This window comes from Micromonospora sp. CPM1 (assembly GCF_023896895.1).
Taxonomy (GTDB): Bacteria; Actinomycetota; Actinomycetes; order Mycobacteriales; family Micromonosporaceae; genus Micromonospora; species Micromonospora tulbaghiae.
Genome location: NZ_JAMHIU010000003.1, coordinates 281,517 through 339,187, shown reverse-complemented (window position 1 = coordinate 339,187; position 57,671 = coordinate 281,517). Strand labels below are relative to the sequence as shown.

The following is a 57,671-nucleotide window of genomic DNA, read 5'->3' as shown; positions in this document are numbered from 1 at the left end:
GGAAGTCCACCACGTACGGCACCCGGTGCGTCTCCCACAGCTTCCAGGTCGCGGACAGGTTGACGTACGGCGCGCAGGTGGTCACCAGCAGGTCGACGGGCCGCTCCCGGTGGATCCGGAGCAGGGCCTTCTCCAGCGCCGGACGCCAGCCGCCGAAGACCGGCTCGGGGAAGACCTTGAGGTTCTGCTTGCGCAGGTCGGCCAGGTAGTCCTTGTGCGCCAGGGCGCGCTGCTCGGTGAACGTGCGGATGTCGGTCTCGAGGTCGTCCCGGAACAGCGGCAGCTTCACCACGCGCACGCTGGGGTCCACCCCCTGGGAGAGGGTGTGGTCGAGTCCGTACTCCCGTTCCCAGGCCTCGTCGGCGATGGTGACCGCGGTCACGTCCCAGCCCGCGGCGGCGAACTGGTTGGCGGTCTCCCGCATGCGGTAGGCGCAGCTCTTGGCCGCCGGTGGGAAGCCGATCGCGAGGTAGACCATGTGCGGCCGGGACCCGGACCGTCGCGGCCGGGGGAGTTTCAACGAGTCCCAGAGAGTTCGCCCGTTGTTCATCGATTCCGATCCTGGGGAGGTGGGGAGATGCCGTGTCGCGGCCTGGACGGCTCGGCCGGACGCGGTACCTGCTGTGCCGGTGGCCGCGTAACGACCGCCGGAGCGCGTGCGGACACTACAATAACGCCGTTCCGCGCGCCGGACCTGCCGCCGCCCGGCCGCCGGCGGGTGCGCCGTGCCCCGGATCACCGGGTCCGTCACCGGCGCCGGCCGGCCGAACACGCCGTCTCGGCCGGTCCTCGACCGCGGCCTCCGCTTTCGTAGACTCCTACGCCATGACCGCGCCTGCGCCCGACACCCGCGACCGTGAGCCCGCCCCCACCGGCGGCGACGGGTCCGCGGCCGACGACTCGTCCGATCCGGGGTCGTCCACCCCGAGCCCGACGACGACCACGGCCCCGGAGCAGCCGGAGCAGCCAGAGAAGCCGGACACCGCGGCCGAAAAGCGGCGCGGCGGCCGGTGGCGGCGGGCTGACGCGCTGGTGGCGCTGATCTACCTCGCCGGGGCGTTCTGGGTCACCGCCCGCGGCTGGCGCGACTACGACGGCCGGCTGCTCGGCAGCCGCCCGAACGACCAGGGCTTCAACGAGTGGATGCTGGCGTACGCGGCGCACGCGGTCACCAACCTGGAGAACCCGTTCTTCACCACGCTCCAGAACGCCCCGGCCGGCGTGAACCTGATGACGAACGTCGGGATGCAGCTGCCCGGCCTGGTGCTCACCCCGGTCACCCTGCTCTTCGGCGCGTCCTTCTCCTATCTGCTGTTCATCACGCTGAACCTGGCCGGCACCGGGTACGCCTGGTACCACGTGCTGTCCCGGCACGTGGTCGACTCCCGGGCCGCCGCGTTCGTCGGCGGCCTGTTCTGCGCCTTCGCGCCCGCGCTGATCTCGCACAGCAACGGCCACCCGCACATCACCGCGCAGTGGCTGGTGCCGTTCATCGTCTGGCGGGTGGTCGCGCTGTCCCGCGGCGAGCGGGTGATCCGCGACGGCCTCATCCTGGGCGGGCTGGTGGTGGCCCAGTTCTTCATCAGCCTGGAGATCCTCTTCCTGACCGCGCTCGGCTGCCTGATGCTGGTCCTGGCCTACCTCGCCTTCCGGCCCCGCGACGCGGTACGCCGGCTGCGCCCGCTGCTGTCCGGTCTGGCGATCACCGGCGTGCTCGTGTCCGCAGCGGCGGCGTACCCGCTGTGGATGCAGTTCGCCGGCCCGCAGCACCGGGTCGGCCACCCCGGCACCCCGGACATCTACGCCCTCAAGCTCGGCTCGTTCGTCGAGTTCGCCACCAAGTCGATCGCCGGTGGCCCGACCAGCGCGATCGGCTGGGCGCCGAACACCACCGAACAGGCCAGCTTCTACGGCTGGTCCCTGGTGGTGCTCGCGGCCGGGGTGCTCTGGTGGCTGCGCCGGGAGACCACGGTCCGGGTGCTCGGAGCCGTCGGCCTGGTGTCGGCGCTGTTCTCCATCGGCACCACCTGGACCGTCGGCACCCGTCGCACCGACGTCCCCGCGCCGTTCGCCCTCGTGCAGAACCTGCCCGTGTTCGACTCCGTGGTGGTGTCCCGGTTCGCGCTGATCACCACGGCGGCGCTCGGTGTGCTGCTGGCGGTCGCGGGTGACCGGCTCGCCGCCCGCCGGACCGAACCGGCCGGCCGGCTGGCCGCCCGCGTCGGGGCCGTCGCGGTGGCCGCCGCGCTGCTGCCGATCCTGCCGATGCCGCTGGACGCGAAGGGCCGCACCCCGGTGCCGGACTTCGTCACCGCCGGCACCTGGCGTGACCACGTGGCGCCCGGCCGCACGCTCGTGCCCGTGCCGGTGAACGGCATGACGTCGCTGTACTGGAGTTCCGCGGCGGTGGCCGGGTTCGCCGTGCCCGAGGGCTACTTCCTCGCGCCGGTGTCCGCCACCGACAACACCGGCCGCTGGGGCGTCGACCCGCAACCCACGGCGAAGCTGCTCACCGCCGTCTCGCTCGGCGAGCGGGACACCACCGTCGGCCAGGCCGACGTCGACCAGGCGCGTGCCGACGTCCGCTACTGGAAGGCCGACGCCGTGGTGCTGCCCGACCGCGGCGCCCGCCGCCACGACGACCTGAAGACCGTGCTGGACGCGCTGTACGGCCCGGGGGAGCGGGTCGAGGACGTCTGGGTGTGGGACGTCCGGCCGTTCACCCGCTGACCGGTCACGGCGACTTCGTCCAGATCAGGAGCAGGTAGCCGCCGAAGTAGGCGGAGAACGCGACGACAGTGGCCAGCACCGTGCCGGCCCGGGCCCATCCGGCCCGGGCCAGGCCCACGGCGGCCGGCAGCAGCAGCGGGAACGCCGGCAGCAGGAACCGCGCCTTGGAGTGGTAGTAGCCGGCCGCGCCCAGCGTGGTGACGAGCATCAGGCCGCTGTAGAGCAGCAGTTGCCACGGCTGCCGGTCGATCACGCTCAACACGAAGAACATGATCGACGCCAGCGCCACCACGGTGACCACCAGCAGCGGCAACGCGGCCACCTGCACCAGCGCCTGCTGGCCCCGGTCGACGGTGTAGACGCCGAAGTCGAACGTGGTGCCCCACCCGGCGGACTGGATGTGGAACCAGCCGTCCGGCCGGCCGGTCCGGGTGCCCACCCAGGCCAGGTAGCCCAGCCAGCCGGCCGGGGCGAGCAGCAGCGCCGCCCAGGGCCGCCAGCCGTCGCGCCGTTTGACGACCGCCAGCAGCGCGGCCAGCCCCACCACCGGGATCAGCGACGAGGCGGTGGGGCGGGTCAGGCCGGCGAACAGGCACACCACCCCGGCGGTGACCCAGTGCCGGCGCAGCAGCGCGTACAGCGTCCAGGCGGCCAGCGCGGTGAACAGGCTCTCGCTGTAACCCATCGACTCGACGACGGCGTGCGGCACGGCGCCCCAGAGCGCGGCGAGCAGGATGCCGGTACGCCTGTCGTGCAGGTGCCGGCCGATGGCGTACAGGCCCCAGGCGGCGGCCAGCGCGGCCAGCCACGCCACGACCAGCGCCGACTGGCGCGGGCTGAACGGGGAGAGCCGCTCCAGGGCCGCGGTCAGGCCCGGGTAGAGCGGGAAGAACGCCATGTTGCTCTGGGTCTTCTCGTACCCGTCGTAGCCGTGCTGGACGATCCGGAGGTACCAGTTGCCGTCGGCCCGGGTGAGCTGGGCGACGGGCGACACGTCGACGTTGCGGGCCCACAGGTAGACGACGGCCACGCCGATCAGCCGGATCACCGCGTACAACGCCAGCGCGGGCGCCGCGTCCCGGGCGGCGTCGCGCAGCCGCCGGACGGGGCCGGGCCGGGCGCGGTCGGCTGTGGCCGGCCCGGTCCGCGGAGCTGGTGCGGGCCGGCTGGGTTCCTCGGTGGTCACCACGTCCATTGTGCGGTCCCGTTCGCGCTGAGCTGCGATTGTCCGGAGGGCCCGCGTGGCGCGGCCGGCGACCCGGCGAACGACCCGGAGCGGGCGCCGGTCGTTGAACAGGATGGAGGGTAGCAACAGTCACACCAGGTCGTGGGGCACCGGCGGCGGCGGACGTCCGGGCCCGATCCGCTGTCGTAGACTCGCTCGGGTCCGCGGGGGCGGTGCTGGCGACGACGAAACGGGCAGGAATGGGATCTGACGGCACGACCGCAGCGGCGGGCACCCGGGGACGGGTCGTGATGCTGGTGGACAACGGGGTCATCGGGGACTCCCGGGTGCAGAAGGCGGCCCGCTCCGCCGCCGACGCCGGCTGGGACGTCGTGCTGCTCGGCCGGGCGCCGGTCGGCAGCCCGCAGAGCTGGCGCCTCGGCGCCGCCGAGGTGCGCCTCGTGCCGATGCCCGAGCCGCTGGCCCGCCGCCGGCACGAGTTCCGCCGGGCCTGGCTGCGGCACCCGCTCGCCTATCCGCCCAGCGGCATCGCGGCGCACCGTACCCAGGCGGTCAAGGCCTGGCGCGCGGACCTGGCGGTACGCCGGGCGGCGCTGACCGTCGCGGCCCGCGAGTCCGGCGCGGGCCGGCCGGGCGGGCTGCCCTGGGCCGCGCTGCGCGCCGAGGAGAAGCTGTCCGGCCTGACCCGCAAGTGGGTCGGGTTCCGCAACCGTCAGCTCACCCGGGCCCGCAAGGGCCGCAAGCTGGACGGCCCGTGGGACCGCGCGTACACGCTGTTCTGGCGCAGGCTGCGCGGCGACGGCGCGTGGCGGCGCCTGGAACCGGGCCTGTGGGACTACGAGCTGGCCTACGGCCCGGTGGTCGACGAGCTGGCGCCGGACCTGATCCACGCCAACGACTTCCGGATGCTCGGCGTCGGCGCCCGCGCGAAGGTCCGCGCCGCCGCGAAGGGGCGGCGGATCGCGCTGCTCTGGGACGCCCACGAGTACCTGCCCGGCGTGCAGCCGTGGCGCGACAACGCGCGCTGGCTGCCCGGCAACGTGGCGCACGAGCGGGAGTACGTGCCGTACGCCGACGCCACCATGACCGTCTCCGGCGGCCTGGCCGACCTGCTGCGCACCGAGCACGGGCTGGCCGAACGGCCCGCGGTCGTGCTCAACGCCCCGGCGGTGGACGAACTGCCCGCGGATCCGGCCGAGCCGGCGCCGGACATCCGCGCCCGCTGCGGGCTCGGGCCGGACGAGCCGCTGCTGGTCTACAGCGGGGTGGCCGCCGCCAAGCGCGGTCTCGGGGTGATGGTCGAGGCGCTGCCCCGGCTGCCCGGCGCGCACGTCGCGTTCGTGGTCAACAAGCCCGACTCGGCGTACGTCAGGGGTCTGGTCACCCGGGCCGGCGAGCTGGGCGTGGCGGACCGGGTGCACGTGCTGCCGTACGTGCCGCACCACCAGGTGGTCCGCTACCTCGGCGGCGCGCAGGTCGGCGTCATCCCGATCCAGCACTGGCCGAACCACGAGATCGCACTGATCACCAAGTTCTTCGAGTATTCACACGCCCGCCTGCCGCTGGTCGTCTCCGACGTGCGCACCATGGCCGAGACTGTCCGGGAGACCGGTCAGGGCGAGGTGTTCCGCGCCGAGGACGTGGCCGACTTCGTCCGCGCGGTCACCGCGGTGCTCGCCGACCCGCAGCGGTACCGCGCCGCGTACGACCGGCCGGGCCTGCTGTCCGGCTGGACCTGGGAGGCGCAGGCGCGGGTGCTCGACGAGGTCTACTCCCGGCTGCTGCCCGACGCGCCGCCCCGGCCGGCGCCGGCGGCGCACGCCCCGGTGGAGCCGGCACAGGTGGAGGTGGGCGCGTGAACGGGCCGGACGTGACGGTGGTCGTCGCCGTCTACAACACCATGCCGTACCTGACCGCCTGCCTCGACTCGCTCGTCGGGCAGACCATCGGCCTGGACCGGCTGGAGGTCGTCGCCGTCGACGACGGATCCACCGACGGCAGCGGCGCGGAACTGGACCGCTACGCCGAGCGGTACCCGAACACGGTCCGCGTGCTGCACCAGGCCAACTCCGGCGGCCCGGCGGCGCCGAGCAACCTGGCGCTGGACCACGCCCGCGGCCGGTACGTCTTCTTCATCGGCTCGGACGACCACCTCGGCCCGGAAGCGCTGGAGCGCCTCGTCGACGCCGCCGACCGGTGGGACTCCGACGTGGTGCTGGGCCGGATGGTCGGCACCAACAAGCGCTACGTGCACCAGGCCGTCTACGCCACCACCCAGGAGCGGCTCGACCTGTTCGACAGCGACCTGCCCTGGTCGTTGTCGAACACCAAGCTGTTCCGCCGGGACCTGATCGAGCGGTACGGCCTGCGGTTCCGCACGGACATGCCGATGGGCAGCGACCAGCCGTTCACGCTGGAGGCGTGCTTCCGGGCGAAGAAGGTGTCGGTCCTCGGCGACTACGAGTACTACTACGCGGTCAAGCGGGACAACGCCCAGAACATCACGTACGCCAGCAGGTTCGAAGAGCGGCTGCGCTGCGCCGAGGAGCTGGTCGGTTTCGTCGCCGGGCTGATCGGGCCCGGCCCGCGGCGGGACGCGGTGCTGGTACGCCACTTCACCTGGGAGGTGGCGAAGCTGCTCCGCGCGGAGTTCCTCGCCCTCACCCCGGACGTGCAGCGGCACGTCCACGACCGGATCCGCAAGCTCGCCGAGGCGTACCTGACCGACGGGGTGACCGCCCGGATGGCGTCCGAGGAGCGGCTGCGGGTGGCGGTGGCGCGCGACGGCGACCTGGACGCGCTGCGCACGCTCATCGGCCAGCAGTCCGACCGGTCGCTGCCCGAGGTGGTCGTCGACGGTGACCGCTGGTACGCCGACCACGTCGGCTTCCGTGACCCGGCGTTCGGCTACCCGGACGACTGGTACGACGTCACCGCGCGGGCCGCCGCGATACTGGCCAAGCTGACCGCGACCGGGCTGGCCTGGGGACGCGACGCCGCCGGGGCGCGGGCCCTGGTGGTCACCGCGCGCAGCCGCTGGGCCGAGCTGGCCGAGCTGAACGCGGAGGCGCTGCGGGTCAGCGTGGGCGATCTGACGGGTGTCACGTCGGTCGAGTCCTCCGGCCCCGGTACCGTCGTACGAACGGACTTCGCGGTGGACCGGCTGCTGGCGGTCGTCGGGGGGACGGGCGAGCGTCGTATCGTACGCGCCGAGGTCTCCGCCCTGGGCGGGACGGGCTCGGCGCCGTTGCGCACCGACCGCCCCGTCGCCGCACCCCGGCTGGTGGCCCGGCGCGGTGTCCGCTGGCACCTCGTCACACCCACCACGAACCACAAGGGCCAGGTGATCGTCGCGATCACGCCGGTGACCCCCGGTCGGTTCCTTGCCCGCCTGCGCCGAATCTGGCCCTCTGGAGGAAAGTAGTTCATGAACATCTGCGTCGTCGCGCTCGGCAAGATCGGTCTGCCGCTGGCCGTGCAGTTCGCGTCCAAGGGGCACCGGGTGATCGGCGCCGACGTCTCCGAGCGGGTCGTCCAGCTGGTCAACGACGGTGCCGTGCCCTTCCCGGGCGAGGCCGACCTGGACGTCAAGCTCAAGGAGACGGTGGCCGCCGGCCTGCTGTCGGCCACCACCGACACCGCCTCCGCGGTCGCCGAGTCGGAGGCGGTCGTCGTGGTCGTGCCGCTGTTCGTGGACGCCGAGGGCGTGCCGGACTTCGGCTGGATGGACGACGCCACCCGGGCCATCGCCCGTGGGCTGAAGCCGGGCACGCTGGTCAGCTACGAGACCACGCTGCCGGTCGGCACCACCCGCAACCGGTGGGCGTCGATGCTCGCCGAGGGCTCCGGCCTGACCGCCGGCACCGACTTCCACCTGGTGTTCAGCCCGGAGCGGGTGCTCACCGGCCGGGTCTTCGCCGACCTGCGCCGCTACCCGAAGCTGGTCGGCGGCATCGACGAGGCGTCGGCCGCGCACGGCGTGCGGTTCTACGAGGCGGTGCTCGACTTCGACGAGCGGCCCGACCTGGACCGCCCCAACGGCGTGTGGGACCTCGGTTCGGCCGAGGCGTCCGAGCTGGCCAAGCTCGCCGAGACGACCTACCGGGACGTGAACATCGGCCTGGCGAACCAGTTCGCCCGCTTCGCCGACACCGTCGGCGTGGACGTCACCAAGGTCATCGAGGCGTGCAACACGCAGCCGTACAGCCACATCCACTCGCCGGGCATCGCGGTCGGCGGCCACTGCATCCCGATCTACCCGCGGATGTACCTGTGGAACGACCCGGCCGCCACTGTGGTCCGCTCGGCCCGCGAGGCGAACGCGGCCATGCCGGACTACGCGGTCGACCTGCTCGCCGCCGCGTACGGCGACCTGACGGGGGTGGGCGTGCTGGTGCTGGGCGCCGCCTACCGGGGTGGCGTCAAGGAGACCGCGTTCTCCGGCGTCTTCCCGACCGTGGAGGCGCTGCGCCGGCGGGGCGCGGTGCCGTACGTCTCGGACCCGATGTACACCAACGAGGAGCTGGTCGCGCACGGCCTGCCCGGCTACGACGGCGAGCCGGTCGGCGCCGCGGTGATCCAGGCCGACCACGCGGAGTACCGCACCCTCGCCCCGGCCGACCTGCCGGGCGTGACGGTGCTCGTCGACGGCCGCCGCGTCACCGACCCGGCGCGCTGGACCGGCGTGCGCCGGGTGGTCATCGGGGGCTGACCCCACCGACTTCACGGGCCCCGGCCGTCTCGAACGGCCGGGGCCCGTCGCGTGCCGCCGCCGGGATGACGCCGTGCGGAGTTCACCTGCCGGACACCCCGGCAATACTTGTGTCATGTGACCCGTTTAGGGTCGCAGCCGTCGGAAATCGACTCGGACCGACATCGGCCGGGCAGACAGGGAGCGTGTCGTTGTTCAGCAGAGTACGCAGCCAGCAGGGTCTCGCCGCGGTCGGCGCGACGCTCCTCGGCTACGCGGTCATGGTCCTCGCCGGAGTCCTCGGCCTGGTGGTCCCGTACGCGGTGGCCGCCGTGGTCGCCGTCGCCGGTGAGCTGGCCCTGGCCGGGCGGCACGCCGGGACCGCCACGCTGCTCGACAAGGCCGGTCTCGGCGAGACCTTCCGGCGGCTGGTGCGGGACCTGTCGGTCGCCCTGCTCGTGGTCGCCACGGTGCGCCCCGGTGTGGCCGGCACCGTCGCCGTCCTGCTGCTGCCCGCCGCGCTGTGGACGCTGGCCGTGGCCACCAACGCGGTGACCAAGGTGATCGACGGCCGGGTCGACCCCCCGGCGTACACCCGCAACATCGACCTCGGCGCGCTGCGGCGGGTGCCGGTGCCGCCGGCCTGGGCGCGGCAGCTGGCCGGGCTGCGGATGCCGCTGCTGAACGTGCTGCTGGTGCCGGCGGCAGTGGTGGCCGCCGCGCTGGACCGGGTCGCCCCGGTGGTGGTCACCGGCCTGGTCACGCTCGCCGCCGGTCTGGTCACCGCCGCGGTGCTGGCGCTCACCGCGCTGCGCGGCCGGGGCGGGGCCCCGGGCGTGCTGCCCGCCGTGCACGACTGGATGGCCCGGGAACGGCCCGAGGTGGCGCTCTACTTCGCCGGCCCGGCCAAGGACGTCTACCAGGCCAACATGTGGCTCGCGCCGGTGGAGGCGACCGGCCGCCGCGCGGTCGTGCTGCTGCGCGCCGCGGACGCGTTCGAGCAGCTCGCCGACACCCGGCTGCCGGTGATCTGCGTGCCGGCCGGCGTGGACTTCATGAACCTGGACCTCAGCTCGCTGCGCGTGGCGCTGTACGCGGCGAACGTCGGCGCCAACATCCATCTGCTGCGGGAGCCGGGCGTGAAGCACGTCTTCGTCGGCCACGGCGACAGCGACAAGCAGGCGAGCGTGAACCCGTACAGCAAGGTGTACGACGAGGTCTGGGTGGCCGGGCCGGCCGGGCGGGAACGGTACGCCCGGGCCGACGTCGGCGTGCTGGACCGCGACATCGTGGAGGTCGGCCGCCCGCAGCTGGCCGGGGTGCACACGTTCGGTTCCGGCGCCGCCGACCACCGTTTCACGGTGCTGTACGCGCCGACCTGGGAGGGCTGGCTCGACGACGACCCGTACCACACGTCGCTGGTGCTGATGGGGGAGCGGATCGTGTCCGGCCTGCTCGCCGCCGGGGACGTGCGGGTGATCTACAAGCCGCACCCGCTGACCGGCACGCGTTCGCCCAAGGCCCGGGCCGTGCACGAGCGGATCGTGTCCCGGATCAAGGCCGCCGGCGGCGAGACCGATCCGTCCTCGCTGGACGGCGCCGCGCACCTGGTGGTCACCGGCCGCACGCCGGGGCTGTTCGACTGCTTCAACGTCACCGACCTGCTGGTCAGCGACGTGTCCAGCGTGGTCTCCGACTTCGTGCAGAGCGAGCGCCCGTACGTGGTGGCGAATCCGGCCGGCCTGCCCGAGGACGAGTTCCGGCGGCAGTTCCCGACCGCGCGGGCGGCGTACCTGCTCTCGGCGGACTGCGGCGAGCTGACGAAGATCCTCGACGTGACCCGGGCCGGCGACGACCCGATGACCGGGGCGCGGCGGGAGCTGAAGGAGTACCTGCTCGGCCCGGCCGGATCGAACCCGATGGACCGGTTCCGGGACGAGATCGGCCGGCTCTGCGGCTGAGGCGTACCGGGAAAGGGGCGACGACCGGCGCGGTCGTCGCCCCTTTCCGTCCGGTCAGCCCTGGTGCGGCGGGTTGTCGACGTCGCGGGAGACGACCTCGCCCTTGGCGTCGACCCAGCCCTTCGGGCGGGCCGGGTTGCCGGCCACCAGCTGGTACGGCTTGACGTCGCGGGTCACCACCGAGCCGGCGGCGATCATCGCGTACTCGCCGACCTCGATGCCGCACACGAGCGTGGCGTTCGCGCCGATCGACGCGCCCCGGCGGACGAGCGTCGGGGTGATCGTCCAGTCCGGATTCTGGGCGCGCGGGCGGAAGTCGTTGGTGAACACCGCGCACGGGCCCACGAACACCTCGTCCTCGATGGTCACGCCCTGGTAGACCGAGACGTTGTTCTGGATCTTCACCAGGTCGCCGACGGTGACGCCCGCGTCGACGTAGACGTTGCGGCCGATCACGCAGCCGGCGCCGACCTGGGCGCTGGACCGGATGTGCGCCAGGTGCCAGACCTTGGTGCCGTCGCCGACCTGGGCTCCGGACTCCACGTCGGCCGTCGGGTGGACGAAGACGGAGGCGGACCGGTCGTTGCTGTCAGTCATCTCAACTCGCATCACATGCCAGGGCGCGTCGCGCCGTCGGGCGGGCTCGACGCAGCATAACGAGCGCTCACGCGAGCAGTTCGGCCACCGCGTCGGCGGCGGGCCGGTCGGCCGGCAGCGGGTGCGCGGCCACCACGGCGTCCACCGGCAGCGCCGCGTACAGGTGCGGGAACAGCGCACCGCCGCGCGACGCCTCCCAGCGCAGCGCGTCGCCGAGCCGGGCCTCCTCAACGGCGAGCAGCGTCAGGCCGGTGACCCCGGCGAAGAAGCGCCGGGCGGTCTCCACCACCTGGTCGGCGGCGGAGAGGTGGACGTAGCCGTCCTGCCGGTCCATCGCGGTGCCGGCGAACCGCCCGTCCACCCGCGCCCGCGCCCACTCGTCGTCGGAGAGAATCTTGTAGATCACGGCAGCAGCCTAGAGCGGCCTCGCGTCCGCGCGGCGCGTCTGCCACCATTCGCAGGGCAACACGTCGAGCGGAGGGAGGCACGGGTGCGGATCCTCCTGGTCGAGGACGACCGCCGGGTCGCCGCGGCGTTGTCGTCCGCGCTGACCCGGCGCGGCTACCAGGTGGAACACGCCGCGACGGTGGCCGCCGCGCTCTCCGCCGCCCCCTGCGACCTGGTGCTGCTCGACCTGGGGCTGCCCGACGGCGACGGCACCGACCTGTGCCGCGAGCTGCGGCGGCGCAGCAGCCGGCTCGGCATCATCGCGGTGACCGCGCGCGGCGAGGAACGCGACCGGGTGCTGGGGCTGCGGCTGGGCGCCGACGACTACGTGGTCAAGCCGTTCTCGATGGTGGAGTTGCAGGCGCGGATCGAGGCGGTGCTGCGCCGGGCCGCGCACACCGCGCCGCAGCGCAACCTGATCGAGGCCGGCGCGGTCCGCATCGACGTGGGCGGCCGGACGGTGAACGTGGCCGGCCGGGACGTCACGCTCACCCGCAAGGAGTTCGACATCCTGCTGTCCCTGGCCCGCCAGCCCGGGGTGGCGGTGCCGCGCGAGCGGATCCTGCTCGACGTGTGGGGCACCACCTGGGCCGACCGGCACACCGTCGAGGTGCACGTGGGTTCGCTGCGCGGCAAGCTCGGCGACCCGACGCTCGTGGAGACCGTGCGCGGGGTCGGCTACCGGCTCCGCGACGCGTGAGGAGGGGCCCGTGCGCCGCCGGCTGGTGATCAGCTATCTGCTGCTGATGGTGCTGGTCCTGCTCGCCCTGGAGACCCCGCTGGCGGCCACGCTCGCGACCCGGGAGACCGACCGGGTACGCGCCGACCGCCTCGCCGACGCCACCCGCTTCGCCTCGCTGGCCGGGCCGGCGTTGCGGGGCGGCAGTCCGGGCCCCCTGGACGGGGAACTGGCCGCCTACGACGCGCTCTACGGCATCGGCGCGGCCGTGGTGGACCGGGAGCGCCGTACCGTGGTGGCCTCGTCCGGCTGGGAGCCGGGCCCGGGCGCCGGCGCGGCGCTCGACACCGCGCTGTCCGGGCAGCAGTTCAGCGGCCCGGAGTCGGTCTGGCCCTGGGGCAGCGGGCCGGTGGTGACGGCCGTGCCGATCAACGACGGCGGCGAGGTGCTCGGCGCCGTGGTCACGACCAGCCCGGCGGACGGGGTCCGCCGCACCGTCACCGTGTGGTGGCTGCTGCTGGCGGGCATCGGCCTGCTGGCGGTGCTGGCCTGTGTCTCGACCGCGTTCGGGCTGGCCGGCTGGGTGCTGCGCCCGGTCACCGAGCTGGACGCGGTGACCCACGAGATCGCCGAGGGCCGCCGCGCCGCGCGGGTCCGCGCCGGGCTGGGCCCGCCCGAGCTGCGCCGGCTGGCGACCAGCTTCAACGACATGGCCGACGCGGTCTCCGACGTGATGGACCGGCAACGCGCCTTCGTCGCGCACGCCAGCCACCAGCTCCGCAACCCGCTCACCGCGCTGCGGCTGCGGGTGGAGGAACTGGGCCCCAGCCTCGCCGACCCGGACGGGCGCGCCGAGCACCGGCTGGCGCTGGAGGAGACCGACCGGCTCGCCACGGTGCTCGACGCGCTGCTCACCCTGGCCCGCGCCGAGCGGGAGGAGAACCAGCGGGTCACAGTCGACGCCACCGCCACCGCGGCGTCCCGGGTGGCGGCCTGGCTGCCGCTGGCCCGGCACCGCGAGGTCACGCTCCGCCTCGACGCCGGCGACGCGCCGGTGTACGCCCGGACCGTGCCGACCGCCATCGACCAGGCGCTGGACGCCCTGATCGACAACGCGGTGAAGTTCAGCGGCGCGCAGGGAGAGGTGACGGTGACCGTACGTGCCGCCGACGGCGGGACGGTGCTGACCGTCGGCGACACCGGCCCGGGCATGACGGCCAGTCAGCTCGACCAGGCCACGGAGCGGTTCTGGCGGGCGCCGGACGCGCAGAACGTGGACGGCGTGGGCCTCGGTCTGACCATCGCGGCGGTGCTCGTGGACGCCTCCGACGGCCGGCTCACCATGCGCCAGGGCGAACCCCGGGGCCTGGTCGCCGAGCTGTGGTTCCCGGCGCCCGCCGACGTACCGGCCGGGGCCGACGATCCGGGCGGCATCGACGGCCTGACCGGTGTCGGCGGCCGGAGCGAGACCGGCGAGCCGGGCGGGAACGACGGGCCGGATGCCGGGACGGTGCCGGCGGCCCGGCCGCACGACGACGAGCCGATCCGGCGCTGACCCGGCGTCAGGGCTTCGCGGCGCGGTACCACTGCGCCGCGCCCGGATGCAGCGGCAGCGGGGTGGTGACGATCGCCGACCGGGGACTCATCCGTCCCGCCGCCGGGTGCGCGGCGGCCAGTTCCTCCCGGCGGTCCATCAGCAGCCGGGTCACCTCCCGCACCAGCGCGGCGGGCAGGTCGGCGCGGACGATCAGGTAGTTCGGGTTCGCCACAGTGCTCACCGGATCGGCCCGGTACACCGACCGGGGCACGTCCCGGGTCACGTAGACCTGCCCGTACGCCCGGCGCAGCGGCTCGGTCCAGTCGCCCAGGTCCACGATCCGCAGCGAGGTCCGCTGGGCGAGGTCGGCGACGCCGCGCACGGGCAGCCCGCCGGAGAAGAAGAACGCGTCGATCCGTCCCTCCCGCAGGGCCGCGACCGAATCGTCCAGCCCCAGGTGCTCCTGGCGTACCCGGTCGCCGCCGAGCTGGGCCACCGCCAGCAGACGGGTGGCGGTGATCTCCGTGCCGGAGCCGTCGGCGCCCACCGACACCCGCCGTCCGCGCAGGTCACCGAGCGTGCGGATCGGCCCGCCCGCGCGGGTGACCAGGTGCAGCAGGTCGTCGTAGACCCGGGCCACCGCCAGCACCGACGGATGCTCGGGTTCGCGCGGCGGCAGCACGTCGGCCTGGGTGAAGCCCAGCTCCGCCTCCCCGGCGCCGACCAGCCGGACGTTCTGCGCCGAGGCGGCGGTGACCACCACCTCGGCCCGTACGCCGGGCACCTCGCGGTTGAGCAGCGCGGCGAGCGACTGACCGAAGGCGTGGTAGACGGCGGTCGGGCTGCCGGTGGCGATGCGGATGCGGGTCGGCTCGGACGGCTCGTCCCGGCAGCCGGTGAGCCCGGTGACGAGCAGGAGCAGCAGCACGAGCGGGGCGGCGGCGCGCACAGGCCAGTGTCGGCTCACGGGCTGCACTCTGCGCCGTGCACCCGCCGCGGCGCAAGCCCACGCGGTGCCCGGACCGCCGGGCGGGCCCGGGGCGTGCGCCCGCGCCCGGGCCGGTCAGCTCGCCGGGGCCAGCTCCGCGCTCTCGGTGATCCGCTCCCGGTACTCGCCGTTGGGCACCACCACGAGGAAACAGCCCGAGCCCGGCCGCAGCGCCGCCGGCACGTCCAGCAGCGCCGCGCCGCGTACCAGCACCGCCGCCAGGTCCCGGTCGGCGAGCCGGATGCCGAGGCAGTGCCGGCGGACGTGCCGGCCGCCGGCGAGCAGCGCCGCCCGCCAGGCCGCCGCCGCCAGCCGGGGCCGCCAGAGCCGCCGCGGCGCCGAGGCGCCCGGGAACGACCCGCCGAGCAGCTCCCGGCGGCCCTGCCGCCAGCCCGCGGTCAGCAGATTCGCGTACGCCGCCCGGTGCTGCGGCGGCACGGACAGCCGGTGCAGCTCGTAGCGGCGGCGCAGCCCACCGGTGGTCAGCTCGTGCTCCACCGGCACGTCGAGACGTCCCAGCAGCTGCCGCATCCGCTGCGCGGCGTCCTCGCGGTTGAACTCGGCGATCCCGCCCCGGTGCGGTCCGGAGTCGAGCCGGCGTACGTCGGCGGCCGGTGGCGGCGTGCAGCGCACCATGCAGGCGATCTCGAAGGCGTCGGTCAGGGTCAGCCAGTCCAGCGGTGGCGGCGACGGGCGCGGGCGGTCGAGCAGCGTGGTGAGCATCGGCGCGGCTCCTCGGTCAGAGTCGGGGTGCCTCTACCGTCGCTGCCGAGCGCCGGGCCGGGAACCGCTGGGCCCGAGCCTTGAGCAAAATTTGCGGGAAGGCCGCGTCTCAGAGCTCGGTGACCACCAGGTCGACCTGCCGCGGCCGACCGGGCGACCGGGGCGCCTCCTCGACCGTGTACTTCAGCTCCCGCAGCGCCCCCACCAGCGCGTCGGCGGTACGCGGCCGGGCGTCGGCGAGCAGCAGATCCCGCACCAGCCGGCCCTTCGTCGCCTTGTTGAAGTGGCTCACCACCGACCGGGCCGGCGTGCCGTCCACGATCCGCTCGTGCAGCACCCGCACCGTCACCGTGCGTTCGGCGAGCGCCCCGCGCGGCGTCCAGGTGGCCGCGTACGCGCCGGAGCGCAGGTCCAGCACCGGACCGCGCCCGGCGGCCGGCTCCAGCACCGGGCCGAGCGCCTCCCGCCAGTACGCCGACAGCGCCCCGAGCCCCGGCAGCCGCGCCCCGATCGGGCAGCGGTACGGCGGGATCCGGTCGGCGAGGCGTACCGCGCCCCACACGCCGGAGCTGATCAGCACCTGGCGGCGGGCCGCCCGCTGCGCGTCCGGCGGCAGCGTGTCCAGGCCGAGCGCCTCGTAGAGCACCCCGGTGTAGAGCCGCCCGGCCGGCGCGGTCGCCGCCTCCCGCAGCCGCGCGTTGCGCCGCAGCTCGCCACGCTGCCCCTCGGTGAGGCCCAGCGCGGTCCGGGCCGCCGTCTCGTCCGGCCCGGCGCACAGGCCGACGAGCGCGGTCAGGACCGCCTCCCGGGCCGGGTTCAGCTCGGTCAGGGACAGCCGGGACAGGTCCAGCCGGCGGCCGGTGCCGGCCTCGGCCTTCCCCTCCGACGGGGGCAGCAGGATGAGCACCGGCACAGCGTACGGGCCGGGGTCAGCGCCACGGCCGGACGGCACGCTCGGGGTGGTACACGCGACTGCCGCCCACCTCGGCCACCACCGCCGCGTCGGCGCGGTCGCCCAGCAGCCGCCGCAGCGTGCGCTCGGCCGGGGAGCCGACGGCCACCACGTACCCGGGCCGCGGCGCACGCGCCACCCGCTGCCAGTACGCCGGATAGCGGTTCTGCCCGGGCGTCAGCGCCCCGTCGAGCACACCGCAGGCGACCGTCTCGCCGGTGTTGAAGATCAGCCGGTTGCACGTCCAGTAGTCCCCGTACACCTCGTGCAGACCGGCTCCCCGCACCGCGTCCGCCAGCCGGCGGGCGGTCAGCTCCTCGTCCCGGACGCCCGGCACGCCGGTCAGGAACGCCACGGTGCCGGCCAGCGTCGCGGCGGTCAGCCCGGCCAGCACCACCGCCGCCGTGGCGCCGCCGAGCCGGGCCGCCCACCCGGCGGTGCCCCGCAGCGCGTGCGCGGCGGCCAGCCAGAGCGGCCACAACACGGCCGGCAGCGAGATCTGGAGCACCGACAGGTAGCGGGCGTTGCCGAGCGGGTCGGTCGCGGCGAGCGGGCTGCGCACGTACGCCAGAAGTGTCAACGCCGCGCCCGCGACCAGCGCGAGGATCGCCACGGCCCGCACCCGCGCGGCGTGGTCGGCGGCCCTGCGGTACGCGAGCAGCCCGAGCCCGGCGGCGGCCACCAGCAGCACCGGATAGAGCACGCCGAACCACTGCGCCCAGCGGGCGCAGCCGTCCATCGGGCACATGCCCGACGCCAGCGGCACCCCCTCCAGCAGCCCGCCGCGCAGCCGCTCGGCGAGCGACGGCGCGACCCCCTCCTTGGTGCTGATCTCGCGGAACACCGACAGCGAGTCCTGCCCGGGCGGCGCGACGAGGTTGTCCTTGACCACCGGGGCGATCCCGGCCAGGAAGCCCACCACCAGCAGCACACCCGGCCATCCGATCAGATCCCGGGGCACCGCCACGGCGAGCACCACTGCGGCCACCAGCAGGTACGGCGCGATCAGCCAGTCCGACCACAGCGCCAGCCCGGCGAGCAGCCCGAACGCGCCGGTGGCCAGCCAGTGGTGCCGGACCCGCCGGCCGCCGAGGGCCACCGCGATCAGCAGCATCGTCAGCACCGCCGGCTTGACCTCCGGGCGGCCGCCGACCACCGTGAGCTGGTCGCGGACCACCCGCTCCGAGCCGAGCGCCAGCAGGCCCACCACGACCGCTGCCAGCCAGGGGGAGAACAGGCGGCGGGTCAGCCGGTACGCCAGCCACAGGAAGACCGCGAAGAGCGCCAGCAGCGGCAGCCGCAGCAGCGGCCAGCTCGGCCCGGCCCAGCCGACCAGCGGCGCGGCCAGGTACGACTCCAGCACGCCCATGTAGCGCTGGCCGTAGAGGAAGACCGGCCGCTCACCGCGCTCGGCGATGTGCAGCGCGGCCAGGCCGAACGTCGCCTCGTCGCTGTTCGACGCGGGCACCGTGAGCAACGTCAGCACCAGCCGGTAGCCGACCCCCGCGACGCCGAGCAGCAGCGCCACCAGCGCCGGAGCGTCCGGACGCGGCCGTACCCGGTCCCGCTTCGTCGTCGACACGACCAACGCCCCCGTCGTCGTCCCGACCGCAGTCTGTCACGGCGGCGCCCGGCGCCGGGGCGGATCGGCGTGGATCACTCGCGTGGCCCGGCCGCTCCGGTTGTGGCACTGTTGCCGTGTGCCGCCCACACCACCGGACCAGCTTGCCGTTCCGCAACTGCACCGCGCCGCGCGCTTCGAGGACGCCGTGCACGGCCTGGTGGAGCGCCGGTTGCGGCGCACCGGATGGCAGCCCAACATCATCGCGTACGCGGGCTACGGCGCCCCGGGGTGGGCGCGCGTGCTCTGCCGGGTGCTGCTCGGCCGCCCGGACACGCGGCGGCGGGGCCGGCTGGACAAGGTGCGGGGCTGGCGCAGCTTCGCCACGCTGCCCGCCAAGCACGTGAAGGTGACCATCGAGGCCGACGGCGTGCGCCAGGAGGTGACCGCCGACCGCAGCGGCTTCGTCGACACCGTGATCGAGGCCGACTTCACCCCCGGCTGGGGCTGCGTACGCCTCAGCGTCGCCGACGCCGAACCGGTGGAGGCGCTGGTCCGCATCCTCGACCCGGCCGTGCGCTTCGGCATCCTCTCCGACATCGACGACACGGTCATGGTGACCGCGCTGCCCCGGCCGCTGCTCGCCGCGTGGAACACGTTCGTGCTGGACGAGCACGCCCGCACCGCCGTGCCCGGCATGGCCGTGCTGTACGAGCGGCTGGCCACCGCCCACCCGGGCGCGCCGGTCTTCTACCTGTCCACCGGCGCGTGGAACGTCGCGCCGACGCTGACCCGGTTCCTGTCCCGGCACCTCTACCCGGCCGGGCCGCTGCTGCTCACCGACTGGGGGCCGACCGCCGACAGGTGGTTCCGCAGCGGCCGGGAACACAAGCGGGCCACGCTGGCCCGGCTGTCCCGGGAGTTCCCCGAGGTGCGGTGGCTGCTGATCGGCGACGACGGGCAGCACGACCCGGAGATCTACCGGGAGTTCGCCGCCGCGCACCCGGACCACGTCGCAGGGGTGGCGATCCGGCAGCTGTCGCCGACCCAGTCGGTGCTCGCAGGCAGCCTGCCGGCACCGGCGGGCCGTTCGTCATCGGGCCCGATAGGCCAGAAGTGGCTCAGCGCCCCCGACGGCGCCGGCCTCTGGAAGCTCCTCCGAGAAGCCGACCTGGTCTGACCGTCCCCCTCTTCTCTCCCCGTCGATCATGAAGTTGACGGCCTTGTGGATCTCCAGAAGTGCCGCCAACCTCATGATCAACGGGGGGAGAGCCAGAGGACGCCCAGCGGGGGGACCCGCAGGGACGCGGACGCCGGGAGGCCGTGCCAGGGGACGTTCTCGGCGTGCACCTCGCCCAGGTTGCCCACGCCGGAACCGCCGTAGTGGTGGGCGTCGGTGTTCAGCGCCTCGGCCCACGTACCGGCCGTCGGCAGGCCGATCCGGTAGTCCTCCAGCGGGGCCGCGGAGAAGTTCGCCACGCACACCAGCGTCTGACCGTCCGGGGCGATCCGGATGAACGACACCGTGTTGTTGGCGACGTCGTCCCCGGCGATCCAGCGGAAGCCGGCCGGGTCGGTGTCCTGCGCCCAGAGCGCCGGGGTCTCCCGGTAGACGCGGTTCAGGTCGGCGACCATCCGTTGCACACCGGCGCGGGCCGGGTCGTGGGTGAGGTACCAGTCGAGGCCGCGCTCCTCGCTCCACTCCCGGTCGTCGGCCAGCTCGCAGCCCATGAAGAGCAACTGCTTGCCCGGGTGCGCCCACATGTACGCCAGCAGCGCCCGCACCGTGGCCAGCCGCTGCCACGTGTCGCCGGGCATCTTGCCCGCCAGTGACCCCTTGCCGTGCACCACCTCGTCGTGGCTGATCGGCAGCACGTAGTTCTCGCTCCACGCGTACGCCAGCGAGAACGTGAGCTGATGGTGGTGGTGCTGCCGGTAGATCGGGTCCTTCGAGGTGTAGAGCAGGGTGTCGTGCATCCAGCCCATGTTCCACTTGAACCCGAACCCGAGCCCGCCCTCCGAGGTCGGCTTCGTGACGCCCGGCCAGGCGGTGGACTCCTCGGCGATCATCAGCACGCCCGGGTGGTGCCGGTAGACGGTGGCGTTGACCTCCTCGAGGAACGCGATCGCCTCCAGGTTCTCCCGGCCGCCGTGCACGTTCGGCGCCCACTGCCCGTCGGACCGGGAGTAGTCCAGGTAGAGCATCGAGGCGACCGCGTCCACGCGCAGCCCGTCGATGTGGAACTCGTCCAGCCAGTACAGCGCGTTGGCGACCAGGAAGTTGCGGACCTCGTTGCGGCCGAAGTCGAAGACGTACGTGCCCCAGTCGGGGTGCTCGCCGCGACGCGGGTCGGGGTGCTCGTACAGCGGGGTGCCGTCGAAACGGGCGAGGGCCCACTCGTCCTTGGGGAAGTGCGCCGGCACCCAGTCCAGGAGCACCCCGATGCCGGCGGCGTGCAGCCGGTCCACCAGGTGGCGGAAGTCGTCCGGGTCGCCGAACCGGGCGGTGGGCGCGTAGTAGCCGGTGACCTGGTAACCCCACGAGCCGCCGAACGGATGCTCCATCACCGGCAGGAACTCCACGTGGGTGAAGCCCATCTCCAGCACGTACGCGGTGAGCTGCTCGGCCAGCTCCCGGTAGCCGAGGCCGGGCCGCCAGGAGCCCAGGTGCACCTCGTACACGCTCATCGGCTCCTGGTGCGGCGCCTGCCGGGACCGGCGCGCGAGCCAGTCCGCGTCGCCCCACTCGTACCGTGACTCGTGCACCACCGACGCGGTGGCCGGCGGCACCTCGGTGCGCGCGGCCATCGGGTCGGCCTTGTCCCGCCACCGGCCGTCCGCGCCGAGGACGCGGTACTTGTAGCGGCTGCCCACCGGCAGTCCGGGCACGAAGATCTCCCACACGCCGCTGGACCCGAGCGACCGCATCGGCCACCCGTCGTCCGGCGCCCAGCCGGTCACGTCGCCGACCAGCCGCACGGCGCGGGCGTTCGGCGCCCAGACGGTGAACGCGACGCCCTCGTCGAAGACCCGGGCGCCGAGCGCCGCCCAGAGCCGCTCGTGCCGGCCCTCGCCGATCAGGTGCAGGTCGAGGTCGCCGAGCGTGGGCGGATAACGGTACGGGTCGTCGTGCGTCGTGCCGTCCACCTCGACCCGGTAGTCGAGCACCTCGCCGGGGAGCACCGCCTCGAAGACACCGGCGTCGTGCACCCGCTTCATCGGGTGCCGTTCGCCGTCGGCGAGCACCGTCACCTCGCCCGCACCCCGGCGCAGCGTCCGGATCGTGGTGCTCCCGTCGGCCGGATGTGCGCCGAGCACGGCGTGCGGATCGTGTACCTCGCCGGTGATCAGCTGGTCCATCGGGCGTCGTCCTTGTCGGCCGGTGCGGTCGGGGCGGTGCCGCCGGAGAGGTCGGCGGGTACGTCTTCCACTGTGAGGTCGGGCGCGGCCGGGTGCTCCGGTTCGGCGACGGCCTCCGGCGCGGCCGGGCGGCGCACGGTGAGCACGTGCGCCGGTTGCAGGTACGGGTCGAGGCGTACCGCGTTGCGCTGCCCCCAGTCGTACTCGGCGCCGGTCAGCTCGTCGCGCACGGTGAACCGCTCGTGCCAGTCCAGGCCGAGCGCCGGCATGTCGAGCGTGGTGTTGCCCCACTGCACCTCGCGGGAGTCGAACGAGCAGACCACGATCACCGTGTTGCCGGTCTGGAGGTCGTGCTTCGACCAGCACAGCAGCGCCGGGTTGTCGATGTCGTGGAACCGCAGGTTGCGCAGCTGGTGCAGGGCGGGGTTGTCCCGGCGTACCCGGTTCAGCGTGGTGATGAACGGCGCCAGCGACCGGCCCTGCGCCAGCGCGGCGTCCCAGTCCCGGGGCCGCAGCTCGTACTTCTCGTTGTCCAGGTACTCCTCCGCGCCCGGACGGGCCACGTGCTCGAACAGCTCGAACCCCGCGTACATGCCCCAGGAGGGGGACAGCAGCGCCGCCAGCACCGCCCGGATCTTGAACATCGGCGGGCCGCCGTGCTGCAACGACGAGTGCAGGATGTCCGGCGTGTTGGGCCAGAAGTTCGGCCGCATCCAGTCGACCGAGGCGACCAGCTCCTCGCAGTACTCCCGCATCTCGGCCGCCGTCGTGCGCCAGGTGAAATAGGTGTACGACTGGGTGAAGCCGACCTTGCCGAGCCCGTGCATGATCGCCGGCCGGGTGAACGCCTCGGCCAGGAACAGCACGTCCGGGTCCACCTTCTTGACCTCGGCGATCAGCCAGTGCCAGAAGTCGAACGGCTTGGTGTGCGGGTTGTCCACGCGGAAGATCCGGACGCCCTCGCCGACCCAGTGCAGCACCACCCGCAGCACCTCGGCCCGGATGCCCTCCGGGTCGTTGTCGAAGTTCAGCGGATAGATGTCCTGGTACTTCTTGGGCGGGTTCTCCGCGTACGCGATGCTGCCGTCGGCGCGGGTGGTGAACCACTCCGGGTGCTCGGTGACCCACGGGTGGTCCGGCGCGCACTGCAACGCCAGGTCCATGGCCACCTCCAGCCCCTGCTCCGCGGCGGCCGCGACGAAGTCGCGGAAGTCCTCCTGCGTACCCAGATCGGGGTGGATGGCGTCGTGGCCGCCCTCGGCCGCCCCGATCGCCCACGGCGAGCCCACGTCGTCCGGCCCGGCGGTCAGCGCGTTGTTGCGGCCCTTGCGGTTGACCCGGCCGATCGGGTGGATCGGCGGCAGGTAGAGCACGTCGAAACCCATCGCCGCGACACCCGGCAGCCGCTGGATCGCGGTGGCGAACGTGCCGGAACGGGCGGGCGCGTCGACGGTGGCCGGGATCGCGCCCTCGGAGCGGGGGAAGAACTCGTACCAGGCGGAGAAGAGCGCCCGCGGCCGGTCCACCCACAGCGTGCGCTCCTCGCCGGTGGTGACCAGCTCGCGCACCGGGTGCTCCCAGAGCAGATCGGCCAGATCCAGCGCCGCGCTCACCCGCCGCGGCAGGTCCAGGTCGTCGTCGGCCAGGGCCCGCACGGCTTCGCGTACGCGATCCCGGTCGGCCTTCGGCACCAGGTCGAGCGCGGCGGTGAGCACCCGCACGCCCTCGGCCAGGTCGTTCGCCAGCTCGGCCGCGCCCTGGCCGGCGGCGAGCTTCTTGGTGACCGCGTTCTGCCAGGTGAGGTACGGGTCTCCGAACGCCTCCACGGCGAAGCGCCACAGGCCCACCGCGTCCGGGCGGATCGTGGCGTGCCAGCGGTCCTGGCCGGGCTCGCCCGGGCGCATCCGGGTGAACGGGCGGGCCGCGCCGTCCGGGCCGAGCCAGACCACGTTGCACCCGAGCGCGTCGTGGCCCTCGCGATAGGCCCGCGCCGACACCGGCACGACCTCGCCGACCACCGCCTTGGCCGGGTAGCGACCGCAGGAGACGACGGGGGAGACGTCTTCGATCGGGAACCGTCCAGTCACCCGCTCAACCTACTGCGCGAGATCCTCTCGCGCTCGGTTGCGCACTGCTTCCACGCCGCCCACCCGGTCGTGGCCGCGCCCGGGTGGGCGGGCCTGCCGGGTCAGCGCCGGGCCCGCCACGCCTTGGCACGCCGCAGGTAGCGCAGCACCCCGGCCGGCCCGGTGGAGACCGGCCAGTCGTCGGTGCGGAAGTAGGCGTCCGAGCCGCCGTCCAGGAAGATCACCGAACCGCAGAGGAAGTCGGCGGCCGGCGACAGCATGAACGCCACCCACTCGCCGACGTCCGCCGGCCTGCCGCGCCCGCCGATCGGCACCGGCAGCCCCTCGACCGCCTCCTTCTCGCCCCGGGCGATCTGCTCCTCCAGCAGCGGGGTGGCGATGATGCCGGGGGCCAGGACGTTCACCCGGATGCCGGCGCCGGCCCACTCCGGCGAGATCGCGGCGCGGCGTGCCCACCGCGTCACCGCCAGCTTCGAGCTCGCGTACGCGAACGGCGCCGAGCGCTTGCCGAAGCGCCCCACCACGCGCAGCGCCCGGTCGGCGTCGCGGTCGAGCAGGGCCCGCACGGCGCGCTCCGGCACCATCGGGGTGAGCGTGACGGAGTTCGAGCCGAACACCACGACCTTGCTGTTGCCGGCGGCGGCCAGCGTCGGTCGCCACGCCTCGAGCAGCTCCACCACGCCGAAGAAGTTGACCTGCTGCACGAGCCGGTCCCGGCCGGGGATGCCGCCGAGCCCGGCGGCGCAGACCGCCCCGTCGAGCCGCCCTCCGGCCCGCTCCAGCACCTCGGTCGCCGCCGCCGCGCGCCCGGTCGGCGTGGAGAGGTCGGCGACGACCTCCACGTCCCGCAGGTCCACGCCGACGACGGTGTGCCCGTCGCGCCGCAGCCGCTCGGCGGACGCCCGGCCCATGCCCGAGGCCGCGCCGGTCACCGCGTACGTACCCATGTCGGTTCCTCTCCGCTTAGCCGACGGTCGGTCCGGGTCGGCCCGTGCGTCTTGCCGGATGCTGGCACGCCGGGCGGCCCCGGGTGCGACGAAACCGTGCCTATTCCGCCGTCGGGCGGCCCGGGGCCTGGGCGGCGGGGAGCTTGCCCGCCGCGTGCCGCCCGACGACGTAGCCGTAGACCAGGCCCTGGCCGATGGTCGCCCCGGCACCCGGGTAGGTGCGGCCGAAGGCGTTGGCGGCGGCGTTGCCGATCGCGTACAGCCCGGGGACCGGGGTTCCCGCGCCGGACAGCGCCCGGCCGAGACCGTCGGCCCGGATCCCACCGCAGGTCCCGAGGTCGGACAGGACGACCCGGACGGCGTACAGGGTGCCGGCCAGGGGCCGTAGGTTCGGGTTCGGCGTCACCGTCGGGTCGCCGTAGTAGCGGTCGTACGCGCTGGCCCCACGCGCGAAGTCGTCGTCGACGCCGGCGGCGGCGAGCTGGTTGAACCGCGCCAGGGTGGCGCTCAACGCGTCGGCGTCCACGCCCATCGACCGGGCGAGGTCACCCGGGGTGCCCGCGCGGTGCGCGATGCCCGCCTCGTACCAGGACTTCGGCAGCGGGGCGCGGGGGAAGTGCGTGCCGGCGAAGACGTAGCTGTTGCGGTACCGCTGGTCGAAGACCAGCCACATGGCCGGCAGCGCTGCGCGCTCGCGGGCGAGGCCGAGCACCCGCTGCCCGAACGTCATGTAGTCGCAGGACTCGTTGACGAACCGGCGGCCCGTGCCGTCCACCATGAGCGACCCGGGCAGGGAACGCTCGGCGAGGAGCACCGACGGCGCGGCGTCGCCGACCGGCGCGACGGCGGGGAACCACCACGCCTGCTCCATCAGGTCGGTGCCGGCGCCCGCCTCCTGGGCGGCGCGGATCCCGTCGCCGGTGTTGCTGTCCGCGCCGAGGCTCCAGTCGCCCAGGTCGCGGTGGTGGTGGGCGTGCCGCAGCGGCAGGTCGTGGTCGAAGCCGCCGGTGGCGAGCACGACACCCCGCCCGGCCCGTACGGCGAACGTCGTCTCCCCGTGGCGCAGCTCGGCCCCGACGACCCGGTCCCCCTCGACCAGTAGACGCTCCAGCGCCGTCTCGGTCCAGACCGGGATGCCGGCGCGGCGGACGCCGGCGAACAGGCCGGCGGCGATGGCCTGGCCGCCGGCGGCGTACTCGCGCCCGAGCGCGAGGCCGCCGAGGCCCTGGGCGAGGCGGGTCACGATGCGGGGCAGCGCGCGAACCGGGGTCTTCGCCATCAGGTTGAGCCACTTGTAGTCCGCGCCGGTGACCGGCATGGGGACGGGCGCGGAGAGGACGGCGGGACGCAGCCGCGCGCGGTCGGCGCCGAGGATCTTCAGGTCGAGCGGCCGGCACTCGCAGCTGCGGCCCTCGGCGGTGCCGCCGGGCAGCTCCGGGTGGTAGTCGGAGTAGCCGCGGGCCCAGAGGAACCGCATCGGGGTGGTCCGCGTGAGCATCTCGATAGTGGCGGTGCCGTGCTCCAGGAAGCTGCGCCAGCGCTGCTCGGGCGCGGAGCCGTCCACGACGGCCTCCAGGTACGCCGCGCCGCGCTCGGGCGTGTCCCCGGAACCTTCGGCGGCCAGCACGGGATTGGCGGGGATCCAGAAGGCGCCGCCGGAGCGCGCCGTGGAGCCGCCGACCCAGCGCGACTTCTCCACGACCACGACGGAGAGGCCGGCCTCGTGGGCGCTGAGCGCGGCGGCGAGGCCGGTGCCGGAGCCGATCACGACGAGGTCGACCGAGGTCGGCCGGGGCTGCCGGGGTACGGACATCGGGGGGACTCCTTGCTACGGGGCGACGACGGGCCGGGTACCGGCGGCGACGAGCGCCGCCGTCCCCTCGGCGTCCAGGGGGCAGTGGGTGCCGGTGAAGATGCTGGCCGCGCAGAGGTTGCAGTGGGTGCAGCGCGACCGGGTGGCGGCGTCGCGGCTGATCTTGTTGATCAGATCCGGCTCCCGGAGCAGGGCGCGGGCCATCGCGACGTACTCGAAGCCGTCGCTCATGGCCGTGCGCATCCCGTCGAGGTCGGTGACGCCGCCGAGCAGGATCAGCGGCATCGACAGCTCGCGGCGGAACTGGAGCGCGAGGTCGCGGAAGTAGAGCGGCTGGTAGGGGTAGTCGCGGAACAGGAACCGGCCGAACATCTTCATGCCGAGCCGCAGCAGCGGCGGCTGGGGCGCGGCCATCGCCGCGAGCGGGATGTCGCCCCGGAACAGGAACATCGGGTTGAGCAGCGAGGACCCGCCGGTGAGTTCCAGGGCGTCCAGGTGCCCGTCGGCCTGCAGCGTCCGGGCGAACGGGATCGACTCGTCGAGGTCGAAACCGCCGGGCACGCCGTCGCGCATGTTCATCTTGGCGATGACGGCCACGTCGTCGCCGACGGCCTCCTTGACGGCGGCCAGGATCCGGCGCGGGAACTCGGCGCGGTTGGCCAGCGCACCGCCGAACTCGTCCCGGCGTCGGTTGAGCTTCGGCGACAGGAACGAGCCGGCGAGGTAGGTGTGGCCCAGGTGCACCTCGACGGCGTCGAAGCCCACCTCGCGCGCCGCCGCGGCGGCGCTGCCGTGGGCGGCCACGACGCGGCGGATGTCGTCGTGCGTCGCGGCGCGGTCGAAGCCCATTGCGAGGGGGTTGAACCGCGCCGACGGGGCGAGCGAGGGCAGCCCGTTCGAGCGGGAGTTGGCCACCGGCCCGGCGTGCCCGATCTGGGCGCTGACCTTGGCGCCGGTGGCGTGCACCGCCTCGGTCAGCCGCCGCAGCCCGGGCAACGCCTCGGGCCGCCAGTAGACCTGGCCCCGTTCGGTGCGCCCCTCGGGCGCGACGGCGAGGTAGGCGACCGTCGTCATGCCGACGCCGCCGCGGCCCACAGCGGTGTGGTACTCGATCAGGCGGTCGGTGACCAGGGCGTCCGGGGTCGCCCCCTCGAAGGTGGCGGACTTGATGACCCGGTTGCGCAGGCGCACCGGACCGAGGGTGGCGGGGGAGAGCGGGTCGGGGATCGGGCGCGTGGTGGTCACGGGGTTTCCTCGGGTGTGGTGATGCGGATGTCCAGCAGACGCAGCAGGGCGTCGACGGCCTGGGCGGGCGAGCCGTCGGGGCCGCCGCGGGCCCAGTCGTACAGCGCGGCCTGGGCCGCCTCGCGGTACGCGGTGGCGACCGCGTGGTAGATCGCCGTCGGCGCTCCCGGTCGACGCCGGGCGATCTCCCGGGCGAGGGCCTCGGTCCAGGGGGCGTAGGCGCGCGCGGAGGCTTCCGCCAGCTCGGGTTCCTCGGCGACGACCCGCATCCAGTACCCGCCCGCGCTGAGCACGAGCGCGTCGTCCGAGACGGAGGCGACCACGGCGGCGCGCAGCGCGTCCGACAGCGGGACGTCGAGGGACAGCGTGCGGAACGTCTCGGTCAGCCGCCGGGTGGCGGCGGGCACTCCCACCCAGGCGAGAGCGGCCTTGGACGGGAAGTGCCGCATCAGGGTGCGCGCGCTGATCCCGGTGGCCGCGGAGATGTCGTCCCACCCGGTGGCGCCGTAGCCGTGCTCCGCCCAGAGCCGCAGGGCCGCGGTGCCGACCGCTTCGGGATCGAGCACCGTGGGCCGGCCACGTCGGCGCCGCGCGGGCGGGTTGTCCGAGGCCATGCGGCCAGTGAAGCATTTTTGGCAGGGAGCGTCAATAATCGGCGCTCGGCGTCTAGCTCGTCCGCTGCGCGACGAACACGAATTCCCGACCGGGGCGATCCGGCGCCTCCCGCACGTCGAGCACCCGGTATCCGGCGGCGGTCAGGCTCGACTCGACCTCGTCGCGGTCGCGGAACCGCAGCGTCGAGTCCGACGTGACCACCGCTCCGTCGCGCAGGAACCGGTAGGTGAAGCGGAAGGAGACGAACGGCAGGTCGATCGCGGTGACCCGGAGACGCCGTTCCACGCGTCCGACGCCCGGGACGGATCGGACGACCGGGGCGGTGTCCGTCGCCCACTGTTCCCAGGCGCGACGATCGGGACGCCGGGTCTCGAAGACGAGATGCCCCTGCGGCCGGAGCGCGGCGTGGATGCTCCGGAGCGTCAGTCCCCAGTCGGCATCGGTGAGGAAGACCTGCGCCACGTTCCCGGTCATCGTGGCCAGGTCGGCGTCGAGCGCGGGCAGCGCCGTGGCGTCGCCGTGGATCCAGTGGACCGTGCCGGCCCCGTCCTTGGCCCGCGCGACGTCGAGGGACGCCTCGGCCGGGTCGACGCCGACGACCGCGTGCCCGTGCCGGGCCAGCAGGACCGCCAGCGACCCGGTCCCGCAGCCCACGTCGAGCACCCTGCGCGCGCCCAGCTCACGGGCGAGCGCGAGGTAGGCGGCCAGGTCGTCCCGGTCGGAGTCGAAGGCGTCGTAGACCGGCGCGAGGCGCGGATGGGCGAAGATCGCATCGGGCATCCGACGACTGACTTCCTTACACGCCCACCGAGCGGTACACCTCGATCGTCTGCTCGGCGATCGCCTGCCAGGAGAAGTGCTCCACCGCGCGCCGCCGCCCCGCCGCGCCGAACGCCGCGATCCGCTCCGGGTCGGCCAGCAGCTCGTTGATCCGCGCGGCCAGGTCGGCGACGAAACGCTCCGGGTCCAGCGGCGTGCCGGAGCCGTCACCGGCCTGCTCGATCGGCACCAGCAGCCCGGTCTCGCCGTCGGCCACCACCTCCGGGATGCCGCCCGTGGCGGTCGCCACCACTGCGGTCTCGCAGGCCATCGCCTCCAGGTTGACGATGCCCATCGGCTCGTAGACGGACGGGCAGGCGAAGACCGTGGCGTGGGTGAGCACCTGGATCACCTCGTGCTTGGGCAGCATCGCCGCCACCCAGACCACCCCGGACCGGGTCGCCCGCAGCTCCGCCACGAGCCCCTCCACCTCGGCGGCGATCTCCGGGGTGTCCGGCGCGCCGGCCAGCAGCACGAGCTGGGTGTCGGCGGGCAGCTCCCGGGCCGCGCGCAGCAGGTACGGCAGGCCCTTCTGCCGGGTGATCCGCCCGACGTAGACAACGCTGGGCCTCGCCGGGTCGATGCCGAGCCGGTCGAGTACGTCGGTTGCCGGGTCCGGGGCGTACTGCGCGGTGTCGATGCCGTTGTAGACCACGCGTACCCGGTCGGGGTTCACCGCCGGGTACGCGGTGAGCACGTCGCGGCGCATGCCCGCGCTCACCGCGATGATCGCGTCGGCCGACTCGAACGCGGTCCGCTCGCACCAGGAGGAGAGCGCGTACCCGCCGCCGAGCTGCTCGGCCTTCCACGGGCGCAGCGGCTCCAGGCTGTGCGCCGTCACCACGTGCGGCACCCCGTGCAGCAGCTTCGCGGTGTGCCCGGCCAGGTTGGCGTACCAGGTGTGGCTGTGCACCACGTCGGTGCCGGCGGTCCCGGCGGCCATCTCCAGGTCGACGCCCATGACCCGCAGCGCGGCGTTCGCGCCGGCGAGCGGGGCCGGCTCGGCGTACGCGGTGACGCCCTTCTCGTCGCGGGGCGCGCCGAAGCAGTGCACCCGCACGTCGGCGAGCCGGCGCAGCTCGCGGGCGAGGTATTCCACGTGCACCCCGGCGCCGCCGTACACCTCCGGCGGGTACTCGCGGGTGAGCAGGTCGACGCGCATCGGTGCCATGCCCGCACCCTAGTGCAGAGCGCCACGTCGCACCGGGTGCGCAAGTGTGGGCGTCCGAGTGGTGAAGTCGGTTCGGGGTGGTTAGCGTCTGAGCATGGCTGCCAAGGTGCTCGCGATCGTCCTGGCCGGCGGGGAGGGCAAGCGCCTGATGCCCCTGACCACCGACCGGGCGAAGCCCGCCGTCCCCTTCGGCGGGATGTACCGCATGGTCGACTTCGTCCTGTCCAACCTGGCGAACGCCGGCTTCCTCAAGATCGTCGTGCTGACCCAGTACAAGTCCCACTCGCTGGACCGCCACATCACCAAGACCTGGCGGATGTCGACGCTGCTGGGCAACTACGTCACGCCGGTGCCCGCGCAGCAGCGCCGCGGCCCGTGGTGGTTCGCCGGCTCGGCCGACGCGATCTACCAGAGCTTCAACCTGATCAACGACGAGCAGCCCGACTACGTGATCGTCTTCGGCGCCGACCACATCTACCGGATGGACCCCCGGCAGATGGTCGAGGACCACATCGCCTCCGGTGCCGGGGTCACGGTGGCCGGCATCCGGCAGCCGCTCGCGACGGCCGACCAGTTCGGCGTGATCGAGGTCGGCGAGGACGGCAAGCGCATCCGCGCGTTCCGGGAGAAGCCCACCGACGCGGTCGGGCTGCCCGACGCGCCGGACGAGATCTACGCCTCGATGGGCAACTACGTGTTCACCACCCGGGCGCTGTGCGAGGCGGTCGAGCGCGACGCGGCGGACAAGACGAGCAAGCACGACATGGGCGGCAGCATCATCCCGATGCTCGTCGAGCGCGGCGAGGCGAACGTCTACGACTTCAAGGACAACGAGGTGCCCGGCAGCACCGACCGCGACCGCGGCTACTGGCGGGACGTGGGAACGCTCGACTCGTTCTACGACGCGCACATGGACCTGATCAACGTGCACCCGGTGTTCAACCTCTACAACTTCGAGTGGCCCATCTACACCGAGCAGCCGCCGTACCCGCCGGCCAAGTTCGTGCACGCCTGGGGCGAGCGGGTGGGCCGCGCGGTCAGCTCGATGGTCTCGCCCGGCTCGGTGATCTCCGGCTCGCTGGTGGAGAACTCGATCGTGGCGCCGAAGGTGAAGGTGCACTCGTGGGCGCACGTCGACGGCGCCGTGCTGATGGAGGGTGTCCAGATCGGCCGCCACGCGGTCGTCCGGCGCGCGATCCTGGACAAGAACGTCCACGTCCCGGAGGGCGCCGAGATCGGCGTCGACCTGGAGAAGGACCGCCAGCGCTACACCGTGTCCGACAACGGCATCGTCGTCATCGGCAAGGGCCAGCGCGTCGAGCCCTGAGCAGTCCCCACCGCATCACCGAGGAGGATCCCGCAGTGGCCCACCCCCGTGCCGGCCAGCCCGCACAGCCCGCCGACCTGGTCGACGTGCCCCGGCTGGTCACCGCCTACTACGCCGAGCACCCGGACCCGGACGACCCGGCGCAGCAGGTCTCCTTCGGCACCTCCGGGCACCGCGGTTCCAGCCTGCGCAACGCGTTCAACTCCGACCACATCCTGGCCGTCACCCAGGCGCTCTGCGACTACCGGCGCGAACAGGGCCTGGACGGGCCGCTGTTCCTCGGCCGGGACACCCACGCGCTCTCCGCGCCCGCCGAGGCCGACGCGCTGGAGGTGCTCGCCGCCAACGACGTCACGGTGCTGCGCGACAGCCGCGACGGCTACACCCCGACCCCGGCGGTCTCGCACGCCATCCTCACCCACAACCGGGGGCGCACCAGCGGCCTCGCCGACGGCATCGTGATCACCCCGTCGCACAACCCGCCGTCCGACGGCGGGTTCAAGTACAACCCCACCCACGGCGGGCCCGCCGACACCGACGCCACCAAGTGGATCCAGGACCGCGCGAACGCCATCCTCGCCGCCGGGCTCAAGGAGGTGAAACGCATCCCGTACGCGCGGGCGCGCGCCGCCGCCACCACCGGTGAGTACGACTTCCTCGCCCGGTACGTCGACGACCTGCCCGCCGCGCTGGACATCGACGCGATCCGCGACGCCGGGGTGCGCATCGGCGCGGACCCGATGGGCGGGGCGAGCGTGGCGTACTGGGGCGAGATCGCCGAACGGCACCGCCTCGACCTCACCGTGATCAACCCGCTCGTGGACCCGACGTGGCGCTTCATGACGCTCGACGGCGACGGCAAGATCCGGATGGACTGCTCGTCGCCGAACGCGATGGCGTCGCTGATCGCCGCCCGGGACGACTACGCGGTCTCCACCGGCAACGACGCCGACGCCGACCGGCACGGCATCGTCACGCCCGACGGCGGCCTGATGAACCCCAACCACTACCTGGCCGTGGCGATCGGCCACCTGTTCCGTACCCGGGAGCAGTGGGGCCCGGCCGCGGCGGTGGGCAAGACGCTCGTCTCCTCCTCGATGATCGACCGGGTCGCGGCCGACCTCGGCCGCCCGCTGCTGGAGGTGCCGGTCGGGTTCAAGTGGTTCGTGCCCGGCCTGCTCGACGGCACCGTCGGCTTCGGCGGCGAGGAGAGCGCCGGCGCGTCGTTCCTGCGCCGCGACGGCGGCACCTGGACCACCGACAAGGACGGCATCCTGCTCTGCCTGCTCGCCGCCGAGATCATCGCCACCACCGGCCGTACGCCGAGCGAGCACTGGGCCGAGCTGGCCGACCGCTTCGGGGCGCCCGCGTACGCCCGGATCGACGCCCCGGCCGGCCGGGAGGAGAAGGCGGTCCTGGCGAAGCTCTCGCCGGAGCAGGTCACCGCCACCGAGCTGGCCGGCGAGCCGATCACCGCGATCCTGACCACCGCGCCCGGCAACGGCGCGGCGATCGGCGGCCTCAAGGTGACCACCGAGTCGGGCTGGTTCGCCGCCCGCCCGTCCGGCACCGAGGACGTCTACAAGATCTACGCCGAGTCGTTCCAGGGCCCGGAGCACCTGGCCCGGATCCAGGAGGAGGCCAAGGCGCTGGTCGACGGCGTGCTCGCCACCGCCTGACCCGGCTCAGCGGGGCGGGGGCAGCTCCCGGCGGTTGAGCTGCTCCCGCAACCCGTCCGGCAACAGCTCCCGCAACTGGTCCGGCAGCAGCGGCAGGTCCAGCAGGCTCAGCTTGAGCTGGTTGCGCTCCTGGTAGCGGCGCGGGTCGAGGCGGACCACCCGGCCGGCGTCCTTGACGTACCGGATGTGCACCGAACCCTCGGTCGCCGCCTGCCGGATCAGCAGCCCGTCCATCTCCACCGCCACCGGCGCCGAGTCCGCGCGCAGCTCCAGGTGCACCGTCTCGTGCGCGGAGAGCAGCACCGAGCGGGAGATCCCCGCCATCGGCGCGGACGGCGTCACCACCATCGCCTCGGTGGCCGGTGAGATCAGCGGGCCGCCCGCGGCATAGCTGTACGCGGTCGAGCCGGTCGGCGTGCTCACCACCAGCGCGTCGCACCGGTAGTAGCCGTACCGCTGGCCGTCCACCGCCAGGGTGGCCGTGACGAAGCCGGCACCGGGCTGCCGGACCAGGGCGATGTCGTTGAACGCCACCACGTCGTCGCCGCAGACGTCGCAGGCCAGGCAGGCGTGCGACTCGATGGTGAAGTCGTGTTCCACCAGCCGTTCCAGCGCCCGGGGCAGGTCCGGCGGTTCCACCTCGACCAGGAAGCCGAGCCGGCCCAGGTGCACGCCGAGCACCGGCTTCGGGTCGTGGACGGCCATCCGCAGCGCGCCCAGCATGGTCCCGTCGCCGCCGATGCTGATCAGCGCCGCGCAGCGCCCGGCCAGCTCGTCCGCGGCGACCGCCTCGACCGAGGCGGGTACGCGCGCCCGGTCCTCGGTGCGTACCGCGAGCGTGATGCGGTGCCGGGCCGCCCACTCCGCGATGATCCCGACCACCTCGGAGACGTCCCGGTTGGGGTGCAGCACCAGCCCCAGCACATCGCCCGCCACCGCTACAGCTCACCACAGCGGCGTGCCGCCCGCCGGGCTTACCAGGAGCCGTGAAGCCGGGACAGTGCCCCGAACAGGTGATTTCCGTACCCCCGTGCCGGTCCGGCTCGTTGGACGCGAGGTAGGGCGGGGGGACGAGTGGAGAGTCGATGCATGTCGTGATCATGGCGGGCGGCGCGGGCGTGCGGCTGCGTCCCTACACCTCCACGCTGCCCAAGCCGCTCGTGCCCATCGGTGAGAGCTACGCGATCCTCGAGATCGTCCTGCGTCAGCTCGCCGACCGCGGCTTCACCCACGTCACACTGGCGATCAATCACCTGGGCGCGCTGATCCGGGCGTTCGTCGGCGACGGCTCCCGGTTCGGGCTGACCGTCGACTACGTCGAGGAGGACCGGCCGCTGTCGACGATCGGCCCGCTCTTCGGCATCCGGGACCGCCTGCCCGAGCACTTCCTGGTGATGAACGGCGACGTGCTCACCGACCTCGACTACGCCGACCTGCTGGGCACCCACGCGCGCTCGGGCGCGCCGCTGACGGTGGCCACCTACCGGCGTACCGTCAAGATCGATTTCGGCGTCCTGGAGCTGGCCGGCGACAAGATCACGTCGTTCTCCGAGAAGCCGGTCCTGCACTATCGGGTGAGCATGGGCGTCTACGGGCTCTCCCGCAGCACCATCGCCCACTACCCGGTGGGGCAGCCGTTCGGGTTCGACCAACTGGTGCTGGACCTGCTGGGCCGGGGCGCACCACCGGCCGGCTACGAGTTCGACGGCTACTGGCTGGACATCGGCCGCCCCGAGGACTACGACGAGGCCAATCGGTGCTTCGGCGAGCTCCGGGACCTGCTCCTGCCCGCCGGCACCCCGGCCGGGGCATGATGCGTGTCCTCCTCTTCGGCGCCTCCGGCTTCATCGGCGCTCACGTACGCCGGGAACTGGACGCCACGGCGGACCTGGTGTGCCCGTCACGCGACGAGTGCGACCTGGTCGCCGCGACGCCGGAGGCGCTGCGGGCGTTGCTCGGCACGCTCCGGCCGGACGCGGTGGTCAGTTGCGCCGGAGCGGTGAGCGGCTCGGCCGAGGATCTGATCCGGGCGAACACGCTGACAACCGCCAAGCTCGTGGACGCGGTCGCCGACACCGTGCCCGGCGCGCGGCTGGTCCGTCTCGGCTCCGCCGCCGAGTACGGTCCGGTCCCGTCCGGCGTCCCGGCTGACGAGGACCGTCCCGCGACGCCGGTCAGTGCCTACGGCGTGAGCCAGGCGGCGGCGACCCGGCTCATGGAGCTGGCGGCAGCGGCCGGCCGGGTGGACGCGGTAGCGCTCCGTGTGTTCAACCCCGTCGGTCCCGGCATGCCCCGCACGACACTGCTCGGCCGGGTGGCCGCCCTGCTGTCCCACCTCACGGCCGGCGAGGACCTGCGTACCGGCCCGCTGGACGCGTACCGGGACTTCGTTGACGTGCGGGACGTGGCCGCCGCGGTCAGGCGGGCGGTGACTGTCACCGCGCCGCGGGCCCGTGTCCTCAACGTGGGGAGCGGCCGGGCGGTGCCGGTACGCGACGCGGTCCAGCTGCTGGTGTCGGTGTCCGGCCGCTCGGTCCGCATCCGGGAGGACCGCCCACCGTCTCCCCGCTCCGGCGACGTGAGCTGGACATGCGCCGACGTCGGCCGGGCGGCCTCGGTCCTGGGGTGGGCCTCCGAACACGACCTGTCCGACTCGGTCGGTGCGCTGTGGAGCCAGACGGCTCTAGCGGCGACGCCGGCTCGTTGACCCGACCGGTGCCGGTCCTGCCCGGACCGGTGAAGAGGAGGAGCGAACCATGACGGCAGACTCGACCGGCGGCCCGGTGGTGGTGACCGGAGCCGGTGGCTTCATCGGATCCCACCTGGTCGAGGCGCTCGCCGCCGCAGGCCACCGGGTACGTGCCCTGGTGCGCTACAACGGCGCCGGGTCGCACGGCTGGCTGGACACGTTCGGCCCGGACCAACTGGCCGGCGTCGAGGTCGTCGCGGGCGACATCCGCGACCGGGGGATGGTGCAGCGGCTCGTCGACGGCGCCTCCACCGTCTACCACCTCGCCGCGCTGGGCGGCATCCCGTACTCGTACCTCGCCCCCCAGTCCTACGTGGACACGAACATCACCGGCACGCTCAACGTGCTGGAGAGCGCGCGGACGGCCGGAGTGGGCCGGGTGGTGGTCACATCCACGAGCGAGGTGTACGGGACCGCCACCACCGTCCCGATGACCGAGCAGCACCGGCTGCGCGGTCAGTCGCCGTACTCGGCCTCGAAGATCGGCGCGGACAAGCTGGCCGAGAGCTACCACCTCAGTTTCGGCCTCCCGGTGGTCACGCTCCGCCCGTTCAACACGTACGGCCCCCGCCAGTCCACCAGGGCGGTCATCCCCACCATCATCAGCCAGCTGGCGAAGGGTGGCGGGGTGGTCCGGCTCGGCGCGCTGCGTACCACCCGCGACCTGCTCTATGTGACGGACACCGTAGCGGCCTTCCAAGCCGTGGGCACGGCGCCGGACGACGCGGTCGTGGGCGGTGTGTTCCAGGCAGCGACCGGCCGGGAGACCTCGGTCGGTGACCTGGTCCGCAAGATCGCTGCGATGTTCGGCGTCCAGCCGGAGGTGGTGGTCACCGAGTCCCGGCTCCGTCCCGCGGAATCCGAGGTGGAACGCCTGCTCGGCGACGCCGGCCTGCTCCGATCGCGGACCGGATGGCAGCCGGCCACCAGCATCGACGAGGGTCTGAAGGCGACGGTCGAGTGGTTCCTCGATCCGGCCAACCTCGTGCGCTACCGCTCCGATCGGGCGGTGTGACGGTTTTCCGCACGCTTGTGGGGCGGCCCTTCGTCGCCCACTTCTCCACCTCGCCGGCCGGACGGCCGGTGCCGCAGGAGGCTTGAACGTGATGGTGATGCAGGACAGCCGCCGGTCGTCGGCGATCGGCACGGTCCGCGGCCCCGGCAGCCCCGGTGGGCTCGTCGGGGTGGAGACGCCGGCGTGGCGCACGAATGGTCTCGTCTCGGCGGTGCTGCGCGCCACCGCCGTGGTGCTGCTGCTCAACTTCGACCAGTTCCCGCGTCTGGTCGGCCGCGGGTTCCTGATCGCCGCAGTGGTGCTCGCGGTGCCGTTGCTCCTGCACGAGATCCTCCGTCCGGCCACGCGTGCCCGGACCATGATCTTCTGGACCCTCGTGATCTTCGGCGTCCTCGCGGCGCCGGGGATCCTGCACCCCCCTGAGACGGACTACGGCCGGCAGAAGTTCCTGCTGCTCGTGACGTTGACCGTGTTCGCCACGCTGGCGGTGGCGGTGCTGCGCGGGCGACGCGATGTCGAGATGTTCGCCGCCGTGTTCGTGTTGTCGGGGGTCGTGCTCGCGATCGCCACGCTCAACGGCGATCCGCAGGACGGCCGGGCCGACGGCTTCGGCTCCAACCCGATCTGGCTGGCCCGGGCCATCGGCGGCGCGTTCGTCGCGCTCACCTGGCTCTACCTGCAGAAGCGGGTGGCGGCCTGGTGGGCGGCGGGCCTGGCCGTGCTCCTCGGCCTCGGTCTCCTGGCGACCGGCTCCCGGGGACCGCTCCTGGCCACCGTGGTAGCCCTCTTCGTCCTGGTGCTGGCCGGGTTCCGTCTGAAGATCCGGCGGGGCCGGCGCGAGTGGGTCGGCGTGGGTCTGATGGGCGCTCTGGTGGCCGCCGTTGTCGCGCTGCCGTCGATCCTGCCGCCCCGGGTCTACGCGCTCCTGACCGACCCGAGCGAGGAGCTGTTCGACACCGCCCGCGCGGAGATGCGCGAGGTCAGCGTGCCGATGATCGCCGAGCATCCCGGTGGTGTCGGCTATGGCAACTGGGGCGACTACTCCGGCATGTTGATCCACAACTATCCGCACAACCTGTGGCTGGAACTGCCGGCCGAGGCGGGCTGGCTGGTGGGCGGAGCCTTCATCCTGGCCACGGTGGTCGTGGCGGCGGGGCTGTGGCGCGCGTCCAGACGCGACCCGGTCGCCGGGTTCGTGCTGGCCGTACTGGCGTTCAATGTGGTCGCGGTGTCGACCTCCGGAGACGTGAACGCCGGCCGACCGCTCTTCGCCGCGCTGGCGCTCGGCGTGCTCGTGCTGGCCGGCGCGACACTGCCCGCCGGCGTACGGGCCCGCGCCAGACGAGTCCGTACGCCGTCCGGCCGGGGGGTCGCTGGGTGAGGTGGCGGGCGCGGCTCGCCATGTCCAGCGGCCGACGCGGAGTACTCGGCATCGCCGCCGGATCGGCCGGCGGTCAGCTGCTGGCGCTGGCAGCGGTTCCGTTGCTGACGAGGCTCTACCGCCCAGCCGACTTCGGCGTCCTCGCAGTGGTCGCCGCGCTCGTGGTCACGGTGGGCACGGTGGCCGCGCTCCGGTTCGAGATGGCCGTTCCGCTGCCCGAGCGCGAGGAGGACGCCCGTGCGCTGGTGCGGCTCGGTCTCGTCGCGGCCGCCGGCACGGCGGTACTGGGTTCGCTCGTCGTCGTGCTGGCGGGGGACCGGGTGGCCCGCTGGTTCGGTCAGCCCGAGCTGGCCCACTGGCTCTGGGTGGTGCCGCCCTCCGCCGCCGCGATGGGTGTCGTCCTCGTGCTCAACCAGTTCGCGGTGCGGCATCGGCGTTACGGGGCGATCGGCCGGCGCAACCTCTTCCAGTCTCTGTCGGTGGTGGTCACCCAGATCGTGGCCGGTGGGGCAGGGCTTCGTCCCGGCGGCCTGGCGCTCGGCTTCGGGTTCGGTCAGGTCGCGGCCGCCGCGGTCCTGCTCCGGGACGCCCGCCGGCGCGGCGCGGCCGCCGGGGCCGGCCGGCGGACGTCACGCCTGCCGGCGGTGGCACGTCGGTACCGGCGCTTCCCGTTTCTCCTGGCCCCGTCCGGTCTGCTCAACGTTCTCGGCACGCAGTTGCCGGTGCTGCTCATCGCCTACTACTACGGCTCCACGGTGGCGGGCTGGTTGGGACTTACCCAGCGGGTGATCGCCATGCCCGCCGCCCTGGTGGCGTCCGCGGTGGCCCAGGTCTACCTGGGGGAGGTCGCCCGGATCGCCCGGGAACAACCCCGGCGCGGTCGGCGCGTGTTCCTCGACGCCAGCCGGAGACTGGCCCTGATCGCGGGTCCCGGCGCACTGCTCGTGCTGGTCGGCGCGCCGGCGGCCTTCAGCCTGGTCTTCGGTCCGCAGTGGCACAGCAGCGGCGCCTACGCCCAGGCCCTGGCCGTCTTCATGGCGGCTCAGCTCGTCGTCTCGCCGCTGTCGCAGACGCTCGTCGTGTTCGAACGCCAAGCTCTGCAACTCGCCTGGGACGCGGGCCGTGTCGCGGTGGTGGCGGGAGCCGTCTCGGTGGTGGCGCTCACGGGCGGGTCACCGCTGACCGCGGTCTGGGTGTTCGGGGTGTCTGGCGCGCTGGCATACGGCGTCGGGTGGCTGATGTCGCTGCGGGTCGTGACGGCGGCCGGCCGGGACGCCGGCCGTGCTCGCCCCGCGCCGGAACTCGTGCCGCAGAGCTGAGGCATTCACGTTCTCCGTCACGTCCTGCACGGAAAGAAATCGTTTATCCCTTCATGAGGAACGCTGATCCGGAGCCGGCACCGCGCCTGCTGATCGTCTCTTATCACTTCCCGCCGGCGGAGACAGTCGGCGCACGGCGGCCCGCGGCCCTCGCGGCGTTCGCGAAGCAGCAGGGGTGGGACGTCCGGGTGTTGACCGCAGTCGGGGCCGACCAGGGCGGCGCGCCCGTCCCGGTGCCCGAGGAGCACCTGATCCGGATCGCGCCGTCGCCGCGGCTCCGCCGGCCCGGCCGGAGTGCGGGAGAGCCGGTGCCGGACGGCGCCACCCCACCGCCGTCCCGGCTCGGGCGGATCCGCTCCAGTGCCGATCGACTCCTGGTCAAGGCCGGCATGGAACTGTTGCTGCCGGATCCACAGCTCAACTGGATCCGGCCACCGGTACAGAACTTCGACCGGGGCGCCGCCGGATGGCGCCCGGACGTCATCCTGGTGTCCGGCCCGCCCTTCTCCGGATTCGTCGTGGCCGCCGCACTCGCCCGGCGGCTCCGGGTGCCATGGGTCGCTGACTACCGGGACCTGTGGTCCGTCGGCAACGAGTACTGGGTGCGCTCCGCACTGCGTCGAGCGGTCGACAAGAGGCTGGAGCGGCGCGTGCTGCGGACCGTGGCGGCGTGCGTGACGGTCTCGGAGCCGCTGGCCGAGACGATCCACCGCACCTTCGGGGTGCAGACGCACGTGGTGATGAACGGCATCGACCGCCGGCCCGTACCGATGGAGTCCTTCGCGACCTCGGTCGGCGTCGAGGCGTCGGCTACCACACTGACGCTCGCACACACCGGCTACATCTATCCGGGAAAGCGTGATCCGAGCCCGCTGATCGACGCGATCGCCCTGCTCGGAGCGGACGCAGCGAAGGTGCACCTGATCTTCGCGGGGGAGGACCACGGCATCACCCGCGCCGCCGCCGAACGGGCCGGCGTGACCGACTCCGTCACCCTTCTCGGCCAGGTCTCGCCGGAGAAGTCGTGGCGGATCCAGGCGGACGCGGACGCGCTCGTCCTGCTCATGTGGAACGATCCGCGAGACGCCGGCACGGTGACCGGCAAGATCTTCGACTACCTCCAGGCCCGCCGCCCCGTCCTCCTGCTCGGTTACGAGCACGGCGTGGCCGCACGCCTGCTGCGCGAACGGAGCGCGGGGGTCGTGGCGAACGACCCGGCCGCGATCGCAGCCCGGTTGCGGGAGTGGCTCGCCGTGAAGGAACGTACCGGACGGGTGCCGGCAGTCCCGGCCGCTGCGCTCGACGGGCTGTTCCGCGAGGATCAGCTCGGCCGCTACCTCGACATCCTCCGGGACGCCGCGCGAGGGGGCGTCCAGCGTCCCGTCACCTGAACGGTCCCGACCGGAGGGCGCCCGCAGCGGTTGATGCGTGTGCCGTCCGGTGCGCGGGATGTCAGCGTGCGGACGGAAGGGAAACCGGTGCTCTGCGGCCCACCCGGCCGGCGGCGGTCTCGGCGACGGCCCGGTAGAACGACGCCCGGCGGGCGTCGAGCGTCTCGGCGGAGAAGTCACGGGACCGGCGGAGGTTGCGGGCCGAGGCAGCCGCGAGCCGGTCCGGGTCGGCCAGTATCGCGGTCACTGTGGAGGCGAGCGCGGCCGGGTCGTCGGGCGGCACCAGGCAGTCCGGTTCGAGCAGCTCCGGAATGCCGCCGGCGGTCGAACCGACCGCCGGCAGTGCCCTGGCCATCGCCTCGATGAGCGCCCGGGGCAGGCCCTCGGTACGCGACGGCATCACGAACAGGTCCGCCGAGTCCAGTTGGCGGCGGACCGCGTCGGCGTCGGGTAGCGGGCCGGTGAAGCTCACCCGGTCGGCCACTCCCGATCGGGCGGCCAACTGCTCCAGATGGGGACGGTAGGCGCCCACGCCGACATGCACGAGCCGGGCCCGGGGCCCGTCGGCGGGCATCAGCGCCAGCGCGGAGATGAGCGTGTCGACTCCCTTGTAGAGCTGTTCGAGCGAGCCGACCGACACCAGTGTCGCTACTGGCGGAAGCTGCCGGACCGGCCGGGCCTGCGGCACGAACGCCGCCGGTGGCAGGTCGACGCTGGAGATGCCGGCCGTGGGCGTGGTCGGCAACGCGGGGTAGCGGAGTTGCAGGCGCCGTTCCGTCTCGTACGCCACGGCGGCGGCCTCGCGGCACTGCCGGCGCAGCGTCCGGGTGGACAGCGTGCGCAGCAGCGGCCGCAGCGGATGCCGGACCACCCCCGGGGCGAGCACGTCGTACGGATCCCCGATCACTTCGAGCGCGTACGGGAGGCGGGCCCGGTCGCGTGCCCGAGCCAGCAGTGAGCCGATCGGCGAGGGCACCCGGAGCACCACGGCGTCCCGGGATTCCGCCGCGGCGGACACCGCTGCGGCGATCGCCCGCCGTCCCAGCAGGTAACCCCGAGGCCCGACGTAGTACGGCAACGCCCAGACGTCGACGCCGTCCCCGTCGACCCGGGCCGCGGCCGCCGGTCGCTGCGCGACGTCCCGCACCCGGGCGGCGACGCGTACGTTGTCGAAGGCGACCAGGTACCGTCGCCAGATCGCGTTGTCCGGGCCTGCTTCGACCCAGACCGCGCCGTCCGGAGTCCGGCTGAAGCGCGACTCCGATGTCACCACGACCCGCATCAGGCTCTCCCGCCGGTCCGGCAGGCGGCCTCCACCACGTCGGCGACATCGCCGGCGGCAAGCGTGTTGTCGAAGTGCCGCAGCGCGAACCGCTGGGCCCGCTCACCCCGCAGCCGGAGCCGGCCGTCGGTGAACTCGTCGTAGGCCTGCCGCAGTCCGGCGACCAGCGCCGCCACGTCGTTGCGTGGCACCACCCAGCCGGTCGTCTCGTCGACGGTCTCGGGCAGACCGCCGGCGTCGCTGACGATGCTGGGCACCCCGGTGGCGCCCGCCTCACAGGCGGCGCCGTGTCCCTCGGACAGGGAGGGACTGACGCTCACGTCGGCGGCGCGGTAGCAGTCGCGCACGTCCGACACCGACGTCAGCCATGTCACGCTCGGGTCGCGATCGACCTCGAAGCGCTGGATCAACTCGCGCCGGTGCGCCTCTCCGGCCGCCGAGAAACCGGCGCCCACCAGGAGCAGCCGGGCGTCCGGGTGGTCGGCGCGGAACTCCCGCCAGGCCGCCAGCAGCACGTCGTGACCCTTGATGCCGCGGCCCTGGTGAACCAGCCTCCGGGGCGGATAGACGTAGGCGACCATGATGGCGACGAACGCGTCCTCCTCGATGCCGAGTTCGGCGCGCGCCTTGGCCCGCACCTCCCGCCGGTCGGCTGAGCCGGCCAGGTCGGCGAAGTGCGCGGTCCGGGCGCCGTAGGTGACGACCGGTCGCCGGGGCGCGGGACACCCGAGCGCGCCGTAGAGGCCCGAGGTGTGGCCGGTGCCGCAGATGGTGACGTCGTCGAGCCGCCACAACACCCGCTCGACGATTTTGATCAGCGGAGACTCCAGGTACAGCGGCCCGGCCACCATGTGCACCCGGCGCAGCGGCAGGCGCAGGCTCGCGAAGCGGGCGGCGAGCGCGGACGCGTAGAGGTGGTACTTCAGCACGTCCGGACGGAGCCGGCTGATCAGGCGGCGGAGCCGCCACAGGTCCCGCAGCGTCGACGGGCGCGGCCGGAAGCGGAAGTCGAACGGCGAGTCGTGCACCTCGACACCTCGCCGCCGCAGCTCCTCGGTCAGTCGCCCGGTCCGACGCGGCAGGACCGCCACCACCTCGTGGCCACGGCGGCGGAGTTCCTCCACCTGCGGGACGATCCAGAGTCCGCCCTGGTCGGTCTTCAGCAGGACGACGACCCGCAGTGGGCGCATGTCCGCGCCGGCCGTCACCGGGCGTCCAGGAACTGCTCGACCGCGCCGACGACCCGCGCCAGGCGGTCGTCGTCCAGGGCGGAGCCGCTGGGCAGGGTGAGCCCTTGGGCGAACAGGCGGTCCGAGGCGCCCGTCACGACCGCCCGGCACCCGGCGAACACCGGCTGGCGGTGCATCGGCTTCCACACGTGCCGGGTCTCGATGTCCCGCGCGGCCAGGTGCGCCCCGAGTTCCGCAGCCGACCACCCGGTCCGCTCGGGGTCGACCACGATGCTGGTCAGCCAGCAGTTCGAGCCCTCGTCCCCGTCGCCGAGCAGACGTACCCCGGGCACGCCGGAGAACAGCTTGGCGTAGCGCTCGCGCAGCAGCCGGCGGCGGCGCATCATCCCGTCCAGCCGGTGCAGCTGCGCCCGGCCCAGGGCCGCGAGCAGGTTGCTGAGCCGGTAGTTGTAGCCCACGTCGACGTGCTCGTAGTGCGGCACGGGCTCGCGCGCCTGAGTGGCCAGGTGCCGGCAGCGGGCGAGCAACGCCTCGTCGTCGGAGAGCAGCATCCCTCCGCCGGACGTGGTGATGATCTTGTTGCCGTTGAACGACAGCGCGTTCAGCCGTCCAAAGGTGGCGGCCGGACGTCCGCGGTAGGTGGCACCCAGCGCCTGCGCGGCGTCCTCGACCACCGGCACGCCCGCCGCCTCGCACACCGGCAGCAGCTCGTCGTAGTCGGCGCAGGCGCCGAACATGTCCGCGACCAGGACCGCAGCGACCTTCTCGCCGGCCCGGGTCAGCATGTCGAGCATCTCGGCGAGCGCGCTCACGTCCATGTTCCCGGTCGCCGGGTCGCAGTCGACGAAGACCGGCTCGGCACCGGTGTAGACAGCGGCGTTGGCGGTGGCCGCGAACGTCATCGTCGGTGCCACCACCACGCTTCCCGGCCCGGCCCCCAGGACGAGGAGGGCGAGGTGCAGCGCGGACGTGCCGGAGTTGAGGGCCAGCGCGTGCGTCGCCCCGACACGTTCCGCCACCTCCCGCTCGAACGCCTCCACCTCGGGCCCGAGCGGCGCCACCCAGCCCGAGCGGATCGCGCGGAGCACGTAGGACTCCTCCAGGGGCCCGACATCGGGCGGGGACAGGTAGATCCGGCCGGTCATCGAGCCTCCGTCCCCGCAGTGGGATCACGGTCGTGGCAGCGAAGGGTCACGGACGGTAAAACGGTCGACCAGTCGAGGAGTGATGGCGTACGCCGGGTTCATGCCGAAAAGCACACGATCGTGCCGCGCGGCGGCGTCGGGTCGCAACACGTGCCCCTGGTACCGAGTAGAGTTCGGCGGCCCTGCCAGGAATCGACGATCCAGGAGCCCCGAGTGCTGCACCTGAGGGTGATCGCGCCGAGCGACCAGTCGTCAGCGGTCGTGGAATTGCTGGCCGCCGATCCCGGCGTCACCCACCTCGTGGTGCTGCCCGGCGCCGCCCGCCAGCCCGCCGGTGACTACATCACCTGCGACGTCGTCCGGGAGAGCGCCGACGGTGTGCTGAGCCGGCTCCAGGAACTCGGCGTCGAGGCGCACGGCGCGATCGCCGCCGACGACGTGGAGCTGACCCTGTCCGAGGCGGCCGACCGGGCCGCCGAGGAGGCGCCCGGGCACGGCGAGGACGCCGTGGTCTGGGACGAGATCGCCGCGAAGACCGGCGAGCAGACGGTGCTCACCGGCACGTTCCTCGCCCTGATCGTGGTCGCCACCATGATCGCCGGAATCGGCGTGCTGCTCGACCAGCCCATCCTGATCGTCGGCGCGATGGTGGTCGGCCCCGAGTTCGGGCCGCTCGCCGCGCTCTGCGTGGCGCTGCTACGGCGGCAGCCGCGCGTGGTCGGCCGCTCGGTGCAGGCGCTGACCGTCGGCTTCGTCGTCGCCATGGCGGCCACGGTGCTGAGCACCTGGGCGCTCACCGCGGCCGGCCTGGTCGGCCGGGACATGCTGCTGGCGGAACGGCCGATGACCGACTTCATCTGGCGCCCGGACGCATTGTCATGGGTGGTGGGCCTGCTCGCAGGCGTTGCCGGCATGTTGTCGCTGACCTCGAAGAAGTCCGGGTCGCTCGTGGGCGTGCTGATCTCGGTGACCACCGTGCCGGCGGCGGCAAACGTGGCTGTCGCGTCCGCGTACGGCGTGTGGCACGAGGCGGCCGGCTCCGCCCTCCAACTGGTGATCAACTTGGCCGCTATCGTGCTCGCCGGGCTACTCACGCTGGTGGTCCAGTTGTGCTGGTGGCGGCACGTCGCCCGGCGGGCCGCGCACGCCGTGCCGCGGCAGCGGGCCGATCAGCGACCCGGCCCGGTCAGCGCCAGTCGTCGCCCGCGTCGAGACGGCGGCTGAGCAGCGCCGCCAGCGGCACCGACTCGCCGTCGCGACCGCCCCGGCCGACCACGAGCGGCGGCGCGCTGGGCCGCGGGTCGGCCCCGAGCAGCCGTGCTCGCAGACCCGGCGGCACGGTGAGCAGGTAGAAGCGCCCCTCGGTATCCACCGCGCGGCTATGCGCCCGGTCCACGTACCAGCCGGTGATCCGCGTACGGTAGCGCCCGCGCCCGTTATGGCCGGTAGCGGTCAGCCGGTCCGCACGCAGCCCTCGCCGCAGCGCCTCGGCGGCGAACCGGGCCACGAGATCTGCGGCCTCCGCCTGCTCCGCCGCGCGTTCCCGGTCAGCGGCCTCCGCGTGCGCCCGCACCGCGTCGCGTCGCCGCTCCCGCCACCGCTCGTCCTCCTCGGCCCCCACGACGGCGAGGGTACGCGGAACCCGGGCTGCCCGGCGACGACGGCGGCCTCCGGGCCGGCGCGGACCGAGACACCCCTGGCCGCTCCCTCGCGCCAGCCGTCCCGCCCTGCCGCGTGTCAGCTTCGCGAACCGGCGCGTCACGGTTGCCGAAGGGCACTGCCGGGCTGAGTCGTTCGTGACCTCAGCCCGGCAGGGCAGCCGAACGTGTCAGGCCAGCCCGGCGCGGCGCAGCGCCTCCGCCATGGCGTCGTTGACCGGAGCGGGACCGCCGCCACCGCGGCCCGACCGCTGCTGCTGGGCGCCGCGCGCCGCGCCGCCCTTCCCGCCGCCGGAGCCGCCGCGCTGACCGCCGCCGCGTTGCCCGCCCTGCTGGCCGCCGCGCCCCTGGTCGCCGGCCCGCGGCCCGCCGCCCTGACCGCCCCGGTCCCGGCGGCCGTCGCCGCCCGCCGGGCGTCCGCCACCGGCCGGCGCCTCGTCGTCGAGCCGCAGCGTCAGCGAGATCCGCTTGCGCGGCACGTCCACGTCGAGTACCCGCACCTTGACCACGTCGCCGGACTTGACCACGTCGCGCGGGTCCTTGACGAAGGTGTGCGACATGGCCGAGACGTGCACCAGGCCGTCCTGGTGCACGCCCACGTCGACGAACGCGCCGAACGCGGCCACGTTCGTCACCACGCCCTCCAGCACCATGCCCGGCGTCAGGTCGCTGATCTTCTCCACGCCCTCGACGAACGTCGCCGTGCGGAACTCCGGGCGCGGGTCGCGGCCGGGCTTCTCCAGTTCGGCCAGGATGTCGGTGACGGTGGGCAGGCCGAACGTGTCGTCGACGAAGTCGGTCGCGCGCAGGCCGCGCAGGATGGCCGACCTGCCGATCAGCGCGCGCAGATCCTGCCCGGTGGTGGCGAGGATGCGGCGCACCACCGGGTACGCCTCGGGGTGCACGCTGGAGGAGTCGAGCGGGTCGTCGCCGCCGGGGATGCGCAGGAAGCCGGCGCACTGCTCGAACGCCTTCGGCCCGAGCCGCGGCACCTTCTTCAGCTCGGTCCGGGTGCGGAACGGCCCGTTGGCGTCGCGGTGCAGCACGATGTTCTCGGCCAGCCCGGCGCCGATGCCGGAGACCCGGGTGAGCAGCGGCGCGGAGGCGGTGTTGACGTCGACGCCGACCGCGTTGACGCAGTCCTCGACCACCGCGTCGAGCGAGCGGGACAGCTTCACCTCGGACAGGTCGTGCTGGTACTGCCCGACGCCGATCGACCGCGGGTCGATCTTCACCAGCTCGGCCAGCGGGTCCTGGAGGCGGCGGGCGATCGACACCGCGCCGCGCAGCGACACGTCCAGACCGGGCAGCTCCTGGGAGGCGTACGCCGAGGCGGAGTAGACCGACGCGCCGGCCTCGGAGACCACCACCTTGGTCAGCTTCAGCTCCGGGTGCCGCTTGATCAGGTCACCGGCCAGCTTGTCGGTCTCCCGGCTGGCGGTGCCGTTGCCGATCGCGACCAGCTCGACGCCGTGCGCGGCGGCGAGCGTGGCGAGCGTGTGCAGCGAGGCGTCCCACTGCCGGCGCGGCTCGTGCGGGTAGATCGTGTCGGTGGCGACCACCTTGCCGGTGGCGTCGACCACCGCCACCTTCACGCCGGTGCGCAGGCCCGGGTCGAGGCCCATCGTCACCCGCGCGCCCGCCGGCGCGGCCAGCAGCAGGTCACGCAGGTTGGTGGCGAAGACCCGCACGGCCTCCTCCTCGGCCGCCTGCCACAGCCGCATCCGCAGGTCCGCGCCCAGGTGGATCAGGATCCGGGTACGCCAGGCCCAGCGCACCGTGTCGGCCAGCCACCGGTCGCCGGGCCGCCCCTGGTCGCTGATGCCGAACCGGCCGGCGACGGCCGCCTCGTAGCGGCTGGGCCCGGGGGTCGCGTCGGCGTCCCCGTCGGCCTCCGGGTCCATGGTCAGCTCCAGCACACCCTCCTTCTCGCCCCGGAACATGGCGAGGATGCGGTGCGAGGGCAGCTTCGGGTACGGCTCGGCGAAGTCGAAGTAGTCGGCGAACTTCGCACCGGCGGTCTCCTGGCCGTCGCGTACCCGGGAGACCAGCCGGCCCCGCGACCACATCTGCTCGCGCAGCGTGCCGATCAGGTCGGCGTCCTCGGCGAAACGCTCGATCAGGATGGCCCGCGCCCCGTCCAGGGCGGCAGCGGCGTCCGCGACGCCCCTGTCCGGGTCGGCGAACCCGGCGGCGACCGTCTTCGGGTCCTGGGCCGGATCGGCCAGGAGCGTGTCCGCGAGCGGCTCCAGCCCGGCCTCGCGGGCGATCTGCGCGCGGGTACGCCGCTTCGGCTTGTAGGGCAGGTAGATGTCCTCCAGGCGGGACTTCGAGTCGGCGGCGAGGATCTGCGCCTCCAGCGCCTCGTCCAGCCTGCCCTGGCTCCGGATCGACTCCAGCACCGCCGCGCGCCGCTCGTCCAGCTCGCGCAGGTAGCGCAGCCGCTCCTCCAGCGTGCGCAGCTGCGCGTCGTCGAGCAGGCCGGTGGCCTCCTTGCGGTAGCGGGCGATGAACGGCACTGTGGCGCCGCCGTCGAGCAGCTCGACTGCCGCCCGCACCTGCCGTTCGGCGACGCCGAGTTCCTCGGCGATCCGCTGGTGCACAGACTGGGTCACGATTGTCATCCGCCTTCTCGGGTGGTTTCCGCCCTGCATTGTGCCGTTCGCCTCCGACCGCCTGTGCCCGGCCCGCCGCCGGCTGCGCTAGCGTGGCGATCATGGAGGCACCTGCGGATCCGCGGGCCCGGCGGCTGTTCGGCGGCAGCGCCCGGGCGCTCGGCGACCTGGCCGCCGGCCCGTTCCGGGCCGACCGGGACCGGATCGTCGGCTCGCCGTTCTTCACCCGGCTGAACGGCGTCACCCAGGTGATCAGCCCGGGCGGGTCCGGGCTGCTCGTGCACAACCGGCTCACCCACAGCCTGAAGGTGGCCCAGGTGGCCCGGGCGATAGCCGAGCGGTTGACCGCCGACCCGGCGCACCGGGACCTGCTGGAGAAGCTCGGTGGCTGCGACCCGGACGTGGTGGAGGCCGCCGCGCTCGCGCACGACCTCGGGCACCCGCCGTTCGGGCACCTGGGGGAGCGCGTGCTCGACCGGCTGGCCCGGCAGCGCCTCGGGCTGCCCGACGGCTTCGAGGGCAACGCCCAGTCGTACCGGATCGTCACCAGCACCGAGATCCGCGGCGCGGCGACCACCGGGCTGGACCTGACCGCCGCGGTCCGCGCCGCCATGCTGAAGTACCCGTGGACCCGGCTGGACCATCCCGACCCGCATCCCCGGCACCTCGACCCGGCGCCGCGCGGCGCCGCGGCGCCGCCGGAGGAGCCGGACAGCGGGTCGGTGAAGTTCGGCGCGTACCGCACCGAGCTGGACGACCTGCGGCAGGCTCGGGAGCCGTTCGCCGGGCGGATCCCGGACTGGCAGCAGACGCCCGAGGCGTCGGTGATGGACACCGCCGACGACATCGCGTACGCCATCCACGACGTGGAGGACTTCTACCGCGTCGGGGTGCTCCAGCAGGGCGCGGTGGCGGCCGAGTTGACTGCCTGGCAGCGTGAGTGCGGGCACCTGCGGTCGATCACCGCGTCGGCGCTGGAGACGGCGGGCCGGCGGCCGGGGGTGGCGATCGAGCGGCTGCGCCGGCAACTGCACCGCAAGGACGGCTGGATCGCCGACGACGAGGCGTTCGCCGCCGCTGTCGAGCACGTCCGCGAGGAGCTGGTGGAGGGGCTGCTGGCGCTGCCGTTCGACGGCTCGATCGAGGCGGAGCAGTACGTGGCCCGGTTCTCCGCCCGCTGGTCCACCCGCTTCGTGGACGCCATCACCGTGACCCCGGAACCGGACGTCCGCTCCGGGTACGTGCTGCTGGCCAAGGCGCAGTGGCACGAGGTGCAGGTGCTCAAGTTCGTCCACCACCGGTTCGTGCTAGCCCGCCCGGACCTGGCGTTGCACCAGCGCGGTCAGGCCCGGCTGCTCGACACGCTCGTGGAGGCGCTCTGGGAGTGGCTGCTGGACCCGGACGAGGAGTCCCGGCTGCCGCGCCGGCTGCACGACCTGGTGGAGCTGGCCGAGGCGGAGCTGCACCCGCGTACCCCGGACCGGATCGGCCGGGCCCGGGGCCGGGCGATCATCGACTTCGTCGCGCAGCTCACCGACGGTCAGGCGGTGGCGATGCTCGACGCGTTGTCGGGCCGCTCCGGCGCGCTGTGGACCGATGCCTTCGTACTCTGAGGACCTCAGCGGGCCGGCACGCCCTTGACCACGATCTCCGGTGGTACGTCACGCACCACGCACGCCCCGGCGCCGACCGTCGCGCCGGCGCCCACCCGCAGGCCCGGGAGCACGACGGCGCCCGCCCCGATCAGCGCTGCGGTGTCGAGGCGGCAGTCACCGGACACCGCAGCGAGCGGATGCAGGGAGACGTAGTCGCCGACCACGCAGTCGTGCGCGAGAGTGGCGTTCTGGTTGACGTGCAGATGCCGCCCGACTGTCACGTCCGTGGTGATCCGGCCACCGGCGAACACCACGAGACCCTCGGCCGACACCACGTCCGGGCCGACTGTGGCGTCCGGGTGGACGAGACTCGCCGCCGGCCTGCCGTACGTGTCGACCCGCGCGCCCACCTTCCGCCGGACGCGTGGGTCGCCCAGACCGAGGACGACGTGGGTCTCCGGCGGCAGCTGCCCGAGCGCCGCCACGGTCCCCAGGTAGGGGGCGCCGCACGACTCGGCGCGTTTGCGGTTCCGCTCGGACGGGTTGTCGTCCACGAAGCCGACCAGTCGCCACGGTGGCCGCGCGGCCGACTCGTTCACCGCCGCCACGATCTGGGCGATCTCCCGGCCGTGGCCGCCGCACCCGACGACGACCAGGTCGAGGCTCACCGGGATCCGCTTCCCGCAGTCGCCGGCACCGCCTCCTCCGTGGCGGTGCCACGGAACTCGTGGGCCGTGGCGGCGCCGGGCGCGCTGATGCCCTGCCGGCGCAGGACTGCCACCGCGGTCCGGGCCAGGATGCGGGCGTCCAGGCGGAGGCTCCAGCGCTCCACGTAGTACAGGTCGTAGGCGAAACGCTCCGCCCAACCCAGCTCGTTGCGGCCGTTCACCTGCGCGAGCCCGGTCAGGCCGGGCCGGACGTCGTGCCGGCGGAACTCGTCCGGTGTGTAGAGGTCGCGGTAGCTGGTCGGGAACGGACGCGGACCCACGAGGCTCATGTCGCCGCGCAGGATGTTCCACAGGCTGGGCAGTTCGTCCAGGCTGGTCGCCCGCAGCCACCGCCCCAGGGGCGTCAGTCGCGCCTGGTCGTCGCCGGGGGAGAAGGCGTCACCGCCGTCCGCCATGGACCGGAACTTCAGGATGGTGAACTCCCGGCCGTGCCGGCCGATCCGCTGTTGACGGAAGAGGACCGGGCGGCCCATGCCGAGCAGCACCGCGACCGCGACCACGACCAGAATCGGCGCCGCCACCAGCAGGGCCGTGGCCGAGACGGCGACGTCGACGCCCCGCTTGACGGCCGAGGCGACGCTCGCCTGCGAGGTGGGTGTGTGGGGATCTTCCACGCCTGGGGAGAGGCGAACCTGCATGCTGTCCTCCGGCCGCTGACTCGTCAGCGAACAGAGTACGCAAATATGCGCAGAAGGATGTCTTGTCCGACTTTTCGGCGTGGCTCAGGCGACCGCCTGCCACCACCCGTCCACCGCCGGCGGCTCGTCCACCACCACCCGCTCGCCCGGACGCGGCACCGCGAGCCGGACGTCCCGCGCCTTCGCCTCGGCCCACAGCCGGTCCACCGGCTCGGACCAGTCGTGCAGCGCCAGGTTGAACGTGCCCCAGTGCACCGGCACCAGCAGTCCGCCCCGGACGTCGAGGTGCGCGGCCACCGCCTCCTCCGGGAACATGTGGATGTGCGGCCACGCCCGGTCGTACGCGCCGATCTGCATGAGCGTCACGTCGAACGGGCCGTGTTCGGCGCCGATCTCGGCGTACCCGTCGAAGTAGCCGGAGTCGCCGGTGTAGAAGACCTTCCGGTGCGTCCCGGTGATGGTCCAGGAACTCCAGAGCGTGCCGTCGCGGCGCAGCCCGCGCCCGGAGAAGTGCTGCGCGGCGGTCGCGGTGAGCGTCAGCCCGCCGACCCGGTGGCTCTCCGACCAGTCCAGCTCGACGATGCGGTGCTCGGGTACGCCCCAGCGGGCCAGGTGGGCGCCGACGCCGAGCGGCACCACGAACGGCGCGGACTGGAGATCGGCCAGCGTGCGGACGGTCTCCATGTCCAGGTGGTCGTAGTGGTCGTGCGAGATCAGCACCGCGTCGAGCGGGGGCAGCTCGGTCAGGCGTACCGGCGGCTCGTGGATGCGCCGCGGGCCGACCAGTCCGGACGGGGAGCACCTGTCGCTCCACACCGGGTCGAGCAGCACCCGGCGCCCCTCGATCTCGACGAGCGTGGAGGCGTGGCCGTACCAGATGACGTTCAGTTCGCGGGCCGGGTCGGCGGCCGGCGCGGCGCCGGGGCGCAGCAGCGGCACCGGGCTGCCCGGCCGCCGCTTCTGCTTGCCGAAGATCAGCTCCCGGACGAGGTTGCGGCCCGGGTCGGCGACCATCGTGGCGCTGGCGCCGGCCGGGTTGTGGAACGTGCCGTCGTGGAAGCGCGGTGACCGGGCCGCCCGGTCCGCCCGGGCGCCGGTGAGCCGGCCGCCCAGCTGGGCGGGCACGTCCCGCGCCACCCAGGCCAGGCTGGCGACGGCGGCCAGCCCGGCGAGCTTCCACACCCGCCCGCCGCGCGTCCGGTCCGGTTCCCGCCCCGTCGGTTGCCGCATGCTCGTCCCTCCGCCGTGTCCCGTCGTACACGGTAACCACCCTCGTCGCGGTCCGCCCGCGCGACAGCCCACCCGCACGAGGGTCCGCCCGCGTGACAGCCCACCGGACGGTCCGCGGCGGCGGTCAGGGCAGCCGGCGGCGTACCGCGGACGCCACGGTCGCCGCGCGCCCGCCGACGGCACGGACGACCTGGGACGCGTCGGGCACCCAACCGCCGCGGACCGCCTCGCCGGCCGGGTTGGGCGTGAACACGATGCCCTGGTGCGCGGCGACCGGCTGCCGGGTCAGTCCGGCCAGGCGCATCAGCGGCCCGACCAGCACGTCGTACACGCCGGGCAGGACGGTGAAGCCGAAGCGCATGATCACGTTGAGCCGTCCCACCGAAACCTCCCGGCGTGGCCGGTCGAGGCAGTGCGCGATGGCCCGTGCCACCCGCTCGGGGGAGGCGATCGGGGGCGGTGGCCGGCCGATCCGGCCCAGGTAGTTGGCCGCCTGCCGGTAGACGGGCGTGTCGACGCTGCCCGGGTTGACCAGGCAGATCGCGATGCCGGGCGTCTCCCGCGCCTCCTGCTGGAGCGTGCGGGCGAGTCCCTGCAGGCCCCACTTGGCGGCCACGTATCCGCTCATGTAGGGCGCGGTGATGTGCCCGAGCACCGAGCCGGTGAGCACGAGGGTGCCGCCGCCGGCGTCCCGGAACCGGCGCAGCGCCTCCCGGGCCACCGCGGCGGCGGCCAGCAGGTCGGTGCGGACGACCTGCTCGAACACCTCGGCCGGGGTCTCGTCGAAGCGGCCGTAGGCCATCACCGCGGCGGTGTGCACCCAGGCGTCGACGCGGCCGTACTCGGCCCGCGCCGCGTCGGCCAGCGCGGCCACCGCGCCGGGCTCGGTCACGTCCATCGGTACGGCGATCGCCGTCGCGCCCGCCGCCCGGCACTCGTCGCGTACCTCGTCGAGCGTGGCGGGTGAGCGGGCCGCGAGGACCAGCCGGTCCCCGCGGCCCGCCAGCTCCCTGGCGGTCGCCCGGCCGATCCCGCTGGTCGCGCCGGTCACGACCACCGTCCGGGTCACGGTGCGAGCACGACCTTGACGCAGCCGTCCTCCTTCTTCTGGAACATCTCGTACGCGCGCGGCGCGTCGGTCAGCGGCAGCCGGTGGGTCCGCAGGTCCTCCACGCCCAGCGGGTCGTCGTCGCGCTCCAGCAGCGGGATGATCTCGTCGACCCAGCGCCGCACGTGGCACTGGCCCATGCGCAGCTGGATGCCCCGGTCGAACATCTCCATCAGCGGCATCGGGTCCTGCTCGCCGCCGTACACGCCGGAGATCGACACGGTGCCGCCGCGCCGCACGGCCTTGAGCGCGGCGTGCAGCACCACGAGCCGGTCCACGCCGGCCTTGTCGGTCATCGCCTGGGCCAGCTTGTCCGGCAGCAGCCCGGCGGCGGTCTGGGCCATCTTGCCCAGCGGCGCGCCGTGCGCCTCCATGCCGACCGCGTCGATCACCGCGTCCGGGCCGCGCCCGTCGACCAGGTCGATGAGCGTGCCGGGCACGTCGTCGAGCTGGCTGACGTCGAGCACCTCGATGCCGTGGCGGCGGGCCATCTCCAGCCGCTCGGGCACCAGGTCCAGCCCGATCACGCGGCCGGCGCCCAGGTGGCGGCCGATCCGGGCGCTGAACTGCCCGACCGGGCCGAGCCCGAACACGGCGAGCGTGCCGCCGGGCGGGGTGTCCGCGTACTTCACCGCCTGCCAGGCCGTGGGCAGGATGTCGGACAGGTAGAGCCAGCGCTCGTCCGGGCCGCTGTCCGGGATCGTGATCGGCCCGAACTGGGCCTGCGGGACGCGCAGGTACTCCGCCTGGCCGCCGGGGATCGAGCCGTACAGCGAGGTGTAGCCGAACAGGGACGCGCCCTTGCCCTGGCTGGTCACCTGCGTGGTCTCGCACTGCGCGTAGAGCTGCCGCTCGCACATCCAGCACGAGCCGCAGGAGATGTTGAACGGGATGACCACACGGTCACCCTTCTTGAGCCGGGTCACGCCGGACCCGACCTCCTCGACGATGCCCATCGGCTCGTGCCCGAGGATGTCGCCGGGCTTCAGGTACGGCCCGAGCACCTCGTACAGGTGCAGGTCGGAACCGCAGATGGCGGTCGAGGTGATCCGGACGATCGCGTCGGTCGGCTCCTCGATCCGGGGGTCCGGGACGTCCTCGACGCGAACGTCCCGCTTGCCGTGCCAGGTCAGTGCCTTCATGCCTGTCTGTCCCCTCTCCGGTGCCGTCCATCCGACTGCTACCCGGCAGGGGGCCGTTGAATCGGCGGCGGCGGTCACCGTGGCGTGAGGTCGACCGTCACGGCGATGGTGCTGGTGCTGGCCGCGGTGCCGGCGAGGGCGCCGATGTCGAGGCGGCGGCCGGTGCGGTCGGTGACGGCGCCGGCCGCGAGCCGCAGGCCGGCGACGGGCGTGCCGAGCGCCGCCGACGCGGCCTCCAGCAGCCGCCGCCGGGCCACCGCCACGGCGACCCGGACCGGGGTACGGGTTCCGACCGCCGGATGGGGTGCGCCACGCGTCCGGCCCGCTGCCGGCCGTGGCGGTGGCACACGGACGCGCCGGCGCGGCACGGACAGCCCGTCGGCGATCAGTTCGGCGGCCGAGGTGTCGCCGTCGTACCGGTCCGGCGGCAGCGTGAACGACACGGTCCCGTCCGGGCCGACCTCGACGGAGATGAGCGCCGCCCCGGGCAGGGCCGCGGCCGTCATGATCTGGCCGAGGCCGAGCAGCCCGGCCACGTCCGGCGACGGCGTCCGGGCGGCGGCCGGGTACGCCGCGGTGAGTTCGGCGGCGGCCACGAGGACCGGCGCGGCCAGCACGTAGCCCAGGAACGGGGGGAGGGGCGCGGTCATGGTGCTCACCCGGGCGCTCGTCGCCGCAGCCGGGGACGGGAGGCGCCCCGGCTGCGACGCGGTGGTCAGAACTCGCGGTTGCCGAGCGGGATCTCGATGTTGATGGACTGCCCCTCGGACAGGAACAGCAGGGCGAGCTTGCGGAGGAACTCGTCGAACAGCCAGTAGCACTCCGGTGCGAGCGGGAACGGCAGCAGCGCCTCCCGGACCGCGATGAACGGGCCCCAGCTCGTCCGCAGGAGCGTGTCCCAGAGCAGGTCGCGCGGGATCTCCAGCCAGTTGGCGATCTGGTTGCCGAGCATGAACCGGGTGAACGAGCCGAGGATGGGCTTGCTGAGCAGCCCGGCGTCGATCTCCCTGCCGAGGCCGAGCAGGATGTCGGCGAGCGCGTTGCCCTCGCGGGTGGGCGCCAGGATCGGGTCGAGGACCTCGCTGGCCTGGGAGTTCGCCTCGCTCCACGTGGCCGGGATGTACTCGTCCCTGATGCCGAGCATGTGCGCGGCCACCTGCCACAGGTGCAGGAAGGCGGTCGACTCGGCGGCGGGGATCGGCACCCGCCAGTCGGTCAGCTTCCGCATGACCGTGGTCGGCAGGCTGTGCCAGGTGACCATCAGGTCGCGCTGGCTGATCGGGATGTCCTCGGGTGCGACGTCGGCCCACTCGGGCGACTGCGGCAGGAGGTGACGCACGCCGGCGTGCGCCAGCCGGGTCTTGACGGCGGTCACGATCATCGAGCCGTCGGGCTGGTACGCGTTGGCGGTGCCGATGTCGTACCCGAGCTTGGCGGTCTTGGAGATGCGGTCCTTCATGTCCGCGCCGCCCTTGGAGTAGTAGACGGCGCGCGCCTCCTTCGGGATGACGGTGCTCATCATGCCGCTGGCCAGGCCGTAGAGCACGCCGAGGTAGAGGCCGCGCTTCTCGTTGAAGCGCACGGCGGTGGCCAGCTTGCCCTGGTCGACCCAGGAGGGCAGCACGCGTGCGCGTTCGATGAACTGGCGGACGTCCGCCGGGAGGCCGGACGGCAGCGGCTGGCCGTTCTTCGTCCACGTCCGCAGCAGTTGGTTGACCAGTGGTGCGTCGCCCCGGTCCAGGAGCGAGGCGACGAGCGGGTCGGCCTCCTCGTCCCACACCCAGCGGGGGTCCACGCCCGCCCCGGCGCCGGCCACCGATCCCTTGGGCGACCAGGTCCACGCCGATCGCGCCTGTGCCGGCGCGGCGACGCTCAGCGCGCCGAGCGCGCCCAGTGCTCCGCCGGCCTTCAACATCTTGCGTCTGCTTACCGGTTCCACGTTCACTCCTCGGGGTCGAGGCCGCTGATACGGTGAAACGAATGTTGCGCCCGTGTATCACATGAGAGCACGTGGTAACGGTGTCCACAAGGCTCACGATGACAACTGTCGATGGATCAAGAAGAGGGGAGCCCGCCGTGGCGGTGGTCGAGGGGATGCTGTCGGGCAGGGTCGCGTGGGTGACCGGAGCCAGCCAGGGCGTCGGTGCGGCGATCGTCGAAGGGCTGGCGCGGGCCGGCGCGTCGGTGATCCTCCAGTCGCGGCGCCCGGGCGCGCTGGACGAGGTGCGGGACCGGATAGCGGCCGGTGGCGGCACGGCGGCAGTGGTCGCCGGGGACGTCGCCGACGAGTCCGCCGCCGACGCCGTCATCGGCCTCGCGCGGCAGCGCTGGGGCCGGCTGGACGTCCTCGTCAACAACGCCGGCATCAGCC

The 57,671-nt window shown here is 73.7% G+C and carries 47 protein-coding genes and 1 pseudogene (2 of these 48 cut by a window edge); 19 read left to right on the top strand and 29 right to left on the bottom strand.

Features of this window, described 5'->3' with window-relative positions:
• Nucleotides 1-550 carry the beginning of a glycosyltransferase gene (locus M8C11_RS05970; protein WP_252448692.1) on the bottom strand. 893 nt of this gene lie to the left of the window's left edge, so 550 of the gene's 1,443 nt are visible here — the first part of the coding sequence; its start codon is at nt 548-550; its stop codon lies beyond the left edge, outside the window.
• A gap of 275 nt (nt 551-825) precedes the next feature.
• Between M8C11_RS05970 and M8C11_RS05965 the strand changes: the two genes are divergently transcribed.
• Nucleotides 826-2,730 carry a hypothetical protein gene (locus tag M8C11_RS05965; RefSeq protein WP_252448691.1) on the top strand — a complete coding sequence of 635 codons (1,905 nt, stop codon included), beginning with the start codon at nt 826-828 and terminating at the stop codon, nt 2,728-2,730.
• A gap of 4 nt (nt 2,731-2,734) precedes the next feature.
• Here the strand turns inward: M8C11_RS05965 and M8C11_RS05960 are convergent, their stop codons facing one another.
• Nucleotides 2,735-3,925, bottom strand: coding sequence for a glycosyltransferase family 39 protein (locus tag M8C11_RS05960; protein ID WP_252448690.1), 1,191 nt, complete (start codon nt 3,923-3,925; stop codon nt 2,735-2,737).
• A 230-nt stretch (nt 3,926-4,155) separates the two neighbouring features.
• Here M8C11_RS05960 and M8C11_RS05955 point away from each other — a divergent pair, with 230 nt between their 5' ends.
• From M8C11_RS05955 to M8C11_RS05940, 4 genes are all read left to right on the top strand, one after another.
• Nucleotides 4,156-5,775, top strand: a complete 1,620-nt coding sequence (locus M8C11_RS05955; RefSeq protein WP_374667229.1) for a glycosyltransferase family 4 protein — start codon at nt 4,156-4,158, stop codon at nt 5,773-5,775.
• Nucleotides 5,772-7,340 carry a glycosyltransferase gene (locus M8C11_RS05950; RefSeq protein WP_252448689.1) on the top strand — a complete coding sequence of 523 codons (1,569 nt, stop codon included), beginning with the start codon at nt 5,772-5,774 and terminating at the stop codon, nt 7,338-7,340. Before M8C11_RS05955 ends, M8C11_RS05950 begins: the two co-directional genes overlap by 4 nt.
• A gap of 3 nt (nt 7,341-7,343) precedes the next feature.
• Nucleotides 7,344-8,627: a nucleotide sugar dehydrogenase gene (locus M8C11_RS05945; RefSeq protein WP_252448688.1), complete on the top strand. Its 1,284-nt coding sequence runs from the start codon at nt 7,344-7,346 to the stop codon at nt 8,625-8,627.
• 191 nt (nt 8,628-8,818) lie between these two features.
• On the top strand, nt 8,819-10,567 hold the full coding sequence (locus tag M8C11_RS05940; RefSeq protein WP_252448687.1) for a CDP-glycerol glycerophosphotransferase family protein: 1,749 nt from the start codon (nt 8,819-8,821) through the stop codon (nt 10,565-10,567).
• A 54-nt stretch (nt 10,568-10,621) separates the two neighbouring features.
• Here the strand turns inward: M8C11_RS05940 and M8C11_RS05935 are convergent, their stop codons facing one another.
• Together M8C11_RS05935 and M8C11_RS05930 are read right to left on the bottom strand one after the other, a co-directional pair.
• Nucleotides 10,622-11,164 (bottom strand): acyltransferase, encoded by a 543-nt coding sequence (locus tag M8C11_RS05935; RefSeq protein ID WP_120570706.1) that lies wholly within the window; start codon nt 11,162-11,164, stop codon nt 10,622-10,624.
• A 67-nt stretch (nt 11,165-11,231) separates the two neighbouring features.
• Entirely contained in the window at nt 11,232-11,570 is a 339-nt protein-coding gene (locus M8C11_RS05930) for a DUF952 domain-containing protein (protein WP_252448686.1), read from the bottom strand.
• Nucleotides 11,571-11,654: 84 nt separating this feature from the next.
• On the opposite strand from M8C11_RS05930, the gene M8C11_RS05925 reads away from it, so the two are divergent.
• Nucleotides 11,655-12,311, top strand: coding sequence for a response regulator transcription factor (locus M8C11_RS05925; RefSeq protein ID WP_018784883.1), 657 nt, complete (start codon nt 11,655-11,657; stop codon nt 12,309-12,311).
• A gap of 10 nt (nt 12,312-12,321) precedes the next feature.
• Nucleotides 12,322-13,719, top strand: a pseudogene (locus M8C11_RS05920) (sensor histidine kinase); the annotation flags it as partial.
• A 133-nt stretch (nt 13,720-13,852) separates the two neighbouring features.
• Here M8C11_RS05920 and M8C11_RS05915 read toward each other — a convergent pair.
• The 4 genes from M8C11_RS05915 to M8C11_RS05900 form a co-directional block, all read right to left on the bottom strand.
• A complete protein-coding gene (locus M8C11_RS05915) occupies nt 13,853-14,776 on the bottom strand; it encodes a TAXI family TRAP transporter solute-binding subunit (RefSeq protein ID WP_374667251.1) in 924 nt (307 codons plus the stop codon).
• Nucleotides 14,777-14,890: 114 nt separating this feature from the next.
• Entirely contained in the window at nt 14,891-15,538 is a 648-nt protein-coding gene (locus M8C11_RS05910) for a hypothetical protein (protein ID WP_252448684.1), read from the bottom strand.
• 109 nt (nt 15,539-15,647) lie between these two features.
• Nucleotides 15,648-16,451, bottom strand: a complete 804-nt coding sequence (gene yaaA, locus M8C11_RS05905) for a peroxide stress protein YaaA (protein WP_252448703.1) — start codon at nt 16,449-16,451, stop codon at nt 15,648-15,650.
• Nucleotides 16,452-16,467: 16 nt separating this feature from the next.
• Nucleotides 16,468-18,072, bottom strand: coding sequence for a hypothetical protein (locus tag M8C11_RS05900; RefSeq protein ID WP_252448683.1), 1,605 nt, complete (start codon nt 18,070-18,072; stop codon nt 16,468-16,470).
• 82 nt (nt 18,073-18,154) lie between these two features.
• Here M8C11_RS05900 and M8C11_RS05895 point away from each other — a divergent pair, with 82 nt between their 5' ends.
• On the top strand, nt 18,155-19,231 hold the full coding sequence (locus tag M8C11_RS05895; RefSeq protein WP_120570699.1) for an App1 family protein: 1,077 nt from the start codon (nt 18,155-18,157) through the stop codon (nt 19,229-19,231).
• Between the two features lie 77 nt (nt 19,232-19,308).
• Here the strand turns inward: M8C11_RS05895 and glgB are convergent, their stop codons facing one another.
• The 8 genes from glgB to glgA form a co-directional block, all read right to left on the bottom strand.
• Entirely contained in the window at nt 19,309-21,411 is a 2,103-nt protein-coding gene (glgB, locus tag M8C11_RS05890) for a 1,4-alpha-glucan branching protein GlgB (protein ID WP_252448682.1), read from the bottom strand.
• Nucleotides 21,399-23,498: an alpha-1,4-glucan--maltose-1-phosphate maltosyltransferase gene (locus tag M8C11_RS05885; RefSeq protein ID WP_252448681.1), complete on the bottom strand. Its 2,100-nt coding sequence runs from the start codon at nt 23,496-23,498 to the stop codon at nt 21,399-21,401. The genes glgB and M8C11_RS05885 overlap by 13 nt, the downstream gene beginning before the upstream one ends.
• A 101-nt stretch (nt 23,499-23,599) precedes the next feature.
• Nucleotides 23,600-24,445, bottom strand: a complete 846-nt coding sequence (locus tag M8C11_RS05880; RefSeq protein WP_252448680.1) for an SDR family oxidoreductase — start codon at nt 24,443-24,445, stop codon at nt 23,600-23,602.
• Between the two features lie 100 nt (nt 24,446-24,545).
• Entirely contained in the window at nt 24,546-26,258 is a 1,713-nt protein-coding gene (locus tag M8C11_RS05875; RefSeq protein WP_252448679.1) for a 3-ketosteroid-delta-1-dehydrogenase, read from the bottom strand.
• A gap of 15 nt (nt 26,259-26,273) precedes the next feature.
• Nucleotides 26,274-27,503, bottom strand: coding sequence for an NADH:flavin oxidoreductase (locus M8C11_RS05870; protein WP_252448678.1), 1,230 nt, complete (start codon nt 27,501-27,503; stop codon nt 26,274-26,276).
• A complete protein-coding gene (locus tag M8C11_RS05865) occupies nt 27,500-28,117 on the bottom strand; it encodes a TetR/AcrR family transcriptional regulator (RefSeq protein ID WP_252448677.1) in 618 nt (205 codons plus the stop codon). The genes M8C11_RS05870 and M8C11_RS05865 overlap by 4 nt, the downstream gene beginning before the upstream one ends.
• A 52-nt stretch (nt 28,118-28,169) precedes the next feature.
• A complete protein-coding gene (locus M8C11_RS05860) occupies nt 28,170-28,898 on the bottom strand; it encodes a bifunctional 2-polyprenyl-6-hydroxyphenol methylase/3-demethylubiquinol 3-O-methyltransferase UbiG (protein ID WP_252448676.1) in 729 nt (242 codons plus the stop codon).
• Nucleotides 28,899-28,914: 16 nt separating this feature from the next.
• Nucleotides 28,915-30,108: a glycogen synthase gene (gene glgA / locus M8C11_RS05855; RefSeq protein ID WP_120570690.1), complete on the bottom strand. Its 1,194-nt coding sequence runs from the start codon at nt 30,106-30,108 to the stop codon at nt 28,915-28,917.
• Between the two features lie 94 nt (nt 30,109-30,202).
• Here glgA and glgC point away from each other — a divergent pair, with 94 nt between their 5' ends.
• Nucleotides 30,203-31,435, top strand: a complete 1,233-nt coding sequence (glgC, locus tag M8C11_RS05850; RefSeq protein ID WP_091423661.1) for a glucose-1-phosphate adenylyltransferase — start codon at nt 30,203-30,205, stop codon at nt 31,433-31,435.
• Between the two features lie 35 nt (nt 31,436-31,470).
• Entirely contained in the window at nt 31,471-33,114 is a 1,644-nt protein-coding gene (pgm, locus tag M8C11_RS05845; protein ID WP_091423665.1) for a phosphoglucomutase (alpha-D-glucose-1,6-bisphosphate-dependent), read from the top strand.
• A gap of 6 nt (nt 33,115-33,120) precedes the next feature.
• Here the strand turns inward: pgm and M8C11_RS05840 are convergent, their stop codons facing one another.
• On the bottom strand, nt 33,121-34,050 hold the full coding sequence (locus M8C11_RS05840) for an NAD(+)/NADH kinase (protein ID WP_091423669.1): 930 nt from the start codon (nt 34,048-34,050) through the stop codon (nt 33,121-33,123).
• Between the two features lie 149 nt (nt 34,051-34,199).
• Here M8C11_RS05840 and M8C11_RS05835 point away from each other — a divergent pair, with 149 nt between their 5' ends.
• From M8C11_RS05835 to M8C11_RS05810, 6 genes are all read left to right on the top strand, one after another.
• Entirely contained in the window at nt 34,200-34,928 is a 729-nt protein-coding gene (locus M8C11_RS05835) for a sugar phosphate nucleotidyltransferase (protein ID WP_091423673.1), read from the top strand.
• On the top strand, nt 34,925-35,821 hold the full coding sequence (locus tag M8C11_RS05830) for an NAD(P)-dependent oxidoreductase (RefSeq protein ID WP_091423676.1): 897 nt from the start codon (nt 34,925-34,927) through the stop codon (nt 35,819-35,821). Before M8C11_RS05835 ends, M8C11_RS05830 begins: the two co-directional genes overlap by 4 nt.
• A gap of 49 nt (nt 35,822-35,870) precedes the next feature.
• Nucleotides 35,871-36,878, top strand: coding sequence for an SDR family NAD(P)-dependent oxidoreductase (locus M8C11_RS05825; protein WP_091423678.1), 1,008 nt, complete (start codon nt 35,871-35,873; stop codon nt 36,876-36,878).
• Nucleotides 36,879-36,969: 91 nt separating this feature from the next.
• Nucleotides 36,970-38,259, top strand: a complete 1,290-nt coding sequence (locus tag M8C11_RS05820; protein ID WP_091423681.1) for an O-antigen ligase — start codon at nt 36,970-36,972, stop codon at nt 38,257-38,259.
• A complete protein-coding gene (locus tag M8C11_RS05815; RefSeq protein WP_139135470.1) occupies nt 38,256-39,578 on the top strand; it encodes a lipopolysaccharide biosynthesis protein in 1,323 nt (440 codons plus the stop codon). The genes M8C11_RS05820 and M8C11_RS05815 overlap by 4 nt, the downstream gene beginning before the upstream one ends.
• A gap of 53 nt (nt 39,579-39,631) precedes the next feature.
• Nucleotides 39,632-40,969 (top strand): glycosyltransferase, encoded by a 1,338-nt coding sequence (locus M8C11_RS05810; protein ID WP_091423688.1) that lies wholly within the window; start codon nt 39,632-39,634, stop codon nt 40,967-40,969.
• A gap of 61 nt (nt 40,970-41,030) precedes the next feature.
• Here M8C11_RS05810 and M8C11_RS05805 read toward each other — a convergent pair whose 3' ends face one another.
• The 3 genes from M8C11_RS05805 to M8C11_RS05795 are packed head-to-tail and all read right to left on the bottom strand — an operon-like array spanning nt 41,031 to nt 44,586.
• Nucleotides 41,031-42,251: a glycosyltransferase family 4 protein gene (locus M8C11_RS05805; RefSeq protein WP_091423691.1), complete on the bottom strand. Its 1,221-nt coding sequence runs from the start codon at nt 42,249-42,251 to the stop codon at nt 41,031-41,033.
• A complete protein-coding gene (locus tag M8C11_RS05800; RefSeq protein WP_252448675.1) occupies nt 42,251-43,441 on the bottom strand; it encodes a glycosyltransferase family 4 protein in 1,191 nt (396 codons plus the stop codon). The genes M8C11_RS05805 and M8C11_RS05800 overlap by 1 nt, the downstream gene beginning before the upstream one ends.
• A gap of 14 nt (nt 43,442-43,455) precedes the next feature.
• A complete protein-coding gene (locus M8C11_RS05795) occupies nt 43,456-44,586 on the bottom strand; it encodes a DegT/DnrJ/EryC1/StrS aminotransferase family protein (RefSeq protein ID WP_091423698.1) in 1,131 nt (376 codons plus the stop codon).
• 213 nt (nt 44,587-44,799) lie between these two features.
• Here M8C11_RS05795 and M8C11_RS05790 point away from each other — a divergent pair, with 213 nt between their 5' ends.
• On the top strand, nt 44,800-45,810 hold the full coding sequence (locus M8C11_RS05790) for a DUF389 domain-containing protein (RefSeq protein WP_091423702.1): 1,011 nt from the start codon (nt 44,800-44,802) through the stop codon (nt 45,808-45,810).
• On the opposite strand, the gene M8C11_RS05785 is transcribed toward M8C11_RS05790, so the two are convergent.
• Entirely contained in the window at nt 45,773-46,207 is a 435-nt protein-coding gene (locus M8C11_RS05785) for a hypothetical protein (RefSeq protein WP_091423705.1), read from the bottom strand. The two genes, M8C11_RS05790 and M8C11_RS05785, sit on opposite strands and share 38 nt — an antisense overlap.
• A 207-nt stretch (nt 46,208-46,414) precedes the next feature.
• Nucleotides 46,415-48,898 carry a Tex family protein gene (locus M8C11_RS05780; RefSeq protein ID WP_091423708.1) on the bottom strand — a complete coding sequence of 828 codons (2,484 nt, stop codon included), beginning with the start codon at nt 48,896-48,898 and terminating at the stop codon, nt 46,415-46,417.
• Nucleotides 48,899-48,960: 62 nt separating this feature from the next.
• Here M8C11_RS05780 and M8C11_RS05775 point away from each other — a divergent pair, with 62 nt between their 5' ends.
• Complete coding sequence (locus M8C11_RS05775) at nt 48,961-50,472, top strand: deoxyguanosinetriphosphate triphosphohydrolase family protein (RefSeq protein WP_091424528.1); 1,512 nt, start codon at nt 48,961-48,963, stop codon at nt 50,470-50,472.
• 5 nt (nt 50,473-50,477) lie between these two features.
• Here M8C11_RS05775 and M8C11_RS05770 read toward each other — a convergent pair whose 3' ends face one another.
• The 7 genes from M8C11_RS05770 to M8C11_RS05740 form a co-directional block, all read right to left on the bottom strand.
• The gene (locus M8C11_RS05770; protein WP_252448673.1) at nt 50,478-51,122 is read right to left on the bottom strand and encodes a NeuD/PglB/VioB family sugar acetyltransferase; all 645 of its coding nucleotides are present in this window, start codon (nt 51,120-51,122) and stop codon (nt 50,478-50,480) included.
• Nucleotides 51,119-51,796 carry a sugar transferase gene (locus M8C11_RS05765; protein ID WP_252448672.1) on the bottom strand — a complete coding sequence of 226 codons (678 nt, stop codon included), beginning with the start codon at nt 51,794-51,796 and terminating at the stop codon, nt 51,119-51,121. The genes M8C11_RS05770 and M8C11_RS05765 overlap by 4 nt, the downstream gene beginning before the upstream one ends.
• A gap of 108 nt (nt 51,797-51,904) precedes the next feature.
• Nucleotides 51,905-53,050 (bottom strand): MBL fold metallo-hydrolase, encoded by a 1,146-nt coding sequence (locus M8C11_RS05760; RefSeq protein ID WP_252448671.1) that lies wholly within the window; start codon nt 53,048-53,050, stop codon nt 51,905-51,907.
• Between the two features lie 124 nt (nt 53,051-53,174).
• Nucleotides 53,175-54,119 carry an SDR family NAD(P)-dependent oxidoreductase gene (locus M8C11_RS05755; protein WP_091423719.1) on the bottom strand — a complete coding sequence of 315 codons (945 nt, stop codon included), beginning with the start codon at nt 54,117-54,119 and terminating at the stop codon, nt 53,175-53,177.
• On the bottom strand, nt 54,116-55,300 hold the full coding sequence (locus tag M8C11_RS05750; protein WP_091423722.1) for a zinc-dependent alcohol dehydrogenase: 1,185 nt from the start codon (nt 55,298-55,300) through the stop codon (nt 54,116-54,118). Before M8C11_RS05750 ends, M8C11_RS05755 begins: the two co-directional genes overlap by 4 nt.
• 74 nt (nt 55,301-55,374) lie before the next feature.
• Nucleotides 55,375-55,950, bottom strand: coding sequence for an isoquinoline 1-oxidoreductase (locus M8C11_RS05745; RefSeq protein WP_252448670.1), 576 nt, complete (start codon nt 55,948-55,950; stop codon nt 55,375-55,377).
• A 65-nt stretch (nt 55,951-56,015) separates the two neighbouring features.
• Complete coding sequence (locus M8C11_RS05740) at nt 56,016-57,215, bottom strand: oxygenase MpaB family protein (protein WP_225853077.1); 1,200 nt, start codon at nt 57,213-57,215, stop codon at nt 56,016-56,018.
• A 161-nt stretch (nt 57,216-57,376) separates the two neighbouring features.
• On the opposite strand from M8C11_RS05740, the gene M8C11_RS05735 reads away from it, so the two are divergent.
• Nucleotides 57,377-57,671: the start of an SDR family NAD(P)-dependent oxidoreductase gene (locus M8C11_RS05735; protein WP_252448669.1), read on the top strand. Its footprint extends 473 nt past the window's final position; the window shows 295 of its 768 coding nt (coding positions 1-295); it begins with the start codon at nt 57,377-57,379; its stop codon lies beyond the right edge, outside the window.

Coding starts and splice junctions, on each gene's coding strand:
- M8C11_RS05965 (WP_252448691.1), top strand. CDS start 826: ATGACCGCGCCTGCGCCCGACACCCGCGACCGTGAGCCCGCCCCCACC.
- M8C11_RS05960 (WP_252448690.1), bottom strand. CDS start 3,925: ATGGACGTGGTGACCACCGAGGAACCCAGCCGGCCCGCACCAGCTCCG.
- M8C11_RS05955 (WP_374667229.1), top strand. CDS start 4,156: ATGGGATCTGACGGCACGACCGCAGCGGCGGGCACCCGGGGACGGGTC.
- M8C11_RS05945 (WP_252448688.1), top strand. CDS start 7,344: ATGAACATCTGCGTCGTCGCGCTCGGCAAGATCGGTCTGCCGCTGGCC.
- M8C11_RS05935 (WP_120570706.1), bottom strand. CDS start 11,164: ATGACTGACAGCAACGACCGGTCCGCCTCCGTCTTCGTCCACCCGACG.
- M8C11_RS05910 (WP_252448684.1), bottom strand. CDS start 15,538: ATGCTCACCACGCTGCTCGACCGCCCGCGCCCGTCGCCGCCACCGCTG.
- glgB (WP_252448682.1), bottom strand. CDS start 21,411: ATGGACCAGCTGATCACCGGCGAGGTACACGATCCGCACGCCGTGCTC.
- M8C11_RS05880 (WP_252448680.1), bottom strand. CDS start 24,445: ATGGGTACGTACGCGGTGACCGGCGCGGCCTCGGGCATGGGCCGGGCG.
- M8C11_RS05875 (WP_252448679.1), bottom strand. CDS start 26,258: ATGTCCGTACCCCGGCAGCCCCGGCCGACCTCGGTCGACCTCGTCGTG.
- M8C11_RS05865 (WP_252448677.1), bottom strand. CDS start 28,117: ATGGCCTCGGACAACCCGCCCGCGCGGCGCCGACGTGGCCGGCCCACG.
- M8C11_RS05860 (WP_252448676.1), bottom strand. CDS start 28,898: ATGCCCGATGCGATCTTCGCCCATCCGCGCCTCGCGCCGGTCTACGAC.
- glgA (WP_120570690.1), bottom strand. CDS start 30,108: ATGGCACCGATGCGCGTCGACCTGCTCACCCGCGAGTACCCGCCGGAG.
- glgC (WP_091423661.1), top strand. CDS start 30,203: ATGGCTGCCAAGGTGCTCGCGATCGTCCTGGCCGGCGGGGAGGGCAAG.
- M8C11_RS05835 (WP_091423673.1), top strand. CDS start 34,200: ATGCATGTCGTGATCATGGCGGGCGGCGCGGGCGTGCGGCTGCGTCCC.
- M8C11_RS05830 (WP_091423676.1), top strand. CDS start 34,925: ATGATGCGTGTCCTCCTCTTCGGCGCCTCCGGCTTCATCGGCGCTCAC.
- M8C11_RS05825 (WP_091423678.1), top strand. CDS start 35,871: ATGACGGCAGACTCGACCGGCGGCCCGGTGGTGGTGACCGGAGCCGGT.
- M8C11_RS05820 (WP_091423681.1), top strand. CDS start 36,970: ATGGTGATGCAGGACAGCCGCCGGTCGTCGGCGATCGGCACGGTCCGC.
- M8C11_RS05810 (WP_091423688.1), top strand. CDS start 39,632: ATGAGGAACGCTGATCCGGAGCCGGCACCGCGCCTGCTGATCGTCTCT.
- M8C11_RS05805 (WP_091423691.1), bottom strand. CDS start 42,251: ATGCGGGTCGTGGTGACATCGGAGTCGCGCTTCAGCCGGACTCCGGAC.
- M8C11_RS05800 (WP_252448675.1), bottom strand. CDS start 43,441: ATGCGCCCACTGCGGGTCGTCGTCCTGCTGAAGACCGACCAGGGCGGA.
- M8C11_RS05795 (WP_091423698.1), bottom strand. CDS start 44,586: ATGACCGGCCGGATCTACCTGTCCCCGCCCGATGTCGGGCCCCTGGAG.
- M8C11_RS05780 (WP_091423708.1), bottom strand. CDS start 48,898: ATGCAGGGCGGAAACCACCCGAGAAGGCGGATGACAATCGTGACCCAG.
- M8C11_RS05775 (WP_091424528.1), top strand. CDS start 48,961: ATGGAGGCACCTGCGGATCCGCGGGCCCGGCGGCTGTTCGGCGGCAGC.
- M8C11_RS05760 (WP_252448671.1), bottom strand. CDS start 53,050: ATGCGGCAACCGACGGGGCGGGAACCGGACCGGACGCGCGGCGGGCGG.
- M8C11_RS05750 (WP_091423722.1), bottom strand. CDS start 55,300: ATGAAGGCACTGACCTGGCACGGCAAGCGGGACGTTCGCGTCGAGGAC.
- M8C11_RS05745 (WP_252448670.1), bottom strand. CDS start 55,950: ATGACCGCGCCCCTCCCCCCGTTCCTGGGCTACGTGCTGGCCGCGCCG.
- M8C11_RS05740 (WP_225853077.1), bottom strand. CDS start 57,215: ATGTTGAAGGCCGGCGGAGCACTGGGCGCGCTCGGCGCGCTGAGCGTC.